Raw genomic sequence first — 57,671 nt, 5'->3', positions numbered from 1 at the left:
CTGCGGTCCGGCCGGACCGAGGACGGTCGTACGGCGGTGAAGTCGCCGACCGCCACGCTCTCCACGGCCGAGGCGATCAGCGTCATCACCGGCGGTATCGCGTTGGCCGCCCACTTCGGTGACGGCGTTCTGCGACCCACCGATGTGGCCGGCGGCATCCTCGGTGCCGTCGTCAAGGACCCGTCCGCGGATCGCGTCGTCTGGTCGGAGTACCTGGAGACCGTCGTCCGTGAGCGGGACGACTGGGCACCGTTCTATCGGGCCTGCCGAGAGATCAGCGGATGACCGTTCACCTGCTGGGGATTCGGCATCACGGGCCGGGGTCGGCGCGGGCGGTCGCGACTGCTCTCGCTGAGCTCGAGCCGGATGTGGTGCTGATCGAGGGGCCGCCGGAGGCCGACAAGGTGGTCGAGCTGGCCGCGTCGGAGGAGATGGTGCCGCCGGTCGCGTTGCTCGCGTATGCGGTGGACGACTCGACCCGGGCTGCCTTCTGGCCGTTCGCGGTGTTCAGCCCCGAGTGGCAGGCGATCGAGTACGCGCTGACGGCCGCCGTACCCGTGCGGTTCTGCGATCTTCCGGCCGCCCACCAGTTCGCCTCCTCCGGTGGCGAGGGCCGGCGCGGGTTGTCGATCGATCCGCTGGCCACGTTGGCGAACGCGGGTGGGTACGACGATCCCGAGCGGTGGTGGGACGACGTGATCGAGTCCCGGCGCGAGGGAGCCGAGCCGTTCTCCGTGATCGCCGACGCGATGCGTGAGCTCCGGCACGGCGAGGAGGCGAAGGGCCGCGAGGCGCAGCGTGAGGCCTACATGCGGACCGTACTGCGGAAGGCTCAGCGCGAAGGCTTCGAGCGGATCGCGGTGATCTGCGGAGCCTGGCATGTGCCCGCGCTGGAAGCACCGTTGCCCACAGCAACACATGATCAGCGGATCCTGAAGGGCCTGCCGAAGCGGAAGGTCGCCTGCACGTGGGTCCCGTGGACGCACGGCCGGCTGGCCGCCACCAGCGGGTACGGCGCCGGGATCACCTCACCTGGTTGGTATCACCACCTGTTCACCGCGCCGGACCAGATCACTGCGCGCTGGCTGTCGAAGGTCGCGCGGGTCCTGCGGGAGGAGGATCTGCCCGTCTCGAGTGCGCACGTGATCGAGGCGGTCCGGCTCGCGGACACCCTGGCTGCGTTGCGGGAACGTCCGCTGGCCGGGTTGAGCGAGGTCACCGAGGCGACGCGGGCGGTCCTTTGCGGCGGGAACGACGTACTGCTTGATCTCGTCACTCGCGAAGCGGTCGTCGGAGAGCTGCTGGGGTCGGTGCCGGGGGAGACGCCGCAGGCTCCGGTGGCGGCGGATTTGGCGGCACAGGCACGGCGGCTGCGGATGCGGCGGGACGCGACCGAGCGGGTGATCGAGCTCGATCTGCGGAAGCCGAACGACCTGGAGAAGTCGCGACTGCTGCACCGGTTGCGGATCCTCGGCGTGCACTGGGGTGTGCCGGCTGCGGACGAGCGACGGGCTCAGGGGACGTTCCGCGAGATGTGGCGACTCGCCTGGGATCCCGGGCTCGAGGTCGAACTGGTCGCCGCCGGCGCGCACGGTACGACGGTGCTCGGCGCTGCGACGACCGTGATGCTGAGGGTCGCGGACGAGTCGTCGACCTTGGCCGATGTGACCGCGGCGTTGGAGAAGTCCCTGCTGGCCGACCTCGCGGACGCGATGCCCGAGTTGCTGCGTGCTGTCGACACCCGCGCGGCCATCGATGCGGACGTCGGTCATCTGATGGCGGCGTTACCTGCGTTGGCGCGATCTTCGCGGTACGGCGATGTGCGTGGCACCGACACGGCTGGGCTGGCCTCGGTGGCGGGCCGGATGGTGTCCCGGGTGTGTGCCGGTCTGGGTCGGACTGTGCACGGGCTCGATCCGGATGCGGCGGCCGCCGTACAGGAATTGATCGACGGGGTGCAGGACGCGACCGCCTTGCTGGACGAGGAGGTGCGGGCGGAGTGGCTGGCGACACTCGAGGGATTGAGCGATCGTTTGTCCGTGCCGCCGTTGATCCGTGGGCGGTTGACGCGACTGATGCTCGACACGTCGCGGCTGCCGGATCATGAGGTCGCTTTGCGGCTCGGGCGGGCGTTGACGCCTGGTACGCCGACTGCCGACGCCGCCGGGTATGTCGAGGGGTTCCTGGCCGGTGGTGGGTTGTTGCTGGTGCACGACGAGCGGTTGCTGGCGTTGGTGGATGCGTGGCTGGCGGCGATCCCGGACGACGCGTTCGTCGAGGTGCTTCCGCTGCTTCGTCGTACGTTTGGAACCTTTGCTTCGCCGGAGCGGCGGTCGATCGGCACGCGGGCTCGTGCTCTGGGTGATCCGGCTGCTGCGGTCGTTGCTGATGACGACGATCTCGACGCCGAGTTGGCCGCGTCCGTGCTTCCTGTCGTCGCGCAGCTCTTGGGGGTCTCATGAACGACGAACGGATGCGCCGGTGGCGGTTGGTGCTCGGCAGCGAAGCCGATCCGGAGACCGGTACGACGCTGTCCGCCGAGGACCGGTCGGTCGACGCTTCGCTGGCCGCGCTGTACGACGCGGCTGCCGGAGACGGAACGCAACGGGCGGCCGGGCTGGGGTCGTCGGCGCCGCGGGTGGCTCGGTGGCTGGGCGACATCCGGCAGTACTTCCCGAGCACGGTGGTTCAGGTGATGCAGCGGGATGCGGTCGAGCGGCTCGGCATCACCCGGATGCTGATGGAGCCGGAGTTGCTCGGCGCGGTCGAGCCCGACGTACACCTGGTGAGCACCTTGCTTGCTTTGAACGAGGTGATGCCGGAGGAGACCAAGCAGACCGCGCGCGAGGTGGTCGGCCGGGTCGTCGCCGAGCTCGAGGCCCGGCTGGCCGAACGCACCCGGGCCGCGGTCACCGGTGCACTCGACCGGGCCGGGCGGACCAGCCGGCCGCGGCACTCGGACATCGACTGGGACCGGACCATCCGGGCCAACCTCAAGCACTTCTCGCCGGCCCTCGGCACGATCGTCCCGGACCGGCTGGTCGGGTATGCGCGGCGGAATCACAGCGTCCAGCGGGACATCGTGCTGGCCATCGACCAGTCCGGCTCGATGGCGGAGTCGGTGGTGTACGCGTCGCTGTTCGGCGCGGTGCTCGGATCGATCCGGACGCTGCGGACCAGCTTGGTCGTGTTCGACACCGCAGTGGTCGATCTCACCGATCAACTGGAGGATCCGGTCGACGTACTGTTCGGGACGCAGTTGGGTGGCGGCACGGACATCAACCGGGCGCTCGCGTACTGCGAGGAGCTCGTGAGCAAGCCCGCGGAGACGGTGATGGTGCTGATCTCCGACCTCTACGAGGGCGGTGTCCGCGAGGAGATGCTTCGCCGGGCCCGCTCGCTGGTCGAGTCCGGCGTCCAGTTGATCGCCCTGCTGGCCCTGGCCGACTCAGGCACCCCGTCGTACGACGCCGAGAACGCGGCCGCCCTCGCCGACCTCGGCGTACCTACCTTCGCCTGCACCCCCGACCTCTTCCCCGACCTGATGGCCGCCGCCATCCGCCACGAAGACATCCCCACCTGGGCGGCCACCAATTTGTCGGGAAGCAACTGACCGGCTGAGCTGTTGCCCATCGACATGACAACGGTTGAGCTGGTTCGCTTCAAGGTGCGACCGGAGCAGGTCGAGGAACTACTGGCCGCGCGCACGGACATGCTGCAGGACTTCGCCGCCGACCGCGCCGGCTTCCTGAACGCCCGCCTGGTCCGGCTCCCCAACGACGAATGGCTCGACATCGTCGAGTGGAGCACCCCGGAGGACTACGCCGCCTCCCGCGAGAAGGGCCCCAACCTCCCCGGCATAGCCCGCTTCTTCGCCGCCATCGACTCCGTCGTCACCGCCGAGGAAGGCGCCCTCGCGGACTGATCCACCTGACAGCGGGTCTGCGCGGGTGCGACCGTGGCTGGATGGAGATCGATCGAATCGGGCCGGACGAGTTCGATCGGGCGGCGGAGTTGTGGGAGGCGTCGGTGCGGGCGACGCATGACTTCGTCACCGAGGCGGATCTGGACGTGTTCCGGCCGCTGGTGAGGGCGGCCCTCGGAGAGATCCGGCACCTGGCCGGGCTGCGGTCCCAGGACGGTCTGCTGATCGGCTTCGTCGGCGTGGCCGACGGGAACGTGGAGATGCTTTTCCTGGACCCGGCGTACCGCGGGCGCGGTGGCGGCAGTCTGCTGCTCGACCACGCCCGCACGGCCTTCGCGGCGACCTCGGTGGACGTGAACGAGCAGAATCCGCAGGCCGTCGGGTTCTACCTGCACCACGGCTTCCGGGTTGTCTCCCGCAGCGAGACCGACTCGACCGACAAGCCGTACCCGATCCTCCACCTGACGCTCGCCGACCAGTAACCGGCACTCCGGCAGGGGGCCAGATCCGGTGGGGTGGCGGCGTCAGTCGGCCAGTTCGAGGATGTCGATGGGGGTGTTGGGGTCGGCTTCGGCGAAGCGGAGGGCCCAGTGGACTGCCTCGGCCTTGGACTCGACGCGGATGATCGAGACGCCGGCGATCAGTTCCTTGGTTTCGGCGAAGGGGCCGTCGACCACGCGGGGCTCGTCGCCGGGGGTCGGGAAGGTGAGCCGGGCGCCGCGGGAGCTCGGCATCAGGCCTTCGGCGACGAGCAGCACCCCTGCCTGCCGCATCTCCTCGAGGACGGCGTCCGCCCGGGCCAGCATGTCCGGGTCCGGCGGGTTGCCCGCCTCCAGGCTGTCGTTGGTCTTGTGAAGCAGCATGTACCTCATAGGGCAGACCTTAGTGCCGCCCAGAACTCCGGTGGGATCTCCTGGTCGAGCCACGCCGCGACCTCGGTGATCTCCTGCGGTGTGCGCGCCCCGACCACCACAGCCGGTACGGCGGGATGCGCGAGCGGGAACTGGACCGCGGCGGCCAGCAACGGCACGTCGTACCGGCGACACACCTCGCGCAGGCGCTCGATACGCCGTACCAGCTCAGCTGACCCCCGCGGCACGCGCTCAGCCAGTACGCCGCCCTGGAACACGCCGGCCGCCAGCACCGCGACCCCGAGCTTCTCGCAGAGCGGTAGGAGTTCGTCGGCGCCGGACTGGTCGAGGAGCGAGTAGCGACCGGCGAGCAGGATGCAGTCCGGGCCGTCCGTCCCTGTCTCGCGGAGGAACCGGGCCGCGACGTCGGCGTGGTTCACCCCGAGCGAGATGGCCCGGATGGTCCCGCGCCCGCGCAGCTCGGCGAGAGCGCGCAGCGCCTCGGTCGAGGCGGTCGGGTAGTCGAGATCCGGGTCGTGGATGTGCAGGACGTCGATCCGGTCGATGCCCATCCGCTCCAGGCTTTCCTCGAACGACCGCATCACCGCGCCGTAGGAGTAATCGAGCCGCGGACCCAGACCGGCCGGCGGCTCGGCCCAGATCGGCTGGATGTCCGGACCGCCCGGCTCGATCAGCCGGCCGACCTTGCTGCAGAGCACGAACCGGTTCCGTGGCCGCCCGCGCAACGCGAGCCCGGCCCGCTGCTCGGACAGCCCGTACCCGTAGACCGGCGCGGTGTCGAACAGCCGGATGCCGAGCTCCCAGGCGCGGTCGATGGTCGCGATGGCCTGCGACTCCGGTACGGCGGCGAACATGCCCCCGATCGAGGCGAGCCCGAGCCCCAGCCTGCTGACCCGCAATCCCGTCCGTCCCAGCTCCACACTCCGCATACGGCCGACCCTAGAAGTCGGCGCCGACACTTCCGCGCGGCGTGCGGAACCGGCACTATGCGGAGATGGGTGAGATCGCGGAGCGGTACCGTCGGCGGGCCGAGGCGTTCGAGCGGAAGGTCGCCGCGGTTCAGCCGGAGCAGTGGGACAACCAGTCGCCGTGTGAGAAGTGGACGGCCAAGGACGTGGTCGACCACATCGTGATGATGCACGGGGTCATGCTGATGCCGGTGGCCCGCAAACTCGAGCCGGCCGACGACCCGTTGACCGCGTTCCAGGAGGCCCGCGCGGCCGTCGAGGACGTGCTCGACGACCCGGTGCTCGCCCTCACCGAGACCGACACGCCGACCGGCCGGATGACGACCGAGCAGCACATCGACCAGGTGATCTCCGATGACCTGGTCCTGCACGGCTGGGACCTGGCCCGCGCGACCGGCCAGGACGAGACGATGGAGCCGGTCGACGTCGAGCGCCTCTGGGCCAGTACGGCGGCCATCCCCGCGGATGTGATGGAGAAGTTCCGCACCCCGGGCGCCTTCGGTGAAGGCGTCGAGGTCTTCGGCGCCGAGGTCAAGGTCCCGCCGGACGCGCCACTCCAGGACCGCCTACTCGGCCTGATCGGCCGCCAGCCCTAGCCCCTTTGGTTGGCTGACCCACCACGGTGTGGGTTGGCTACCGGGATTCGGGGTTGCTAACCCACACGCTCGTGGGTCAGCCAACCAAAGGCGGGAGGTCGCTCGGGGCGTAGTAGGTCTCCGGCGTCGAGCACAGGGGTGCGCCGGTGAGCTGCGTCGGGCTGGTCATCAGGAGGGCGTGGCCGCTGGCGATGGGGCGCTCGAGGTACTCGTGGCCCGGCAGGTTGGCCACGGCGGTGCGGCAGCCGAGCGCCATCCCCTCGAACAGAGCGGTCGTGGACACGCCGACCTGGTAGGTGGCCGAGGCCAGCAGATCGAGAGTGCTGCCCTCGGTGGAGAGCCGGACCCCGGCCGGAATCGTGTAGTCGGACGCGCGCTCACTCGGATGCAGCCGGAAGACGACATCCAGCGACGGGTGCTCCTTGCTGACCGCCTCCGCGACGTGCAGCAACTCGGCGCCGATCGTGCCCTGCGAGAGGAAGACCGCGAGCCGTGGGTCCTTCTGCGCAGCACGAGGCAGGTACGACGTACCGATCACAGCCGTGCTCATCCCGGCCGGAAGGTCGGCGATGTCGGCCCAGTACGACCCGAAGCACCAGAGCTCGTCCGGCTGGTCAGCCACCACCGGCCGACCCGGATAGCTGTAGCCGAGGTGGAACGGGCTGATGGCTCCGTGCTGAAGCTCTACCACCCGGATGCCCAGGTCGCGGGCCGCACCGACGATGTGCTGGTGGAAGTAGGCGACCACGACGTACACCGTCTTGATCCGGTGCTTCCGCAGTAGCGCACGATAGAGCGCCCGCAACCGCAGGTGCTTGGGCACCTCGCGCGCCAGCAGCGCCCCGACCGGCACCGAGACACCGGTCAGTTCCTTGAGGGCGTCGCTGATGCCGCGATCGTCCATCTGCCGCTTGTGGACTGCGCCGGCGGCCGAGGTGAAGAAGTCCAGGTTCCGGCTCTTCGGCAGCGGCGTTCCGTTGATGCCCGAGTCCAGGATCAATGCTGATCGGCCAAGTGCGTGACGGAGCTCGTCGGTGTAGATCTCGACACCGCCCGGTTTCCGCGGGTGCGGGACGACCAGAGCGTCGTACGCGCCGAGGAACGGGTTGCGGGTGACCAGGCCGGTCAGGTGCCGGGTGACGAGTCGCGCTTTGTCGTACGGCGTACGTCGTACCGGATGGGAAGCGCCGTGGATACCGGTGCGCCGGGTCAGCTCATGGAAGACGCGCATCCGGATGACGGGCCACGGGCTAGCGCCTTCGATCCGCCAGTCGAGCAGATTCAGCTCCCGCTCCACCTGCCAGATCGCCCGGCACAGGCCCGCCACCGTCGGATCCGTGCCGTTCCCGGTACTCGTCATGGTTGATCCCTACTATCCCCGCGAGGCTACCGACGCCCGAGAAGAACCGGCGGACTGCCTTCAGCAGGTGCGTCTTCCGGCCGAGCAGCAGCCCGGCCAGGGCGAACCCGATCGCCGAGATCACCCGGGCCGAAGCATAGGCCAGGACGAGCAGATAGCTGATCGCGCCCGGCCGGATCAGCAGCCGGCTGATGGTGTCGCCGCTGCCGGACCGGAACGCCCGCCGGACCAGCCAGCGCAGTGTGGTCCGCCCGGCCGGCACCTCCTCGGCGATACACGCCTCCTCACACCAGACGATCCGGAACCCGGCCCGGTGCACCCGGAGGAAGAAGTGCAGGTCACTGGAGCCGGTGTAGCGGAACGCGGGGTGGAACCCGGGTGTGACCGCATGGTAGACGCGTCGGCTGACCAGGGTGTTGTTCGTGTACGCCTTGCGCAGTTCCTCGCCGGTGGTGTGCTTGCCGGTCGAGTCGTGGACGTCGCTGTAGTGGTTCCAGGCCGGTGCGCCGGGCGGCAAGTTGCCCTTGACCGGACCGGTGACCACGTCGGCGCCCGATGTCTCCCACGCGTGCAGCAGCGCGGCCAGCCAGCCGGGCGACGCCACCTCGTCGTCGTCCACGAAGATCAGCGCGTCGTCGTTCCAGCACAGCTCGACCGACTTCTCCCGGGCGAACGGGATCCCCGGCTCCGGCTCGACCACCGATTCGATCGGGTACGGCGTCCCTTTCCCGAACTCCTCCAGCACCCGGGCCGCCGAGCCCTCTGCGTCGTTGTCGACCACCACGATCCGGATCGCGTATTCGGAGTCCGCGGGGAGTTCCTGAGCCTGCAGGCTGGTCAGCAGCGCGCGTAACAGAGCAGGTCGCCGGAAGGTGATTACCGCAATGGCGACGCTGGTGCTCATGGCGCCCGAGACTATCGGTCCCCGCCAACAACCGGCCATCCGGTGTACCTGCAGGTAGGTACAATTCACGGGGTGGAAACAATGGAACGCTTGATCCGCAGTACTCAGGAACTGCTCTGGGAACGCGGGTATGTCGGCACCAGTCCGAAGGCGATCCAGCGGGCTGCGGACGCCGGTCAGGGCAGCATGTATCACCACTTCAGCGGCAAGGCCCAGCTCGCCAAGGCTGCGATCGAGCGGTCCGGGGCCGAGTTGCGGGAGGCGGCCGAGGAGCAGTTCAGTGGCCCGGGTACGGCGACCGAGCGGATCACCCACTATCTCGAGCGGGACCGCGACGTGCTCCGGGGTTGCCGGATCGGCCGGCTCACCGCGGACCCGGACGTGATGGCGGACCCGGAGTTGCGGGCTCCGGTCGACGAGACGTTCGGCTGGCTCCGCGACCGGCTCGCCGAGATCGTTGCTGAGGGCAAACGTAAGGGCGAGTATCCGGCGTCGCTCGACCCGGATCAGACCGCCGCGACGATCGCCGCCGTCCTGCAGGGTGGATACGTGCTCGCCCGCGCCGCGAACTCCGACGAGCCGTTCGAGCTCGCCGTCCAGGGATTGATCAAGCTAATCAAGGAGGCCTCGGCGTGAAGATCGGTGCCGTGTTCCCGCAATTGGAGATCGGCGCGGATCCGGCCGTCGTGCGCGACTGGGCGACCACGGTCGAGCAGGCCGGTTACACCCACGTGCACGTGTACGACCACGTGCTCGGCGCGGACCCAGCGAACCGCCCAGGCTGGACCGGCTACACCGACAGGTCCTTGTTTCACGAGGTTTTCGTCCTGTTCGGCTACCTCGCCGCGATCACATCCAAGGTCGAGCTGGTGACCGGCGTACTGGTCCTGCCGCAACGTCAGACCGCTCTGGTCGCGAAGCAGGCCGCCGAGGTCGACGTGCTCAGCGGCGGCCGACTGCGGCTGGGCGTCGGCATCGGGTGGAACCAGGTCGAGTACCAGGCGCTCGGCGTACCGTTCAAGCAACGCGGCGCCTTGCTCGAGGAGCAGGTGGACGTGCTGCGTCGGCTGTGGGCCGAGCCGGTCGTCTCGTACGACGGCAAGTTCCACCAGATCGAGGAGGCCGGGCTCAACCCGCTACCCGGCCGGCGGATCCCGATCTGGTTCGGCGGTGGCGCCGAGGCCGTGTTGCGTCGTACCGGCCGGATCGGCGACGGCTGGATGCCGCAAACCGCACCGACCACCGAGGCCAAGGCCCGCGTCGACCGCCTCCGCACGTACGCCGCCGAAGCCGGCCGCGACCCCGCCACCATCGGCATCGAACCCCGCCTCACCTTGGCCGACTTGCCCGAGAAGGATTGGCCCGCCTTCATCGAAGGCTGGCGCAACCTCGGCGCCACCCACCTGGCCGTCAACACCATGAGACTGGGCCTGAAGCGTCCGGAAGAACACGCCGCCGTACTACGAGACGTCCTGCCGCGGCTGCGTTAGCTCCAGGGGGTGTTCGCGGTGGAGCCGCGGATGATGAGGGGGCAGGGGAGGGTGACCACCTCGGTGGGGCGGTCCGGGTCTTCGATGCGGCGGCGGAGGAGGTCGATGCCGGTTTCGACGATGGCGTGGACCGGCTGCTCGACCGAGGTGAGGTCGAATGACTCCCAGGCGGCCAGGGACGTGTTGTCGAAGCCGATGACCCAGACGTCCTCGGGGACGCGGACGCCGAGTGCGCGGGCGCCGTCGAGTATGCCGAACGCGAGCAGGTCGGTGACGGTGTAGATCGCGGTCGGCGGCTTCTTCCGGGAGAGCAGTTTCTGCGCAGCGGCATGGCCGTCGGCATGCGGTACGCCGACCGAGATGACATTGGCGGGTTTGATCTTCAGTCCGGCGTCGGCGAGGGCGGCCCGGAAGCCGAGGTCGCGGTCGCGGGAGGTGTTCCCGGTGTGGGTCAGCGTGACCAGGCCGATGTCGGTGTGCCCGGCCTCGGCCAGGTAGCGGCCGGCGTCGTACGCGCCCTGGTAGTTGTCGCCGACCACCTGGTCGCAGTCGAGGCCGTCGATCCCGCGGTGCAGCAGGACGGTCGGTGTGCCGGACTCGACCGCCATCGTGTGCAGAGAGGAGTCGTACGTCGCCGACGTCAGCAGGAACCCGTCGACCAGGCGCTGCTGGATCACCTTCCCGACGGACTCCTCCGGGTCGTGCTCGATGTTCCACAGGATCATGTGCAGCCCGAGCGCACTCAGCACCCGGCCGATCTCGTCCAGCAGCTCGGCGTGGAACGGGCTGGTCACCCGGGTCATGAACACCCCGACGGTGTCGGTCCGGCCGGTCTTCATCGCCCGGGCCAGCGCGTTCGGCGTGTAGTTCGCGTCCTTCAGCACCTGCAGCACCCGGGCGCGGGTCTCCGCGTTGACCTTCGGGTTGTTGGTCAGCACTCGCGAGACCGTGGCCTGTGAGACCCCGGCCAGGCGTGCCAGATCACGGCTCGTCGGTGGTCGCGTCATGATCGGCCTCCCCTCTGGTTCCGAATCCGAAACCCTACTGAAGAGTGTCACCTCTCGCCGTTGACCACGCCGCCCGAGGTCTGTATACGTATTCATTGTATACGTATTCATCCCTCGCGGATGGGAGATTCCGGTGCAGACAACCCACTCCAACCTGAGCCGCCGCAGGTTTCTCGCCGGACTGACGGGACTTGCGGCCGGCGGTGCGCTGGCCGGCTGTGGCGGTAACGGCAACGGCAACGCGGGCGGCGGGAAGGGACTGACCTTCCTCAACTGGCAACAGGTCAAGGGCACGCCGCTCGAGCAGGCGATCCAGGCGTACGAGAAGTCTTCCGGTACGTCGGTCACCGTGCAGCCCGCGGTCACGCAGGAGTACGACACCAAGATGCGCACCCTGCTGGCGGGCGGCGCTCCGCCCGATGTGATGCGGATCAACGACGACTTCGTCCGCGGCTTCTCCGGGCAGGGAGCGCTGCTGGACCTCAGGCCGTACATCGAGAAGGACGGCCTGGACACCAGCGCGTTCGCCAAGGAGGCGTACGAGTTCCCCAAGCAGCCGGACGGTTCGCACACCGCCTGGGTGCTCGGCTACGAGCCGCGGCTGGTCTTCTACAACGTCGACCTGTTCAAGCAGGCCGGCCTACCGCTGCCGCCGACGACCTGGTCGCCGGATGGCTGGTCGTGGTCGGACTTCGCCGACCGGGCCAAGAAGCTGACCGATCCGGCGAAGAAGCAGTACGGCGCTCTGGTGTACCTGGACACGGGGTACGAGCAGACGTTCACGGTCAACCACGGTAGTCAGACCGGCATCTACTCCGCCGACGGGACACAGTTCACGCTGCCCGGCGCCAAGGAGGTGGAGGCCCTGCAATGGGCCACCGACCTGACCTGCAAGGACAAGGTGCAGCCGCCGTGGTCCGCGCTGCAGCAGGACAACGTGCAGAACCAGCTGTTCGCCCAGGGCAAGATCGCGATGATGTTCGCGACCTTCGGCACTGTGCCGTACCTGCGAACCACGGTGAAGGACTTCACCTGGGACGTCGCCCCGCCGCCGGCCGACGTGGCGCAGAAGACCGAGGCCAGCGTGATCGTGTTCTGCATCCCGAAGGCGGCGAAGAATCCGGACCGGGCCTGGGAACTGCTCAAGTTCCTGGCCGGCGAGGAGGGCGGCAAGATCCTGCTCGGCGGTGGCGCCTTCACACCGATCAACAACAAGGTCGCCGCACAGCTGGCGGCGGGCGGCAAGCAACCCGAGCATATCGCGCTGTTCGGTGAGGCCGCCAAACATCTGACCGCGACCAACCAGACCAAGAACACGCTCGGCGCCCGCGAGCTGTACCGGCCGGCGCTGGACCAGGCCTACAACTGTGAGAAGCCGGTCGCCGACGTGCTCAACCAGATCAAGCCACAGGTGGAGAACGCCTTGAAGGGTTGATGTCGATGGCAACGACAGCACCAGCAAGGGCGCCGGTGGCACCGTCCGAGGTGCCGAACCACGACGCCGAGGTACGGCGGGCACGCCGCAAGCAGAACCTGGTCGGCTGGCTGTTCATCAGCCCGATCGTGGTCGGGGTGGTGGCCTTCCAGTTCTTCCCGATCCTGGTGTCGATCGGCGCCTCGCTGACCGACTGGAACGGGATCTCGGCGCCGACGTTCGTCGGGCTGAAGAACTTCACCGACCTGTTCGGCGACGACCCGCTGTTCCTGCAGACGTTCAAGAACACCATCTACTTCACGCTGGCGAGCATTCCGCTGACGATCGGGATCGGCCTGGTGCTGGCCCTGCTGTGCGCCCGGCCGATCCGCGGGGTCGCGTTCTTCCGGACGGCGTACTTCGCGCCGTACGTGACGAACGTGGTCGCGATCGGGTTCGTCTGGTTCTGGTTCTTCCAGCCGGACAACGGGGTGGTCAACGGGCTGCTCGGCCAGGTCGGCATCACCGGGCCGCAGTGGTTGTCGAGCTCGACCTGGGCGATGCCGGCTGTCATCATGGTCAGCGTCTGGCAGGGCATCGGCTATCCGATGATCATCCTGCTGGCCGGGCTGCAGGGGCTGCCGGCGGAGTACTTCGAGTCGGCCCGGCTCGACGGCGCCGGTGCGTTCCAGCGGCTGCGGTTCATCACCCTGCCGCTGCTGACGCCGCACTTCCTGTTCCTGCTGATCACGCAGTTCATCACGTCGTTCCAGGTGTTCGGCCTGATCTACGTGATGACCAAGGGCGGGCCGGGTCACGCCACCAGCGTCTACATCTTCAACATCTACCAGAACGCGTTCAGCTTCGGGAAGATCGGCTACGCCTCGGCGATGGCATGGATCCTGTTCGCGGTGATCGCGGCCGTCACCTTCCTGCAGTGGAAGCTCCAGAAGAGGTGGGTGTTCTACTCATGAGGCTGGTGAGCAGGACCTCGCAGTACGTGGTGATGTCACTGTTCGCGGTGGTCTTCCTGGCGCCGCTGGTCTGGATGATCAGCGCGTCGCTGCGGCCGGAGGCGAAGGTGCTGTCGGTGCCGCCGCAGTTCCTGCCCAGGGACGCGCAGTGGGAGAACTACCGGCAGATCTTCGAGCTCATCCCGGTGTTCCTGTGGAACAGCGTGAAACTGGCCGGGCTGAACGTCGTCGGCATCCTGATCGTGGCGTCGATGGCCGGGTACGCGTTCGCGCGGCTGAAGTTCGCCGGCCGGGACTTCGCGTTCATGGTGCTGCTGGCGACCTCGATCATCCCCGGGATCGCGTACCTGATCCCGCAGTACATCGTCTTCCGGCAGATCGGCTGGGTGGACACGCAGTACCCGCTGTGGGTGCCGAAGATCCTCACCCCGGTGTTCGCGACGTTCCTGATGCGGCAGTCGTTCCTGACGATTCCGCAGGAGCTCGAGGACGCGGGCAAGATCGACGGGGCCTCCACGTTCGGCATCTACTGGCGGATCATGCTGCCGCAGACCAAGCCGGCGCTGGCCGCGATCGGGGTGTTCACCTTCCTCGAGTCGTGGAACGACCTGTTCGGTCCGCTGATCTACATCAACTCCGAGAACCTGCAGACGCTGCCGGTGGCGCTCGCCCAGTTCCAGGGCGAGTACTTCACCCAGATCAGTCTGCTGATGTGCGGGGCGACCGTCTCGGTGGTCCCCGTCATCGCCGTCTTCCTCTTTGCACAGCGCTATTTCATCCAGGGCATCACGATGACAGGAATGAAGGGGTGAGCACCGTGCCGGACCGGCTCGTTGCCATGCAGATCGGAGCGGTTTCGTTCGTCGACGAAGGGGTCGACCAGACATTGGACATCCTGGCCGAGCGCGGCGCGGTGAACGCGCTGTTCCTGGCCACACCGACCTGGACCCGGGGGACCGGCGGCCGCCAGATTCCCGGCCATCCGATTCCCGACCACGGCGGATCCGAGTACGACCTCGGCTGGGTCGGCGGCAACTACGCGACGCCGCATCCGCAGTACTACGGCAACACCGCGCTCGGCTCGGTCGGCCGGGCGCCCGAACACCCCGAGCTCGACCTGCTCGGCGAGGTCGTCCCGAAGGCCCGTGAGCGGGGGATGAAATCGTTCGCCTGGATGGAGGAGAGCGGCGGCGCCCGCCAGCTGCGGACCTACCCGAACTTCGCCAAGGTGCTCGAGGTGGATGCGTGGGGCCGGCCAGGTCGCCGGCCGTGCTTCAACAATCCGGACTACCGCAACTGGCACCTCGGGTTCGTCGAGGACTACGTGCAGAGCTACCAGCTCGATGGCCTGGCCTGGTGCTCGGAGCGGCCGGGTCCGCTGAACATGCTGATGCAGGGCACGGTCGAGGTGGCCGAGGTCGGCTGCTTCTGCCCGCACTGCCGGCAGATCGCCCGCGACCGCGGCATCGACGTCGACCGCGCGATGCGCGGCTACCGTGAGCTGGTCGAGTGGAACCAGCGGGTCGGCGCGGGTGAGCGCCCGGTCGACGGTGCGTTCGTCGCGTTCTGGCGGATCCTGCTGAACTTCCCCGAGGTGCTGGCCTGGCAGACGCTGTGGACCGAGAGCCAGCGGCAGCTGTACCGCGACATCTACGGTGTCGCCAAGGCGATCTCGCCCGAGGTCCAGGTCGGCTGGCACGTCTACCACAACATCTCGTTCAGCCCGTTCTACCGGGCCGACCAGGACTACACCGAGATGGCGAAGTTCTCCGACTTCATCAAGGTGGTCATCTACAACAACTGCGCCGGTCCGCGGTTCTTCACCTGGGTCAAGAGCATCTGCGGCGCACTGTTCGCCGACGCGGAGCCCGAGGACGTCTACCCGGTGATGATGAAGCTGCTCCAGCTCGACGAGGGTGCCTACGAGAAGCTGCCGCAGACGGGCTTCACCGCGGACTACGTACGGCGGGAGACCGCGCGGGCCGTCGCCGGTGTCGGCGGGCAGAGTGCGATCTACCCGGGCATCGACATCGACATCCCGGTCGGCGTCGCCAGGCAGCGAGGGCTGGAGCCGCCTCGCGACCTCGGGACGAAGATCAACTGGGACGACAACGAGGGCGACCTGACCCAGTGCACCCGGGAGTCCGTGCGGGACGCGACGCTGGCCGCGTTCGAGGGTGGCGCGGAGGGCGTCGTACTGAGCCGGAAGTACTCCGAGATGCTGCTGGAGAATCTGTCCGGCGCGGGTGACGCGATCCGGAGCCTGCAGTGAAACCCTGGTACCGACGAACTCTGCGCTGGGCGCAGACCAACCTGACCGAGAAGGACCCGGCCCGGTACGACGCCGACTGGTGGCGCGAGCACTGGCGTCGTACCCGGGTGCAGGGCGTGATCGTCAACGCAGGCGGGATCGTCGCGTACTACCCGAGCCGGTTCGAGCTGCAGCACCGGGCCGAGTTCCTCGGCGACCGCGACCTGTACGGCGAGATCGCCGGGCTGGCGAAAGCGGACGGGCTGACGGTGCTGGCCCGGATGGATTCGAACCGGGCACACCAGCAGCTGTACGACGCGCACCCGGACTGGTTCGCGATCGATGCCGAGGGCAACCCGTATCGGGCCGGGCAGCTGTACGTCGCCTGTGTCACCGGACCCTACTACCGGGACTTCCTGACCGGGATCCTCGAGGAAATCATCGAGCGGACCGCGCCGGACGGGATCACCGACAACAGTTGGAGCGGTCTCGGCCGGGACTCCATCTGCTACTGCCCGAACTGCCGGGAGAGTTTCGGCCAGGAGCTGCCGGCCAGACCGGATTGGGCGGATCCGGCGTACCGGCAATGGATCCGGTGGAGTTACGACCGGCGGCTGGCGGTGTGGGACCTGAACAACGAGGTCGCCCGCCGGGCCGGTGGTCCGGACTGTCTGTGGATCGGCATGAACGGCGGCGAGGTAGTTGCGCAGAGCAAGCGACTGCGCGACGACGTGGAGATCTGCAGGCGGGCGGAGATCTTCCTTCTCGACTCGCAGTGGCGGCACGACGAGTCCGGCTTCCAGGCCAACACCGACAGCGGCAAGCGGCTGCACGGACTGCTCGGCTGGGACACCCTGATCCCGGAGAGCACGGCCATGTACGACGCCGGGACGCCGACCTTCCGGCTCGGGAGCAAACCGGAGGCGGAGGCGCGGATGTGGGCGGTGGAGGGGTTCGCCGGTGGGATCCAGCCGTGGTGGCACCACATCGGCTCGGTCCACGAGGACCGGCGGCAGTACGCGACGGCCGGGCCGCTGTTCGAATGGCATGCCGAGCACGAGGACTATCTGGTGAACCGGGAGCCGGTCGCCACGGTCGGTCTGCTGTGGAGTCAGCGCAGTGTGGACTTCCACGGCAAGGACGATCCGGAGACGACGAGTCAGCTGCCCTACCGCGGCTGGGTCGACGCACTCGTCCGGGCCCGGATCCCGTACCTGCCGGTGCACGAGGTGGACCCCTCCCTTGCGGTCCTGATCGTCCCGAACGTGGGCGTCCTCACGGATGCACAGTGCGCGGCGCTGACGGCGTACGTCGAGGGCGGCGGGCGGCTCGTGGTGACCGGGGAGTCGAGCCTGTACGACGAGTGGGGCGATCGGCGCGACGACTTCGCACTGGCCGATCTGCTCGGCGTACGCCATCAGGGCAAGCGGTTCGAGGCGGGGAAGGTCGACTGGGAGACGTACGACGCGCACAGTTACCTGCGGATCGAGGATCGGCGGATCGCGGGTGGTTTCGACGACACGGACGTGCTGCCGTTCGGTGGGCGGTTGGAGCTGGTCGCCGCGTCCGGCCCGGCGCTGACCTACATACCGCCGTTCCCGATCTATCCGCCGGAGAAGTCGTGGATGGCCGAGCCGCGGACCGACGTACCCGCGCTGGTTCTCGGTGAGAACACGGCGTACCTGGCGGCGGACCTCGATCGGCTGTACGCGCAGTACCACCATCCCGATCACGGCCGGCTGCTGGCGAATCTGGTCCGCTGGGCGGCCCGCGACGACATCCCCCTGCAGGTCGAGGGTGCCGGCGTCCTGGACTGCCAGCTCTACCGGAAGGGTGACTCGCTCGTCCTGCACCTGGTCAACCTCGACCAGGGCGGTGCGTGGCGCGGCCGGCTGGAGGAGCTCACACCGGCCGGGCCGTTCACCGTCCGCGTCCGCGCGACCGCTGGCACGGCTCGTCTCCTGGTCAGCGGCGTGGAGGCGGAGGTGAAGGAAGAGGACGGCTGGATTACGGTCGGAGTAGACCGGATCACCGATCACGAAGTCGTAGTACTCAGCTAAGGAGCATCCTGTGTCAGTCGACGTCACCGGCCCGATGAACGAGCGGTACGACGAGATCCTCACCGAGCGGGCGCTCGGGCTGATCGAGAAGTTGCATCGGGAGTACGACGGGCGGCGGCAGGAGCTGCTCGCGCGTCGCCGGGAGCGGGTCGCCGAGATCGCCGGTGGGGCGTCGCTGGGGTTCCTGGCGGAGACGAAGGACGTGCGGGACGACCCGGACTGGCGGGTCGCGCCGCCCGCGCCCGGGCTGGTGGACCGGCGGGTGGAGATCACCGGGCCGACCGACCGGAAGATGACGATCAACGCGCTGAACTCGGGTGCCAAGGTGTGGCTGGCCGACCAGGAGGACGCCAACACGCCGTTGTGGGAGAACGTGATCGGCGGGCAGCTCAACCTGCTGGACGCGATCACCCGGCGGATCGACTTCAGCACCGACACCAAGTCGTACGAGCTGAAGCCCGACGAGGAGCTGGCGACGATCGTCGTACGGCCGCGTGGGTGGCACCTGCCGGAGAAGCATCTCCTGGTGGACGGTGCGCCGGTCAGCGGCTCCCTGGTGGACTTCGCGTTGTATTTCGCCGCCTGTGGACAACTGCAGCTCGACCGCGGTCAGGGGCCGTACTTCTACCTGCCGAAGATGGAGTCGCACCTCGAGGCGCGGCTGTGGAACGACGTGTTCGTCACGGCGCAGGAGTATCTGGGGATCCCGCGCGGGACGATCCGGGCGACGGTGCTGATCGAGACGTACCCGGCCGCGTTCGAGATGGAGGAGATCCTCTACGAGCTGCGCGAGCACTCGGCCGGGCTGAACGCCGGGCGCTGGGACTACATGTTCAGCGTGATCAAGACGCACCGGACCCGTGGTACGGACTTCCAGCTGCCGGACCGCAACAGCGTGACCATGACGGTCCCGTTCATGCGGGCGTACACCGAGCTGCTGGTCCGCACCTGCCACAAGCGTGGTGCGCATGCGATCGGCGGGATGGCGGCGTTCATCCCGAGCAAGGACCCTGCGGTGAACGAGCAGGCCTTTGCGAAGGTCGAGGCGGACAAGCGCCGCGAGGCCGGCGACGGCTTCGACGGCTCCTGGGTTGCGCACCCCGGCATGGTCGACACCTGCCGGGCCGTCTTCGACGAGGTGCTCGGGTCCGAGCCGAACCAGCTGGGCAAGCTCCGTGAGGACGTCCACGTCACCGCCGAGCAGTTGCTGGACGTCGCCGCCACGCCGGGTGAGGTCACCGAGGCCGGCCTCCGCAGCAACGTGAGCGTCGCCATCCAGTACCTCGCCGCCTGGCTCGACGGCCTCGGCGCGGTCGGCATCTTCAACCTGATGGAAGACGCGGCCACCGCCGAGATCTCCCGCTCCCAGATCTGGCAGTGGCGCCGCAACAACGTCGTACTCGACACCGGCGACACCGTCACCACGGAGCTGGTCCAACGCATCGCCGACGAGGAGATCGCCAAACTGGACCAGCCCAACCGCTACGCCGCCGCCCGCGACACCTTCCTCGAGGTAGCCCTCGCCGACGACTACACCGACTTCCTCACCCTCCCCGCCTACGAACGCATGCCCTAACGGAGCGGCGGGTCCACGTTCACCGTGGGGATCCCGCCACCGGCCCGCGCAATGATCGCCACCGACGGCTCGTCGGTGGGGTTGCTCTCGCGGTGGACGGTGAACGACGGGACGTGGACGAAGTCCCCGGCGACGGCGTCCAGATAGTCGTCGTACCCCTCGAACTCGAGCCGCAACACGCCCGAGACGACGTACAGGCTGGACTCGTTCCGATCGTGATGGTGCCAACCGGACATCGCCCCCGGCGCCGTCACCACCTTCCCGGCCCACAGGATCGGCAGCTCGAAGGCCCGCGTCCGGAACATCCCCGGCGTCGGATCGGCCGCCACCAGTTCGCCGGCCCGAATCACCCGAATGGGCTCGTTCATGGCAACAGTCTGCCCCCGCGCGATCCGCTCCCGCCAGCGGTTCGGCGCGTAGGCTGCGGGGATGGCGAGCATTGTGTTGCGGGTTCGGCTGATCAGCGGTGACCACCTGGATGTCACCTACGAGGAGACGGACGCGGTCGACGACGCCGAAGCCGTCGAGCATGCCGTCGCGGCCCTCGCGAGCGGTGACGGCTCACTCCGGTGCAGGCATGGCGGACGACTCCTCGTGCTGTTCGCACGAGGAGTCGCCGCCGTCGAGATCGCGCCGCGGGGCGCGGTCCTGTAACCGATGTTCAGCGCTTGGTCGGGTAGGCCGCGTCGACCTCGACCTCGACGAGCCAGCCGTTCACCGGGAGGTTCTCGATCTCCAGGGCGAAGCGGGACGGGCGGGTCTTGTTGACCACGAAGGGCTTGGCGGGTGGCGCCGTACCCAGTGGAACTGGGACGTACTGACCCGTGGTGAGGTCGGTGTTGGCGAAGTACTGGCGGTAGGCGCGGTTCCAGCCGGCGAAGTCGGCGGCGGCCGCGCCGGCCGGGTTCTGCAGGAAGACGCGCATCGTGTAGACGTCGGCGTACGTGAGGCCCTGGGCTTGCAGGTTCTCGCCGATCCGCCGCAGCACGTTGATGCCCTGGGCCTCGGTGATGGTGACGCCCGCCGGCAGCGTCCCACCCGGGAAGACCACAGTATCGATGTACGACGCTTCCGTTCCGGCCGGAGCACCCGTGTTCAGTGCCGACGGACCGAGTCCGCTGGACTTGTAGATCGGTGTGTTGGCCCCGATGCCGACACCGCTGGCGATCATCGGGTTGGCCTGGCCGGCAGGCAGCGCAGGTACGACGGTGCCGGGGCTCGGCGGTTTCGGCTTGTCCCACCACCCGGCGGCTGTGGTGGCGCCGCCGCCGAAGGACAGGGCGACGACGGTGAGGCCGGCGATCAGATTACGTTTCCTCATTTGCTGGTCACCCGACTGTGCAGGGCGGTCACGGCCGCCCGGGCGGACACCATCGCGCCGTGCTGCCAGGCGATGGCGTAGGACAGGTGGTCGCCGGCGAAGTAGATGTTGCCGGTGGCATCGAGCAGCCGGGCGTAGATCCCGTCGGTCTGGGACGGCCAGCTGACCCAGGCCGCTTCGGAATACTTGGTCCCGAGCCAGTTGACCGAGAAGGACGCCTTGACGTCCTTGCGGTACACGTCGCCGTGGATCTTGGCGCCCTGCATCAAAGCGCGTTCCAGCCGCGCCGCCGGCGTCAGAGCGCCGTACACATTGGCGTTGGCGCCGGTGTTGTAGTAGCCGATCACGGTGCCGCGCTCGCCGTGGAAGCCGGTCGAGGGGTACCAGGTGTTGACCGTGTCGAGGTTGCTGTTGGTGATACCGCCGTAGATCCGGTGGTCCTCCTCCCACCAGCGGCGGCCGTACTCGATGCCGATCTTGCCCGCGTTCGTCTGCCGGGCGTACTTCAGCGACTCGATGATCGGCGTGGGCAGGTTGGACGGGAGCTTCGCGGCCAGGTGTGGCGGCAGGGTGCAGATGGCGTAGTCCGCGGAGATCACCCGGGTCCGCGTCCCGGTCGTGTAGGTGACCTCGACACCGGTGGTGGTGTTGCGCAGTCCGGTCACCTCGGCGCCGTACTGGATCTTCTCCCGGCCGATCGCCTTCTCGAACGCGTACGGGATCCGGTCCATCCCGCCGCTGGGCTGGAACATCATCATCGCCTGGTCCCAGCCGAACTCGAACGAGAAGTAGTTCCCGACCCCGCTGGCGAACACGTCGCTCAGTGCGTACGGCGGGGCCGTCGTACCGCCCTCCATCCCGGCACCGGGTTCGATCTCGTAACCGCGGCGGCCGCTGCCGGTGTAGGCGAACCCGGCCGCCTTGTTCCCGATCGCGCCGAAGCTGCTGAGGAAGCCGATCAGCGCCTCCTTGTCGGTCGCGGTCAACTGGCCGTCGAGGGCGCCCTGATCGGTTGCCTTGGCGAGCATTTCGGCGACGTAGCCGTAGACGTCCGCCTTGGCGGTGCGGTGCCGGATCGGCTTGTTGGACAGGGCTGTGGTGCCCTCGCGGTAGAGGTACGCGTCCGCGTTCTGGTTGACGAACGGCTCGATCGGGACGCCGAGTTCGCGGCAGTAGTCGATCGTCACGTGGTGCTGCGGCAGGCGGGCCGGGCCTGCGTTCATGTACTGCCCGGGCGAGAACGTCGCCCGCTGGGTGTTCCCGGCCAGGTCGGTTTCCACGGTGCCGCCGCGGACCGTCCAGTTCCGGCCGCCGGGACGGGTGCGAGCCTCCAGCAGGGTGACCTTGTAGCCGGCCTTGAGCAGCTCGTACGCCGACGTCAGGCCGGCGATCCCGGCACCGAGGATGACGATGTGCTTGCGGCCGCGGCCGTTGAGTTCGATCCGCGACGGGGCGGCGTACGCGGGAGTCTCGGCGACGCCCGTGAGGCCGAGCGCCGTCATCGTGGAGTACATGACACCGGCACCGCCGGCGATACCGACCTGTTGCAGGAACTGACGTCTCGATTGCGCCATGCCTTCTCCTCACTGGGCAACTGGGTAGCTGACCAGAAAGGTAAAGACATGGTGTTTTGGGTGCGTGTCAGTACCGTGACGAGCTGACGCTCGTACTGACAGGTATGTTTCGTCTTAACGAACCTGACGAATCTCCGCTTGCAGTGCCGCCGCGACGGGTGCTATTTCTGCATAGACACCAGGAAAATCGGGATCGGCGCAACCTTTGCCCCAGGAGACGGTGGCCAGCAGGCGGCCGTTGAGGACGAGAGGGCCGCCGGAGTCGCCCTGGCAGGCGTCGCCGGACCCGTCGCCGGCGCAGACGTTCGAGGCGGCGGCGTACCCGTTGGCGACGTACTCCTTGTTCGCCAGGCAGGTGTCGTCCCCGAGATCGGGTACGGCGACCTTCTGCAGCGTGTCGTCCGGACCGGTGTCCGCGGTGTCGCCCCAGCCGTAGACGGTCGGTACGGCGCCCTTCCGGTCAGCCTTCGCGCTGGTCTCAAGTGCGATCACCGGGACCCGGGTGAACGGCTTGGCCAGGGTGAGGATCGCGAAGTCGTTGCGGTTGTTCCTCGTGTTGTAGCTCGGATGGATCCATACCTTGCCGATCCCGGACACCCGCCCGGTCGAGTCGTCGCTCAACTCGGCCCGGCCTTGGATCGCGGTGTACGTCGACGCCGGCTTGGTCATGCAGTGCGCGGCTGTCAGCACCTTGTTCGGCGCCAGCAGAACCCCACCACACCACCGCCCGGTGGGTCGCGACGATTGCGAGTTCGTCAACACCACCGCCCACGGCGCCTCACTGACACTCGCGAGCGTCCCACCGATGATCACCGGTTTGCCGACATTCGCCGACACCGCCCCGGCGGACGCAAGCAGAAGAACCCCAGCAAGAACAACAGCCCGTTTCAGCATGCCGACGAACTTACCGTGACGGATTGATTACACGGAGATCAGTACGACGGTCAGCGCGGCGAGACGCAGGCCGACTGGCAATCGTCGTGTCACCGGCTCGTGAAGTACGGCGATCCCGGCCACCACAGGCACGACCGGGTAGAGCGAGGTGAGCACCCGATGCCCACCGTCACCTCCACGTCGTCGGTGTCCGGTCGGCACCCACTGATCGCAACTTCATTTCGCTGGAGCTGGAGCTCTGACGACCAGTGCGAGACCGAGCAGGATTGTCCACAGTCCCCACGCCGTACTGCCGACGAAGCCGGCCGGCTCCCAGATCGGGAAGTCGGGGACGGCGGTGGCCAGGACGTCGCCCTGGTTGGCCAGGTAGAGCAGGCTCGCCGGTAGTCCGGCCCAACCGATCCAGCGGGGTAGTGCGTTCGTGCGCAGGATGACCACGCTGACACCGAGGCTCCAGGCGATGGCGAGGATTTGACCGAGGTGCTCGCCGAGCAGCGCACCGCCGTACTGATGCTGTGCGGTCCACGCGGCCGCGACCGTCGAGTCGCCCTCGGCGTACGCCCGAGCCAGTGGTGGTACGACGAAAACCCAGCGTAGGAAGCCGATCAGGGCCAGCAGCACCGAGGCGGCGCCAATCGTGGTGGCGACCCTCAGCAGAATCGAGGATTCCCGATTAATTGCTCTGGGCAACATCAGGATCGGGATCGCGAGCAGGCCATAGGTCCAGGCGGTGGCGAACCAGGTCCAGATCAGTCCCGATCCGCCCGCGGTGAACGAGGTCAGCACCTCGTCGGCGGGTTCGCGCAGGATGTCCGGCCAGTCGAACGTGGCGGACAGCACGCTGGCGGCGACGGCAAAGCTGGCCGCGCTGACGATGAACAGTGCTCCGGTGATCCGGCGCATGACGAGTCCCTCCCAATAAATTGTACGGCGTACAGAGTTAGTGTGCAGGTAATCCTGTACGCTGTCCAGAGTTAGGAGGCGGTGGATGGCGACGAGAGGCCGGCCCGGGCCACGGCGGACGTTGAGTGAGGACGAGATCCTCGATGCGGCTCTGGTACTGCTGGACGAAGGTGGACCGGCCGCGGCGTCGATCCGCGGGATCGCGGCGAAGGTCGGAGTCGCGCCGAACGCGGTCTACACCTACTTCCCCGACAAGGCGGCGGTGGTCCGCGCGCTGGTGGAGAAGTTGCTGGGTGAGGCGGACACCGGAGCGTTCGCCGATGAGAGCAGGCCGTGGCGGGAGCGGGTGGAAGCGCTGGCGGTGGAGCTGCGCCGGCGGCTGGTCGCGCACCCGGGAGCGGTCGCGTTGCTGATGAGCGGCCCGATGGACGGTCCGCGCGCGACCGCGCTCAACGAACGCTTGCTGGACCTGCTGATCGGTGCCGGCCTGAAACCGGCCGATGCGGCCCGGGCGACGTACCTGCTGATCGTCTATGTCCTGGGCGCGATCGCCCTCGAGGTCGCCGACGAAGCCGGGCCGGGGCCGCTGCCGTCGGAGGACGACCGCGTTGCGCGCCGGCGGGCCGGGTTCGCGCAGATCCCGGCGGAGGTGTTCCCGCGATCGGCCGCGGCGGCGCCGACGATGTCGCGCTACATCACCACGGACCAGTACGTCTGGGGCCTGCACCGCCTACTCGACGGCATCGGTCCGAAATAAGAGTGGCCACCCCGGCCACGCATGCCGGGGTGACCACATCTACGACCTTAAGCCCTGTAAGCGGTCCACATGTTGCTGATGCGGCTGCTCTGGCCTGGGGTGAATTGGTTGTAGCAGGAGTCGTACGAGTAATCCATGTAGTTGTGGATCGGGTCGAGACCCGGCAGTGAGCACGAGTCACGGCCTTCGGGGCACCCGTTGGTGGAGCTGCTCTGCGCCGGGGTGTCCGAGACCTCGTCGTTCGTGGCCGTGCAACCGCCCTGGAACGTGTGGTAGAGCCCGAACCAGTGGCCGGCCTCGTGGGTCGCGGTCTCGCCCAGGTTGTAGTTGGCGATCCCGCCGCCGGGCAGCGAGTCGTAGTGCACCCGGATGCCGTCGACGCCGGGGTTGCGGCTGTAGTCCCACGGGAACGTGGCGATGCCGAGGTAGGCGAAGTCGACCAGCCAGACGTTCAGCGCGTTCGCACCGCCCTTGCGGGTCTGCTTGCGGTAGGTGCTGCTCTGCTTGTCCTTGTGCCAGTTGTTGTTGTTGTAACGGAATGTGCCGGCCAGCTGGAAGCTGAAGCCGGTGTTCGCCGCGGCCGAGGACTCCCCGCCGCCGAACGTGTTGTTCAGGACGGTGATCTGCTGCGCGATCTGGCTGTCGGTGACGTCACCGTTGCCGGCCGCGTCGCGCATCACGTGGAAGTACACCGGGACGGTCGCGGCCGCGAGCGCACCCTGCGGTACGCCGATGCCTCGGGCGGCCTTTGCCTTCAGCAACTGTGCGGTCCGGGCCTCGATCGCCTTCTGCTCGGCGGCCGACACCTCCCGGGTGTCCGGGCCGGGGCCACCCTTGGCCGAAGCGCCGGCCGGGGGGACGAAACAGTCGGCTATCTGGTCCGCGGGCAGTTTGGCGGTGGCCTGGCCACCGAGTGGGCTGAAGACGAGCGCCGTTCCGGCCAGCATGACCGCCAGGGCGCGGGGACGGGTGATGAAAGATCGCATGGACTGCGCTCCTCCGGGGTCGGGCCGCATTGGGCGGGCGGCCGGTTGCCCGGCATCCTCCGCAACAACTTCCCTTCTCCGGAAGCGATCACCGGTGTTTTTCCCGTGGTCTAGGGAAAACCTTCGGTGCGCGCGGGGGAGCGCAGACTTCCGTAGCGTTCCATCCTTTGCCAGCGCAGCCGTGAGCCGGCCAGAGCGGTGAAAACGGACTGGATCACAACCAGGTACATGAGCTGCCGGTAGACGAACTGCTGCAACGGCAGCGTCCAGAGCGGTCCAGCCCGCTCACCGTCCAGGTGGAAGGCATAGCGACCCATGGCGAACTGCAGTGCCAGGAAGCCCAGCCAGACCAGTCCCACCCGGAGTGGATCGAGGAAGAGCAGGCCATAGAGCGCGAACACGTCGACCACGGGCGCCAGGAGCGGCAGCAGCACCTGGAAGAGCAGGAGGTAGCTCAGACCGCGTCGGCCGAGCTTGCCGGCCTGACCGCGCTGCACCCACGCACCACGGTGCTTCCACATCGCCTGCAACGTCCCGTAGCACCAGCGGTACCGCTGCCGCCACAGGGCACCCAGCGACGCCGGTGCCTCGGTCCACGCGATCGCCCGCTCCTCGTAGACCACCCGCCACCCGTCTCGGCACAGTGCCATCGTCAGGTCGGTGTCCTCGGCCAGAGTCACGTCACTGAGCCCGCCGATGCGTTCCAGCGCCGTACGACGGAAGCCGCCGATCGCACCGGGCACGGTCGGCATGCACTCGGCCAGGTCGAACAGGCGCCGGTCCAGGTTGAAGCCGACCACGTACTCGATGTGCTGCCAGCGTCCGAGCAGCCCGCGCCGGTTGCCGACCTTCGCGTTGCCCGACACCGCACCGACGGACGGATCGGCGAAGGGCTGCACCAGCATCCGGACGGCGTCCGGCTCGAAGACCGTGTCGCCGTCGACCATCACGATCAGGTCGAAGTGGGCGGCCTGCAACCCGGTGTTGAGTGCGACCGGCTTGCCCGCGTTCGGCTGCCGGATCACCCGGATGCCGGGGATCCGCATCCGCTCGACGATGTCCGCCGTACCGTCGGTCGAACCGTCGTCGACGACGATCACCTCGATCGGATGATCCGATGCGACCAGCGACCGGATCGCCGCTTCGATCCCTGCACTCTCGTTGTACGCCGGGACGATCACACTGACCGGTTCGGTGACGGGATCACCCCAGGACCAGTCGCGCTGCTTCGCGTGACGGCGGGCCGCGACGACCGTGGTGATGGCCCGAAGCACGCTGAGCGCGCCGGCGGCGTACAGGAACCAGGTCAGCAGGGTGAGTACGCCGTCGCTGACCCGGAGCGCCCAGATGGCTGCCAGACCACGCCCGCGCTCGATCAGGCTGGCCTTGTCCACGGGCTGCGGCAGCCCCACGGCGTCGCTCACGGTCGCGAACTTGAACCCACGAGCCTTCAGGGTCGGGATCAGCTTGGCCAGCGCGGCGACGGTCTCGCTGCGATCGCCACCCGCGTCGTGCATGAGGAGCACCTGACCCGCGGTGCCGCGCGGCATCGAGTTGGCGATGACCTTCGTCGTACCCGGTCGCCGCCAGTCCTCGCTGTCCTGTGTGCTCAGCACGGTCAGGTAGCCGGCCTTGCGGGCCGCCTCGATCGCGGTCCAGTCCGCATTGGTCAGGGCGTCCGCCTCGGAGGAGTACGGCGGTCGGAGCAGCGGCGTACTCATCCCGGTCGCACCGGCCAGGATCAGCTGGCTCTGCCGCAGTTCGATCGATCGGCGCCAGCCGGCCGTCGTACTCAGGTTCGCGTGGGTGAAGGTGTGCACGCCGATTTGGTGGCCCTCGGCAACGATTCGGCGGGCCAACGCCGGATGGGCGGCGACCTCGGTACCGACGACGAAGAAGGTGGCCTTGACCTTCTGTGCCTTGAGCAGGTCGAGAATGCGAGGGGTCCAGACCGGATCCGGACCGTCGTCGAAGGTCAGCGCGATGGTCCGCGCGGCAGGCCGCACCGATCGGACGTCAGCAGGCCGCGCGTCGATCACCGGACCGCCGTCGACAACCTTCTGCGGTACGGCGCCGGTCGGTCCGCTGGCCGTGACCGCGCCATCGGGCTCCGTACCGAACATGTGATGCGTGTAGCCGTGCAGGATCAGCATGCTGGACAGACAGGCGAGCAGCATGGTCAGCACGACCCAGTGCGTCCGCAGTGGGACTGGTTTGGCGCGGCGTGCGACGGGACGGGTCACGGCTTGGACGGCGACTTCGTCCGACCGGGCGGCGCCGTCGGCTTCTTGCTGGTGTGCACGGTAGTCGGCCTACCGGGCGTGGCGGTCGGCGTCGGCGCGACAGTCACCGGTACGGCGCTCGGAGTGGTCGACGGCGTGACCGGCGTACTGGTGGGTGGCGTCGTTGGCCCGCTCTCGCGCGGTGATGTCGTCGTCTCACTGGGCCTCACCGACTGCACAGCCTCCGGGGCAGGCGTGACTTGCGGGCGAGGCGCCGGCTTGGCCGCTTCCGGCAACGGCACCAGCGGAGTGTCCAGGCTCGGTCCACCGAGCAGACTGCTCACCAGCAGGATCAGATAACCGACAGCAGGGACGACGAGAAGCGCGCCGGCACGGCGGATGGTGCGATGACGACGCCCGGTCGAGTCCAGAAAGACCGGCCGCCTGGCGGAGGGCGACTTCACAAGCGCGAGATCCTACTCGTCCCACTCCCACCACGACACATCCACTCACCCCTTCTGAGATACGTCAAACGCTTGTATCACAAGGGATTCGGCCGACCGTCGGTCCGTGGCCGGGGCCCGCCGTTGCCCGATAGGGAACTTGAGGTATTGCCAGGGTGACTGTGGGTGATCTACCTTCAGGTCAGCGGCTGGGGGGTCGCCCACTGCGCATCCAGGGGGGAGCGCGGGCCCGGGGCCGCGGGGGTGTCCTATGGGGATGTTGCGGGTTGCTTCGTCGCGCCTTCTTTCGGTTGCCGTGGCCATCAGTCTGCTGATCGGCCTGCTCGTCTACACCGCTCAACCGGCCCGCGCGGCCGACGACGGGGTCGATGATCTGCTCGGGATGCTGGGGGTCGGGGGTGCACCCGACAGCCTGGCGGCGTGGACCTCTGGGCTCGCGTCCGTCGACAAGCTGAAGGAACCGTTGCCGCTGGTCGGTGCGAGTCCGGGCGGGTTGCTCGGGCTCAACGATCTGTTCGGCAAGGCGGTGACCGACGAACTCCAGTCGGCCGTCGACTTCGGCGATCTCGAGGTCGACAAGGACATCACCATCGACGGCGGCCGGGCGGGTCACCTGAAGACCGCGGTGAGCGACCTCGGGGCCGGTAAGAAGCTCGACATCGTCGCCACCGTCGACAAGACCGCGACCGGCCAGGACCTCCGGGTCACCAGCGCGTCGCCCAAGGTCGAGCTGGCCGTCTCGGACGGCATCACCGTCGGACTGAAGTCGCGGCTCGCGCTCAGTCTGGTGTGGACCGGAACGGGCGACGACAAGGTCTACCTGGTGCGTTCGGCGACCACGCCGCGTCTCGACGTCGACGCACACGCCGCCATCGACAACGCCAGCGCCAAGGCCGCGATCGGCATCCTCGGCGTCTCCCTGACGGGCTCGTCGGTCGATGTCGACGCGCACTTCGTCGGCACGGTCAGCGACCCGGACAACGACGGCAAGCTGTTCTTCAGCGGCAACGGCGAGCTGGCCCAGGCCGGATCCCTCGACGGCCTCGTCACGGTCGGCCTCGACCCCGAGGGTTCTCAGCCGATCGACGCCACCGACGCCGGATCGCGCGGCTCGGTGCACGCGACCTTCCAGCTCGGCGCGGCCGCGGCCGGGATCCCGGCCGCACTGCCGAGCGACATCAGCGCCACCGTGCAGGTCGACTGGAACGACATCGGCACCGGTGCGCCGGTCGTCACCGCGCCGGATCTGGCCGCCACCGTCGGCAAGTTCCAGAACATGAGCCTGCAGGACCTCGCCGAGGGCCTGGCCCAGGTGGTCGCCACCCTGACCGCGATCCAGAAGGCCAAGTACGACCCGGACCAGGGCGGCCCGCTGCCGACCGTCGGCGACCTCGACCTGCCGTTCATGAAGGGCACGCTGGCCGACGCGATCAAGATCAACGAGGTCCTCAAGGACTTCCTCGCCAAGCACACCGTGCCCGGCCCGACCGATCCCGGCTATGCGGGCCAGGATCCGGCCCAGGCCGGCAAGCCGACGTTCACCTCGTTGCAGGAGCTGCTCAAGGAGCTCGACAACGCCTCGGACATCTCGCTGAGCAACCTGGTCTGGGACGTTGCCACCAGCAAGCTCGCGCTCACCGTGGGCATGACGAAGACCGCCCCGGGCACCCCGGTCGACCTGGACCCGGTCAGCATCGAGGCCTCCGGCAAGACCGCGACGTACGGCGCGAAGACGCTGACCGTGGCGGGTGCGGGCTGGGCCGTGAACCAGTGGATCGGCCGCCGGGTCGTGGCGGGCACGTCCGCCGGTGAGGTGGCGAGCAACGACGCGAGCACGATCACCCTCAAGGCGGACTGGGCCGGTGGCACGCCGGCCACCAACTCGCCGTACGTGATCGCGGGGGCGGAACCGCACGTCGGCGCGGTGACGTTCGCGAACCGGATCGACTCCGGCGGCCACGGGATCGTCAACGCCAACGCGGACCAGACGTTCGCCAAGGTGAAGCCGTCCTTCGCCGCGTCGGTCACCCTGGTGCTCGACCTGCAGGACGCGAAGACGGGCAACGACTGCATCGGTTTTCTCGGCAGCACCGAGGCTTGTCCGTTCACCAAACACGACGGCCCGCTCGATGTCGTCGTACCGTCGCTGCCGTTGAACACCGACCGGGTGCTGATCCGGACCGGCGGCTCGTTGTTCTCCGCCGACTTCCCGATCGACACCGCGGTGGACCTGAGCGCGAACGCGGGCTTCTTCAAGGTGAACCTGACCGGCCAGCTGAAGGTCTGCAACTCCTCGCTCGGTGACACCTGCCCGGCCGGTACGCCGACCGGCCACATGCTGACCGTCGGGCTGAAACAGCAGGGCGACGCACAACACGACCTGCGGCTGTCCGAGCTGTTCAAGCAACTCGTCGACGCACCGCAGAACCTGCTCGACGTCGACACGAACATCCGGGCGTACGGCGATCTGACCGTCGCCGTACCCGAGGCCGCGCAGTTCCTGCCGGCCGGTGCGACCACCAAGCTCACGGCGAAGTGGGGCGATCTGACCGACCCAACCTCGGTGCAGCTCGACACCAGCGACCTGGCCGAGATCTTCCAGCTGGATTTCGACGCGGATGACCCGAAGGCGCTGTTCACCGCGCTGATCAAGACCCTGCAGACGCTGTCGAAGCAGCTCGCCGAGTCCAACCCGTCGGCCGGCGGCGGTGTCTTCGACAAGGACATCCCCGGCCTCGGCAAGTCCCTGCGCGACCTGCTCGTCAGCGACGAGTCGAACGCGGGCGCGGGGGTGGGCTACGGCCCGAACACGGTCGTCGACAGCACCCGCACCGAGGGCAACCTGTTCACCACCGCGCTCGTCGGGCGGTCGATCGTGGTCGGCACCCAGGTCGGGATCGTGGGAAGCGTCTCGGGCGACGGGAAGACCCTGACGCTCACGAAGCCCTGGGAGTCCGAGCCCGCCGACGGTACGCCGTACATGATGCGGTCGGCGCTGGACGACGTCACCGACCAATTGCTGGCGAACACGCCGGACAACATCCAGGACGCGGTCAAGCTGCTGAACAAGGGGCTCGGGACCGACAGCGTGAAGTTCCGCTACCTGGAGAAGGACGGCAAGCCGAACCTGGTGCTCGACGTCGACTGGAAGCGCGACTACCGCGCGGCGTCGCCGATCAAGCTTGCCTTGGGCAACCTCAATGGCGGTGACCAGACCTTTGCCGGTGCCCAGGCCACCGGTCTCGCGCAGGTCCAGGTGGACGGCCGGGTCAAGGTCGGCCTGGTCATCCCGCTGGCGGCCGGCGACGGTCCCGCGGACGGCGCGGCGCTGAAGGTGCTGGAGGACTCGTCCATCAGCGTCGGTGCCAAGGCAGAGCTGAAGAACGGCATCGTCCAAGGCGTCGTCGGCCCGCTGAGCATCGCGCTCGGCAACCCGACGGCGGGTGCGCCGGATGCCGAGAAGGCGCAGGCCAAGGCGGATCTGAGCATCGCGCTGGCCAAGTCCGGCGCGGCGGCGGACACTCCGGTCTCGTTCACCGACTTCATCGGCGCGGTCGGCGTGAACTTCAACGCCACCAACGGCACGGTCAGCTGTGGCGAGACCCTCGACACTCCGCTGATGGTGTGTGGCAGCCTGCCGATCTATCTGAACAACTCGGGTGCGGACAACGGCTGGGTGCCGATCGGTCAGATCGCGCTGCGCGTCCCCGACTCGACGAACCCGGCGGACCTGGTCGATCTCGACGACAACCTGCCGGCGCCGGACGCGGCCAAGAAGGAACTCGAGCTGCCGGCTGATCTCGGTCAGCGGCTGACCGACGCGTTACTCGACTTCAAGAACTTCGGCGACGGCCTGGAGGGCTACCTCGCCGCGGTCGAGCAGGCGTTCCGGACGGCGAGCTTCCAGGGCAAGCTGCCGCTGATCGGCGAGGACCTGCAGCAGGGTGCGGACTTCATCGGCGACCTGCGGACGAAGCTGCGGTCCTCGATCTGGAACGAGCTGCCCGGTGGCGGGCGCCCGGCGAACTCCAAGGAGTTCAAGGACTTCATCAACACCAAGCTGGCGGCCGCGCTGGCCGAGGTCCAGATCGCGGCGACCGAGGTGACCGTCGACTTCGACTGCACCGCCACGTTGGCCAAAGCCGGCGCCCCGACGGTGACGGAGAACCCGGCCGACGTCGGTACGGCGACGTACGAATACAAGGTGGTCGCCTATCAAGGAACCGGCGACACCGTACCGAGTGATGCCGGCCAGACCACCAAGGGCGCGGCCACTCTCGACGACACCAACTTCAACCACGTCACCTGGGCCTCGGTCCCGAACGCGACCGGCTACAAGGTACTGCGGAAGGCGCCGGGCGACGCGGCCTTCAAGCTGGTCAAGGACGTCGGCAACGTCCTCGTGTACGACGACAAGGGTGCGGACACCGCCGCCGACTACACCGCGGTCACGCAGGAGCCTGATCTCGAGATCTGCGGGATCAACGACATCGGCGGGGTCTTCCTCGAGTTCACCGCCCAGCGCGGCAAGGTCAGCTCGGCCAAGGGCTGCGAGAGCACCGGTGCGCCGAAACCGTGCTTCCACACGAACATCCCGCTCGACATCGGTATCCCTGGCCTGGCGCTGCGGCAGGGCAAGGACGGCACGGACGGGATCACCGCCGACGCCGGCTTCGCGCTGCACTTCAAGCTGGGACTGACCAAGGCCGACGGCTTCTTCGTCAACACCCACGACGGCTGGGGCCCGGACAACAAGGCGATGGCCGAACTGCAGGTCGGGCTCGCCTTCGACCTGCCGGACACGATGGTCGCCGAGCTGGCGTTCATCAAGATCAATGTCGACAAGGCGACCGGTGAGGGGCATGACGCCACCAAGCCGTTGTTCGCGGGTGCGTTCCAGGTCGACCTGAAGGCGCCCGGCGACGTCAGCTGCTTCAAGGGCGACGAGGCCTCCTGTACGCCGAACGAGTCGGCGAAGATCAAGTTCGCGGATCTCGGCAGCGGCGGTGATCTCTTCGGGGTCTCGCTGACCGGTGCCTTCACGCTGGACTGGATCGTCGAGGCGCAGGTGGACTCCGCCTTCCCAGGAGTCCGGGCGAACTTCCAGCTGAAGTGGGCCTTCGACAACCAGGCCCCGCAGGCGGCCGGAGCGCCGTACATCGCCTTCAAGGACGTCGGGATCAGTGCCGGCAGCTTCTTCGAGGGGCTGCTCGGTGACGTGGTGAAGGAGATGAAGCGGGTCACCGGGCCGCTGCAGCCGGTGATGGACACGCTGTACGCGCCGATCCCGGTGCTGTCCGACCTGAGCCGGATGGCCGGTGGTGACGACGTCACGCTGATGACGCTGGCGAAGGCGTTCAGCACGATCGCGGGCGGGCCGAAGCTGGACTTCGTCGACACGATCAAGTCGGTGATCGAGTTCATCAACCGGCTGCCGAGTTGCAGTCCGGACGTGGACAACGACTGTTACGTGCCACTCGGCGACTTCGAGATCGCCGGTGACAAGGCGCTCGACACGAGCAACTCACCGAGCACCGCGGACAAGATGTACAAGGCGGTGAACGCGAAGTCCGGGACCGAGGTGAAGGGCAACCTCAACGCCAAGAACGAGAACCCGAAGGCGGCCGGCAAGCCGATCTTCGGCGGCACCGGACTGGCCGCGGAGGAGGGTGACGCGGAGAAGTCGGGCTTCAGCTTCCCGATCCTCGAGCAGCCGGCCAAGGCGTTCAACCTGCTGATGGGCGGCGACGTCACGCTGGTCGAGTTCGACTCCGGTCCGCTGACCCTCGGGTTCAGCTGGCGGCAGGCCTTCGGGCCGGTGTACGCGCCGCCGCCGGTGTTCGTCACGCTGGCAGGCTCGGCGAGTGTCAGCCTGCGGATCGTGGCCGGGCTGGACACCTACGGCATCCGCAAGGCGGTCGAGGCGGCGCAGAACGGTGCGCCGGTGGACGCGGTCGACGTGATGGACGGGCTGTTCTTCAAGACCGTCGACGACGCCGGTACGCCGATCCCGGTGGTGCAGCTGACCGGTGAGATCGCCGCCGGTGCCGCGGTCAGCGCGGTGATCATCACGGTCGGCATCGAGGGCGGCCTGCGGCTGACGATCGGGTTCTACTGGAACGATCCGAACGACGACGGCAAGTTCCGGGTCAGCGAGTTCCTGCACGCGGCCCTGAACAACCCGCTCTGCCTGTTCACCGTGAGCGGCCGGCTGTCGCTGTTCCTGCGGGTCTACATCACCATCGGCGTGAGCATCTTCTCCGTCTCGTTCAGCTTCACGCTGGCCGACGTGACCTTGCTCGACTTCTCGGTGGCACCGGACTGCGAACCGCCGCCACCCAAGCTCGGCGGTACCGTCGGGGACACCGTGGTGGTGTTCGCCGGACAGTTCGGCAAGAACGCGCAGCGGGGTGCTCCGTGGGGCAACGAGGCCGCGGCGGTGGAGAAGGACACCGTCAAGGTCATCTCCCTGCACTACGCCCAGAAGGACGGGGATGCGACCGGCGAGAACGGCGACTTCGACGGATTCGCGGTGGAGATGCTCGGCGAACGGCGCGAGTACCTCGACCCGAACCTGAAGCGGGTCGTGGTCGACGGCGAGGGCTATGCCAAGCCGATGAACATCACCTTCATCGGCGACGGCAAGAAGACGACCGACGGGAACGCGGGCAAGACGCCGGCGATCTACGACAAGGACGCGGTCGTGATCGGCGGCACCAAGGACGACGTGATCACCACCGGTCGCGGGCTCTCGTACGTCGACGGCCGGGCCGGCAACGACATCATCGTCACCGGTGACACCGGCGGTGCGACGTCGAAGGCGATGGTCGCGGGTGGCGCCGGGGACGACACCATCACGGTCGGCAACGGCGACGACAAGGTCGGCGGCGACTCCTCGCTGGGGACCGCCCGGAAGAACCGCCAGGTCACGCACAACGCCCAGGACGGCGGCGGTACGTCGAACCTGTCCTCGGTGTTCGACTGGGAGTCGATCGCGGACCCGGCGGCACAGCCCGAGATCGCCCCGGCAGGCGACGACACGATCGGGCTCGGGCTCGGCACCAACAAGGCCGTGGGCAACGGCGGGAACGACAAGATCGGCGTCGCGGCCGACCGGCCCGACGGTACGAAGAAGGCCGGCGTCAACACGATCGTCGGTGACCTGGGCAGTGACCGGATCACCGGCGGTTCGAACGCGGACCGGATCTTCACTGCGGCCGAGGGCGAGTTCGGGGTGGACGCGGCCGGGCCGGACGACGGTGCCGCGGTCAACACCGTCGACACCGGAACGGGTAACGACCAGGTCTGGGGAAGCAACGCGGTCGAGACCGTGACCAGTCACTCACTGGGCGACCAGGGCGCGACGATCCGGGGCGGTGGCAAGAACGACGTCCTGACCGGCGGCTACGGCACCGACGCGGTGTACGGCGGTCCCGGTGACGACTACGTGATCGCCGAACCGGCCAAGGTCAGTGACCCGCCGGCCGCCGAGCCCGACGTGGTCGGTGGAGTGAACTTCGGTCCGCTCCGCCAGGTCGTCAAGGAGCCGCTGCCCGTGGGTGTGCAGTCCAACCCGAAGACGCTCGTCGGCGGTTTGGGCAACGACCACGTGATCGGCGGCGACGGTCCGGCCAAGGTGTTCGGAGACCAGCGGATCGATGCCGAGCTCTGCAAGCCGGGCGCACCGGTGACGTCGGATCCGGTGGACGAGAGCACCAACGCCGGGACCGGCGACGGCAACGACCGCATCACCGGTGGAGCCGGGATCGACACCGTCTCCGCAGGCGGCGCGAACGACCTGGCAGAGCTTGCCGGAGGCAACGACCTTGCCTGCGGCCAGCAGGGCAAGGACACCCTGCGCGGTGGCGGCGACGCCGATCAGCTCTGGGGTGGGACCGAGACCGACGTGCTGTACGGCGACGCCGGCCTCGACCAGGTGTTCGGCAACGCGGGTGACGACGTCGCGTACGGCGGCACCGAGGCGGACGTGATCGAGGGCAACAACGGCAAGGACTGGGCGACCGGTGGAGTCGGCAACGACCTCGTCTACGGCGGTACCCGGGCCGACGGCCGGACCGACAACGGCGACGACGACCTGTACGGCGACCTCGGCGACGACCGGCTGATCGGCGACAACGGCACTGTGGACGACCCGGCGAACCCGGCCGACCCGCCGGCGATCCCGTTCGACCTGGACGGCGCCACCCCGGCGGCCGGATCGGGTGACCGGATCCACGGCGGCGCGAACGACGACACGGCGTACGGCGGTCTCGGTGCGGACCAGGTGAACGGCAACGACGGGAACGACCATCTGGAAGGCAACAACGCCGCGGACGTTGTGCACGGCAACGAAGGCGAGGACGCGATCGCGGGTGGCTCGTTCCAGCAGGCCGCGGACGGGATCGGCCGGCCGGACACCGGAGACGTGCTCTTCGGTGACGCTGGGCCGGACCTGATGACCGGCGACAACGCCGTCCTCGGGCTGACGACGGATCCGGCCGCGACAACGCCGGTGACCAGGCAGCGCGGGTTCGCCACCGGTCACACGGTCACGCTGCTCGACCTGGGTCTGACTCCGACGGCGAACACGTCCGGCAACGACCAGATGTCGGGTGGCGACGGTCAGGACGTGCTCTACGGCCAAGGAGGTGCGGACCGGGCCAAGGGCGACGGTGACGACGACTACGTCGAAGGCGGTCAGGCGAGCGACTGGATCGAGGGCGATCTGGCCGACGACGACCTCGTCGGCGGTAGCTCGACCCCGCTGAGCGGTACGACGGGTCAGCAGGACACCGCGGACGCCATCTTCGGTGGTCCGGGCGACGACGTGGTCACCGGTGACAACGCCGTCGTACTGCGACCGGCTGCCGGGCAGACGCCAACCCGGGCAACGGTCCGGCTGGGTAGCGACGGTCTCCTGGCCAAGCGGCTCGTCAACCGCTACGACCTCGCCGCACTCCCACCGGCTGACCGGTTCGGTGCGGACCGGATGTCGGGCGGTGACGGTGTGGACGTCCTGTACGGCCAGGACGGTGGTGACTTCATCTCCGGTGGTGCCCGCGCCGACTACGCCGAGGGCAACGGTGGAGCAGACGTCATGCGTGGCGACCTCTCGCTGGCCGGGGACTCACCGTTCACCACGGTCGAACCGCTCGCAGACCCGGGCTGGCCCGGTACGGCGAGTGCGGCCGCCCTGCTGGAGGGGGCGACGGCACCTGACGGTCAGGACGACCTGATCGGCGGTAGCTCGGCCAAGGGCTTCCGCGACACGGGCGACACGGTCGAGGCCGACGGTGCGGACGACGTCGTACTGGGTGACAACGGGTCGCTGATGCGGACCATCACGGGTGCGACCGAGCGGGTGTACGCGGACCGCTACCCGAACGGGATACCACCGGCGGACGCGACTGTGGCCCGGACCCACGACCCGGACCTGGGTGAGCCGAGCACACGGTTCTGCACCGAGGCGCAGGCGACGTGTGAGGTGGCCGGGGCGTTCGGCGCCGACACCTTGTACGGCGAAGCCGGTGACGACGGCATCTGGGGTCAGGACGGAAACGACACCATCTTCGGCGGACAGGACGACGACGACCTGTACGGCGAGCTCGGTGACGACACCGTCCTCGGTGAGGCCGGCGAGGACGCGATCCTGGGCGACCGGGGTGGCGTGGTGAACCAGTACCTCGATACCGGTGACAGTCCGGCGCAGTTCACCTTCACGCTGACCTCGCCACCGGCCGAGACGTACGTCGGCTTCCGGCGGACGGCGTACGACCGGCGGGTCGACCTCGAGCACGATGTCGACGGCGACCAGTGGATCGGTGCCTCGACCGCGGCCGAGATGCCGCACGACGGCATCACCGAGGGCGGCCGGGACCGGCTCCGGGGTGGTTCGGGGGCGGACAACATCCACGCCGGGTACGGCGACGACCTCGCCAACGGTGACAGCGGCGGCGACCAGGTGTTCGGCGCGGACGGTGAGGACGTGCTGTGGGGCGGCAAGGGCTGCGACCCGGTCCTCGACGCGGCCGCACCGGACTGCCTGAAGGACGGTGCGTTCGATCCCGACGCGCGCGGGACGAACGACCGGTTCGTCGACCACCTCTTCGGCGGTGTCGGCGAAGAAGACGCGGCGCAGCGGGACGTGCTCGGGTCGGATCTGCTCGACTTCAACCCGCGGGGTTCCTTCCCCGGCAACTGTGCACCGGGCGACTGGCCGGTCACGACCGACGGGGTGACGGTGGACCCGTGCCTGTGGTTCCAGCTGACCGGTAAGGACGACGACACGGCCGACCCGGCGACGCTGGCGAACAACAACCATCACCAGGGCACGGACTGGATCTACGGCGGCTGGGACCGGGACGTGATGCAGGCCGACGTGGCGGAGAACGGGCCGAACCCGGGTGACCGGCTGATCGACTGGAACGGGGCGTACAACCTGTACACCCACTGCAACGCGGCCTACGGCGGGTTCAACGACGTCCGGCAGCACTCACCGGCGCTGCACGGGTTCCTGACCAACGTGGCCTGGGGCTCGGGTGCCGGGCGCTCGGCGACGGACGTCACCACCAGCGGTACGTCGGCGTACCGGGAACTGGCCTTCGCCTACAACCCGGACTTCAACGGTCACGCGGCCGGACCGGCGTATCCGACCACTCCGGGTCACTTCGACGACCCGGTGGCCTGCTCGGACTGATCGAACGGGTGCGCCGGACCGCGACAACACGCGGTCCGGCGCACCCGTGGTGAACACTCCGCAGCAAAACACCCCGCCATGCGGCTCCCGGGACCCGGGGTGGCTACTGTCGTCAGGTGCAGAAATGGCCTGGCCGTCCTTACCCCCTCGGAGCCACGTACGACGGCTCCGGGACGAACTTCGCGGTGTTCTCGGAGGTTGCTGAGCGAGTAGATCTGGCCCTGATCGGTGACGACGGGTCCGAACAGTTGGTGCAGCTGACCGAGGTCGACGGGTTCGTCTGGCACGGGTACCTGCCGGCGGTGCAGCCGGGACAGCGGTACGGGTTCCGGGTGCACGGGCCGTACAACCCGGCCGAGGGACACCGGTGCAACCCGTCCAAGCTGTTGCTGGACCCGTACGCCAAGGCCATCGACGGCCAGATCGACGGTGACGAGTCGCTGTTCAGCTACCGGTTCGCGAAACCGGACGAGCTGAACACGATGGACAACCGCGAACACACCATGCTGTCGGTGGTGACCAACCCGTTCTTCGACTGGGGCAACGACCGCCCGCCGGAGCACGCTTACCACGAGACGGTCATCTACGAGGCGCACGTGAAGGGTCTGACCAAGACCCACCCGGCGCTGCCGGAGGAGATCCGTGGCACGTACGCCGGGATCGGGCACCCCGCGATCATCGAGCACCTCAAGGAGCTCGGCGTGTCCGCGCTCGAGCTGATGCCGATCCACCAGTTCGCCCAGGACGGGCACCTGCAGCAGCGCGGCCTGACGAACTACTGGGGCTACAACACCATCGGCTTCTTCGCGCCGCACAACGACTACGCCGCCGGCGGCACCCTCGGGCAGCAGGTGACCGAGTTCAAGACGATGGTGAAGGCGCTGCACGAGGCGGATATCGAGGTGATCCTCGACGTCGTCTACAACCACACCGCCGAGGGCAACGAGTTCGGCCCGACGCTGTCGTTCAAGGGCATCGACAACGCGGCGTACTACCGGCTGGTGGACCAGGACAAGTCGCACTACTACGACACCACCGGCACCGGGAACAGCCTGCTGATGCGGCACCCGCACGTGCTGCAGCTCATCATGGACTCGCTGCGCTACTGGGTCACAGAGATGCGGGTTGACGGGTTCCGGTTCGACCTCGCGGCCACCCTGGCCCGTCAGTTCCACGAGGTCGACCGGCTGTCGGCCTTCTTCGACCTGGTCCAGCAGGACCCGGTGGTGAGCCAGGTGAAGCTGATCGCCGAGCCGTGGGACGTCGGCGACGGCGGCTACCAGGTGGGCAACTTCCCGCCGCTGTGGACGGAGTGGAACGGGAAGTACCGCGACACCGTGCGGGACTTCTGGCGCGGCGAGAGGTACACGATGGCCGAGTTCGCGTCCCGGCTGACCGGCTCGTCGGACCTGTACCAGGACGACAGCCGCCGCCCGCTGGCCAGCATCAACTTCATCACCGCCCACGACGGCTTCACCCTGCGCGACCTGGTCTCCTACAACGGCAAGCACAACGAGGCGAACGGCGAGGGCGGCAAGGACGGCGAGAGCCACAACCGGTCCTGGAACTGCGGGGTCGAGGGTGCGACCGACGACCAGGAGGTGCTCAAGCTGCGGGCCCGGCAGCAGCGCAACCTGCTCACCACGCTGCTGATCTCGCAAGGCGTGCCGATGATCGCCCACGGCGACGAGCTCGGCCGGACGCAGAGCGGCAACAACAACGTCTACTGCCAGGACAACGAGATCGCCTGGGTCGACTGGAAGCTCACCGACCCGCAGAAGGACCTGCTCGAGTTCACCCGCGCCCTGGTCAAGCTGCGGAACAACCACCCGGTGCTGCGCCGGCGCCGCTTCTTCCACGGCGACACCGGCGTGGACGGGCTCGGTGACCTGGTCTGGTTCACGCCGAAGGGCACCGAGATGCAGAACGGCGACTGGACCCGCGATGACGCCCGGGCGATCGCGGTGTTCCTCAACGGTGACGCCATCTCCGAGCCGGACCCGCGGGGTGAGCCGGTCGTGGACGACTCGTTCCTGATCCTGCTGAACAGCAATCACGAGGCACTGGACTTCCTGCTCCCGCCCAAGGAGTACGGCGAGAACTGGACAGTGGTCGTGGACACGACGTCGGCCAAAGGCGGTGGCGTTGAGGAACCACATGCAGCGGGCAGCACGATCCGGCTCGAGGCTCGCAGCACGCTGGTCCTGACCCGCTTGAGGCAGGCCGGATGAACTCGGTCCCACAGGCGACGTACCGGCTGCAACTGCACGCCGGATTCGGGTTCGACGACGCTGCCGAGGTCGTTCCGTACCTGCACAGCCTCGGGATCTCCCACGCGTACCTGTCCCCGATCCTCCAGGCCGCGCCCGGTTCCACGCACGGGTACGACGTGGTGGACCACAGCCGGCTGTCCGAGCCGGCCGGGGGTCGTCCCGCGTTCGACCGGTTGGCCGCACGGCTGGCCGACCACTTGATGGGTGCGGTGTCGGACGTCGTACCGAATCATGTGGCGGTGCCGACGCCGGCTCGGCTCAACAAGGCGCTGTGGTCGGTGCTGCGGGACGGGCCGGGGTCGCCGTACGCGGAGTGGTTCGACGTCGACTGGGGTTCGGGGAACCAGCCGTTGCTGATGGCGGTGCTGGGTCAGCGCATCGGCAAGGTGCTGGCGGATGACGAACTGTCGGTGGATGGCGACGTACTGCGGTACTACGAGCACGAGTACCCGCTGCGGCCGGGGACAGAGAACCTGCCGATCGCGGAGTTGGTGACCGAGCAGTGGTACCGCCTGGCGCACTGGCGGGTCGCTGACGAGGAGCTGAACTACCGGCGCTTCTTCGACGTCGACACGCTCGCCGCGGTCCGGGTGGAGACGCAGGAGGTCTTCGAGGCCACTCACGAGCTGCTGCTCTCGTTGCTGCATGAGGGCAAGCTCAACGGCTTCCGCATCGACCACCCGGACGGTCTGGCCGATCCACGTGGCTATCTGCGCCGTTTGGCCGAGCGGACCGGTGGTGCGTGGGTCGTGGTGGAGAAGATCCTCGAAGGCGACGAGGAGCTCCCACGGGACTGGCCCTGCGCCGGCACTACCGGGTACGACGCTCTACTGCGTGTCGGCGGCCTCTTCGTCGACCCAGCTGGTGCTGCACCGCTGGCGGCCTTCCACTCCGAGCTGACCGGTGAGCCAGCTGACTTCAGTCCGGTGGTGGAGGAGGCGAAGCGAGAGGTCGTGAAGCACGGGCAGTACGCCGAGGTGCACCGGCTGGTGGAGTTGCTGGCCCGCATCTGCCAGGACGACGTACGGCTGCGTGACCACACTCGTCGTGCGTTCCACGAGGTGGTCGTTGAGCTGCTCGTCCACTTCGACCGCTACCGGGCGTACGTCGTACCGGGAGAGCAGCCTTCGGCGACAGCTGTCGCCGCTCTGGAGAATGCGGCTGCGCGAGCCCGGGAGAAGCTGGACGAGGATCGGCAGGAGACGCTGGACGTCGTACTGCACCTGCTGCTCGGCCGGGAGACCGGTACGGCGAGCAGGATCGACGAGCACGCGCGGCACGAGCTGATCATCCGGTTCCAGCAGACATGTGGGCCGGTGATGGCCAAGGGGGTCGAGGACACCGCGTTCTACCGGTGGTTCCGGCTCTCATCGCTGAACGAGGTCGGTGGGGATCCGGAGCACTTCGGTGTGACGCCGGAGGAGTTCCACGCGTTCGCGGCCCGGTTGAACCAGCACTGGCCGAAGACGATGACCACGCTGTCCACCCACGACACCAAGCGGTCCGAGGACGTGCGGGCCCGGCTCGGTGTGCTGTCCGAGCAGTCTGCTGCGTGGGCGGAGGCGGTCCGGGAGTGGCGCCGGCTGTCGGAGGACCACCGGAGTCCGTTGCTGGACGGCAGCACCGAGTACCTGTTCTGGCAGACGCTCTTCGGCACCTGGGACGACGGTCCGCTGGCTGAAGACCGTCTGCAGGCCTATCTCCTCAAGGCGATCCGCGAGGCCAAGCGCCGTACCACCTGGACCTCTCCGGACGAGGAGTACGAACAGGCCGTCGCAGCCTTCGCCACCGCGGTCCTGGCCGATTCAGACCTGTTGGAGTCGGTACGGCGCTTTGCGTCGAGACAGACTGAGTTCGTCAGGGCGGCCACGCTCGGGCAGAAGCTGGTGCAGCTGACGATGCCCGGCGTACCGGATGTGTACCAGGGCACGGAGCTGGTCGACCTGTCGCTGGTGGACCCGGACAACCGGCGGCCGGTGGACTACCAGCACCGGATGGACCGCCTGCAGCGGCTCGACGACGGCGCCAAACCGGACAACCTTGCCGACGAGAAGCTACTCGTCACGTCCAGGGCACTCCGCATCCGCAGACAGTACCCAGACGCCTTCACCGGTTCCTACACCCCATTGCCGACGTCCAACGGACATGCGGTCGCCTTCGCCCGCGGCGACGCGGTCATCACGGTTGCCACTCGTCTCCCGGCCGCTCTGCATCGACTCGGCGGCTGGGGCGAGAGCACGGTGGTGCTGCCGAGTGGTGAGTGGAAGAACGTGTTGACCGGCCGGGTCGTGGGTAGTGGAGCAGCCCGGATCCACGAGCTGCTGGAGGACCTCCCGGTGGCTCTGCTCGTAAGGAGCTGAATGCACACCTTCCGCGTTTGGGCGCCATCCGCATCGTCCGTGGACCTAGTCCTGCGTGACGGCACCCTGCCCATGCGCTGGGCGGGTGACGGGTGGTGGCAGCGGGACGTGGTCGAGGCCCGCCATGGCACCGACTACGCGTTCACCGTCGACGGCAGCGAACCACTGCCGGATCCGCGGAGTGCATGGCAGCCGGACGGCGTACACGGGTTCAGCAGGGTCTTCGACGAGGGCCGCTTCAGCTGGACGGACGGCGACTGGGCTGGGCGGGATGTGCGGGGCTCGGTGTTCTACGAGCTGCACATCGGCACGTTCACCCCGGAAGGAACGCTGGACGCCGCGGCCGGCCACCTGGACTACCTGGTCAGCCTCGGCGTGCAGGTGGTGTCGCTCATGCCGGTGGCGGCCTTCCCAGGGCGGCACGGCTGGGGGTACGACGGTGTGCACCTATACGCCGTCCACGAGCCGTACGGCGGGCCGGAAGCGCTGCAGTGGTTCGTGAATCGCTGCCACGAGGTGGGGCTGGCTGTCTGCCTCGACGTCGTCTACAACCACCTCGGACCGAGTGGGAACCGGCTTGGCTCCTTTGGTCCGTACTTCACCGGTAAGCACACCACCCCTTGGGGACCGGCGGTCAACCTCGACGACACCGGTAGCACCGAGGTACGCCGGTGGATCTGCGACAACGCGCTGCGGTGGTTCCGGTCGTTCCACCTCGACGCCTTGCGACTGGACGCCGTACATGCACTGGCTGACGACAGTCCGACGCACCTGCTGGCTCAGTTGTCGTCGGAGACCGCGGACCTGTCTGCACAGCTCGGGCGACCGCTCGGGCTGGTGGCCGAATCGGACCTCAACGACCCGCGCATGGTCGAGCCGGTGTCCGAAGGTGGGATGGGGATGACGGCGCAGTGGAGTGATGACTTCCACCATGCGCTGCACACGCTGCTGACCGGTGAGCTGGCCGGGTACTACGTGGACTTCGGTGAGCCCGGGGTGTTCGCCAAGACGCTGACCCAGGTGTTCCTGCACGACGGGTCGTACTCGACCTTCCGCGGCAAGGACTGGGGACGGCCGGTCGACCCGGTCCGGCACCGCGGTGGCGAGTTCCTCGCCTACACCTCGAACCACGACCAGGTCGGTAACCGCGCGTTGGGTGACCGGCCCGCGCTGACCTCCGGCCAGCTCGCGATCGGCGCTGCGCTCGTGCTCACCTCGCCGTACACGCCGATGCTCTTCATGGGCGAGGAGTGGGGCGCCTCGACCCCGTGGCGCTACTTCACCGACCATGACGAGCCCGAGCTGGCCGAGGCCGTCCGGACCGGCCGCCGGCGGGAGTTCGCGGCGCACGGCTGGGACGCCGAGGAGATCCCGGACCCGCAGGATCCGGAGACCTGGCGCAGTTCCGTGCTCGACTGGACCGAGCTCGACGAGTCGCCGCACCACGAACTGCTCGCCTGGTACCGCGACCTGCTCGCCCTCCGCGCCCGGACCCCGGATCTCCGCGACGACCGGTTGGGCTCGGTCGCGATCGACTATGACGTCGATGGTGAATGGCTCGTGGTCAGCCGCAGGCGCTTCCGGATCGTGGTGAATCTGGGCGCCGACGAGGCCGTGGTGCCGGTCGACGGCGTCCCGTCGTACCAGGTGATGGCCTTCGGTACGGCGGATCCTGTGACCGACGGTGTCCGGGTGGCCGGGCACGGAGTGGGCATCTTCGTAATCTGAGAACGTCAAGCATTTAACGGCTTTGGCGCATATTTGACGTCAAACCGCACACAAGACGGCGTTCGATTGTGTTCGGGAATGGGTTTTTCCGGAATTGCTTGTGTCATAGGCCACTCGTGACGGACTGTGGAATCCGCCAGCAGGGGTCGCGGGGGTTGACGGGAGGACATAGATGACAGTCGGAGGCGTCGACACTTACTACGACTACGAAGAGAAGCAGTGGAAGAGCCGGAGGCTGGGTGGCGGTCCGATCCGCCGTGGCCCGGTATGCCCGGCACCACGAACGACCGACCACGCACTGCACGAGCAGCCACGCGAACGGCATCCGGCCGCACGAGAGCACGAGAAGAAGGCCGTCCTCGGCTGACAATCCGGTGGCAGGGCCCGCCAGACCAGGTCACCACACAGTCACCGAAAGGCACCCCAGCGGCCGTCGAGCCGGAACCCGACGGCCGCTGCGGCACGCCCGCACTCCGCCGAACCGACCTCACACACCGCGATTTCCGGCTGGTCCGCCGACGGCTGGCGAGTGACTGACCACACGGACGGGCAGACGGCGGACCTGGATCAGCGCCAGCACGTGTAAGACCGCGAAGCAGGGTATGGCCGCGGCGGGAAAGAGCGCGAGCGGGAAGTCCGCCACGCTTTCGGGAGAGACGGCGCCGGCGACGACGAACGCGACAATGAAATCGCCGAAGCCCAGCGCGCTGAACGCGAGCAGCCGGCCGCGCGTCAGCGAACCCTTGAGCAAGGCCGACAGCACGGCCATAGCCGCGATGCCTGTCGCGATGTCACCTATCCCCGCCGGCCAGGCGAAAGTGCCCGACACCTCACCTGTCGCAAGCACGAACAGGAACGCCGCGCCGATCACCCGCCACAGCTGCAGGGCGACCAGGATCCTCAGGTCAAGTCCGGCAGCCCATCGACGAACGGCTGGTGCCGCACACCAGGCGACGCCGAACGCGAGCGGAGGGCTCACCGCCGCGACGATCAATCCGACGGGGATCCTGTCCTCCGTGGTGAATCCGCCGGCGAGGGCCAATGCGCCCACGGCCAAGATCCAGGCCGCCGCGGCGGCTGCCAGCGGACGCAATGACGACTGCTGTTCGCTCGGACGCACGTCCATGTGCAACACCTCCGATGATGATGCTACTATGAAAAACAATGTAGATGGAAGGCTTATCAAAGTGAGTCCTCGGGTTCGCCCTTACGCGCAGGTCTGCCCCATCGCAACCGCGCTCGATGTGCTCGGCGACCGGTGGACGCTGCTGATCGTGCGCGACTTGATGCTCGGCCCCCGGCGGTACACCGATCTGCAGCGTGGCCTCCGGGGCATCCCGCCGGATGTGCTCACTACCCGACTCCGCCACCTGGAGTCTGCCGAGCTGATCGCAGTGCGAGAACTGCCGCCACCCGCCTCGCGCCGCGTCTATGAACTGACCGCGGATGGGCGTGAGGTCTTGCCTGTCCTGCTCGCCCTCGGCCGATTCGGCTGGAGCCGGATGGAGGAACCGAGCGATCCGGAGGATCTCGTCCTTGGTCGTGTTCTGATGTCATGTCTGATCGATCCCTCCCCGACCGCGGACAGCGGAGTGTGGGAGATGTGGGTCGACGAGCAGCCCGTAACCGTCACCGTGAACGACGGGCGGCTCGCGATCGAGTGGGGCGAGTGCACCAATCCCGATGTCAGCGTCCGGATGACTACCGCAGTCCTGTGGTCGCTCGTGCGCGGCCGGCTCGGTGTAGAGAAGGCTCTGGCCGCGGGCGGTATGGAGGTCGAGGGCGACCACGATTCCGCGCGGGCCCTGATCGACGTGCTGCGTCACCCGGCCGCATCAACTGACACACGCGAGGCTAGCGAGTGAACAGGGTGCGGAGTTCGAGCGAGGCTTGGAGGCGGTCAGGCCAGGGGCGGGTGCGGAGAGCCCGGCGGAGGGCTCGGACGCCGGACCAGGCTTGATGGCTGAGTTCGGGGGAGGTCGTCGTACCTGACCAGAGTGCGTGGTCGACGGCGGTGGCGATGGTTGTGAGGCCGGGCCTGGTGTCGGGTAGGTCGTCGGCGGCGTCGACGAGATCCCGGACCGTCATGCCCGCGGTCACTGGGACGCCGTGCGCGCGTAGGCGGTCGCGGGCCTCGGCCCAGGCGCCGACCACTGACTGACTGCCGGTACGACGTCTGCGGCGCAGGGCGCGGATGTGCTTCAGCAGCGGTACGCCGGTCAGCCACACCAGCAGCAATCCCGCCGAGGTAAGGAAGATCCACAGCACCGGGACGCGGAAGCCGGACCAGCTTCGCGCGGAACCGCCGTTGTCGGTCGAGGGTGGGGCCTCGGGGTCTTCGATCTGGTTGACCGGGGGGACCGCGGCCCGGGCCTGTTCGGTGATCTTGGCGGTCGAGGCGGAGAGGGAGGTCTTGCCGGTTGCGGCTTGTGCGGTCGGGTCGAGGGGCCACCAGCCGAGTCCTTCGACCGCGACCTCGGGCCAGGCGTAGGCGTCGCTGTCGCGGACTGTGTAGAGGCCGTCCGCGTCGGGTTCGGCGGGGGCGCGGAACCCGACCACGAGCCGGGCCGGGATACCGCTGAGCCGGGCCAGAGCGACGTACCCGGCGGCGAACTGCTCGCTCGTCCCGGGTCGCTGCCCGAGGAGGAACTCGCTCAGCTGCGGCCAACTGTGACCGGTCGGCAGTTGACCGCCGGCGGGGGCCGGCTCGTAGTTGTCGCGCATGTACTTCTCCAACGCGAGCGCGGTGGCGAAGGTCGCGCGTTTGCCCTGCAGGGGGTTGAGCTCGGAGACCTTCTCCGGCACCGGACCGAGGTCGCCCAGTCCGCCGGGAGCATCCGCGTCGATCCCCGCATCGAGCAGGTACGCCGCATCGACCTTGGTCGGCTCCGCCCAGGTCAGCACGTAGTGATCGGGCCGCTCTGGCGCCAGCAGGGTGCTGCCGATCGGCTCGACCTTGGGCTCGGTCACCCCGCCGACGGTTGCCGGTAGCAACTGGCCCGGCAGCCACGGCCCGTCCAGGTCGTCGAGCTGGATGGACGCACGCTGGGTCGTAGTGTCGACCTGGACCTCGGGACCGGGTGTGAGCTCGGATCCCATCCGCAGGAGCGGGTGGTCCGTGGTCCAGTTGGCGCCGTCGAAGTTGTCCAGCGCGACCAGCCGCCAGCGATCGACCGGCTCCGACGCCTCGTACCGGAACACCACCTTGTCCTTGTCCGTGCCCTTCGAACTGAGCCGGCTACCGAGCTCGTCGAGAGGACTGGGCCACCGCGTGCCCTGCACAGTCGCCGCCTGCACCTTCTGCAGCGAGTACGGCGTACGCCCCGCTGGATCGATCGCGCCCGCGACCAGCCCGAAGACGATCGCGGCCGCGGTCACAGCCGCGGTCGCAGCCCAGGGCGCGAGACGGCGGTACTCCATGGTGTCTGGGAGCAGCAGAGCGATAACGATCAAGCAGTAGCCGGCAGCGATCAGTACGGCGGTCAGCCCGGTGGCGGCGATGTAGAGCTGACTGACGCCCAGGACCGCCACCGCGGGAAGCAGCGCGATCAGCGGAGGCGCGCGATCGAGCAACTCGATGGCCAACAGGCAGGCCACTAGCGTCAGCAGCGGGATGAAGACGACCAGCTCCGGATCGGGCCGGGCCGGCCAGGTCGACTCCAGCGTCTGGTGCCACGCGGTCATTCCGCGTCCAAGTGCCCGGACCGACGCCACGGTCGGCAGCCCGACGGCGGTCGTTGCCCTAAGCACCGTTTCGACGATCGCCAGCAGACCGCCCGCGACCACGAGCAACGGACGCCAGGCCGACAACCCTGGCCACTGCCGGCAGGCTTCCGTGGCCAGGTAGGCGACCACACACACCGCAGTCACCGGAAGCCATAGATTGCCAACTCCGAAGACCGGGCCGAAACACAGCCCGCCGACGAGTACGGCGGCCAGCACCGCGATCGTCCGTCGTCTGTTCACTGGATCACCGCCGTCCACTGCTGGAGGGCCGAGGGTGCGGTGCCGGCGAGGATGACCTGGGCGCCGAGGATCGGTGCGACGCCTTGCGCCTCACCAAGGCCGAGGACGGTGACGGAGGAGTAGCGGCTGAGCAGTGGAGCCAGCTCGGCGGCCGAACCACGGACGCCGGTGACGACCACGATCGCGCCGCCGGCCGACGTACCGGTGGTCAGGGCTGGAGGCAACAATCCGGAGCGGTCGTCGCGTTGCCCGACCACGCATAACTCGTCGAGGAACAGCCGGGAGGCGACCGCGCCGCCGGGTGCGGCGGTGTCGGCGCCGGCGGTGGTGACCAGGCGGCACCGGTGGCCCGCGGTCGAGGCGGCGAAAAGGATCGACGCCGCCACCTCGGTCGCCTCTTCGAAGGTTGCCGGAGACAACGGTTCGCGCCGGGTGTCGAGCAGGACGGTCAGCCGGGGCTGGTCGGGATCGGCATAGTCGCGGACCATCAGCTGCCCGGTCCGCGCGGTCGCCTTCCAGTGCAGGTGGCGCACCTCATCGCCGACGACGTACGGCCGGACATCCCGCAGATCCGCTGAACCGCGCAGCGAGTCGTCCGCGGTCCGCCCGATGTGGTGGTGCCGCGGCCGGCCTGCCACGACCGTCTTGGTCGGGTGCCGCTTCGGGTGCACCCATAGCGTCGCGACCTCGCCGGTGGCCTTGCTGTTCCGCGCCAGGCCGAGCGGATCGCGCCGCTCCAGGGTCAACGGCCCGACCGCGATCTTGCCGCGCCGCGAGGTCGGCAGCTCGTAGCGGTACGTCGCCTCACTATCCGGACCGAGCCGCTGGATCCGGACCTCCTGCCGCTCCGGACCGGCCGAGTCGTGCGCCGCGAACGACGCCTGCCACCGAGTGCCTTCGTTCCGAACCCGCAGGGTGGCCAGCGCCGGCCGGCCGCGCTCGACCCGATCGGGTGACAACACCCGCTGCACCGTGACCTGCGGCTGCCGCACAGTCAGTACGGCGGCTGCGATCAGCGCGCCCAGTCCGATCCCACCGAGTGCGCGGAAGACGGCGTACCCGGCGACCTCACCCAGCACGTACGCCGCCACCGATCCGACCAGTACCGCGACCCCACGCCCCGTCAGCCGCATCCCGTCACCCGCTAGGCCAGGTGATCGTGTTCGACTTGTACGGCCCACCCGGACCCGTCGCGGTCACGTAGACCCGCTGGCCGACGCGCGAGTTGTGGAACTTCTTTGTACTGAGGTTGCCCTCGTCGTCAGTGGTGAGGGGGTAGCCGCCCTCGTGGATCTCCCGGCCGCCGGCGTACGCGCGGAACGTGTACTCGGTGTTCGGCTCGAGGCCGGAGGCCGTGATCTGGATGTACCGACAGTCGTCCAGGGTGCCGTCCGGGCAGTCGGAGTCCGGTCCCTTGTCGTCGGCGAGCTCGCCCGGCGCGATCCTCAGCCGGCCGTCGCCCTGCGGCGTCGCCGTGATCGTCGCGGCCACGCCGATCAGCGTCCTGCCGTCGGTTCCGCGAGTGACCGCGCGGACCTGGAAGGTGTACGCCGTACCGTTCGTCAGGCCACTCCAGGTGTACCGGCGGGCCGAGGTCGACTCGGGGTCGCCGTTCAGGACGACGCTGTAGCCGGTCAACGTGCCACCGTTGAGATTCGGCTGCCGCCAGGTCAACGTCACCGCGCTGTCGGACACGGATGCGCTCAGCCCGGGCGGTGCGGCGGCCGGACTGGCCTTCACCGGCTTGGGTTTCGGTTTCGGCGACGGCTTCCTGGTGGTCTCGCGTGGCTTCGGCTTGTTGGTCTTCGGCGGCTCAGTCGTCTCAGGCGGCTCGGTCCGGCGCGGTCGGGCGGGCTTGTTCTCACCCTCGCCCGGTCCCTCGGTCGTCTCCGGCTCACCGGTCCGCGGCGGCGCGGTCTGCGTCGGCTTCGTGGACGGCGGCGTCGAGGGGGGAGTCGACGGAGGCGGCGTGGTCGGATTGGTGGACGGCACCCGCTTGCCGTCGCCCTTCTCGCCCGGATCGCGCGCCTCGACCTCGGTCACCTCGCCGTCGTCCTCGACGACCATCACGCGCTCCCCGGCCTCGCCGTCGACGTACAGCCGCTTGTCCGCACCGCGGAACAGCTCCGGCTTCTCGCCCTTGCCAGGCTTGGCTTTCTGCGACCGCGGGATCGGTCGCGGCTCGGCCTTCTCCCGGCCCTCGGCGTCCAGCGTGACGAGCTTGTTCTGCGACTCGTCGATCAGCGCCAGACCGTTGCCGGACGACGCGATCTGCTTGTACGTGCCCTTGCGCAGCTTCTGTACGACGGGTTCCGCGGGTGCACGGTCGCCGGAGAGAGCGGCATCGACCAGCTGGAGTTCGTTCTTCGCCGGATCCACGATCGCGATCCGGCCGTTCACGTCGTACGGCGCGATGATCGACTCCGGCGTGAGCCGCGCGCTGGGGATCGGCAAGGTGCGGCCGAAGCCGTCGGAGCTGACCGTTCGCAGTTCACCCGCGGTGGTGTCGACGAACACGACCTGGTCGTTGACCACGGTGAGCGCGCCGGTGTGTCCACTGGTCAGTTCGGCCGGGCAGGAGAGCCGATCCGCCTGGGTGGGCAGCTGGCAGAGTTCGCGATTGTTCAGGCGGTGGACCCAGAGCGTCCCGTCGGAGGTGGAGACCGGCTGGCCGAGTCCGCCGAGTCCGGTGATCGTCACCGGATCGGTGCCCAGCCGGCTGATCGCACCGGCTCCCCGGTAGACGGCGAATGCCGCGCCCGGTGCTTCGAGTGCGGTCGGCTGCTCGTCCGACGGGGCCGGCCGCGGCTCCGCGACCTTCAGGTCGGACTTGCCGAATTCCGTGATGGTCCCGCGCGCCAGCATGAAGCCCTGGGTGTCGGTCTGCACGGTCCGTACGCCGTCACCGCGCTCGCCGACCTCGACCTGCCCGTCGACGTTCTTGGTGCCGCCGTCGATGTGGAAGACGGTGCCGAGGGTGCTGTTGTAGATCAGGTGACCGGACTGGACGAACTTCATCCCGGCCGAGTCGGCGCCCGCCCCGGTCACGGCCAGCGTCGTCGCCGCCATGCAGACCGCGACCACGCCGGCCAGCGCCGCCCGCGAGCGCCACGCCTGGCGACCCGGCGTGGCGGCCTCCTCATCAGTCGGGGCAGGTGTGCGGCGGAAGATCGATTTCATCCTTGGCCTCCCTGGTCAGCCGACGCTCGCGCCGGCGGTCGGGGCCGGGGTCGCGGCCAGCACCTCGTCCACCACGGACGAAGGTGGCCGCTGGCTCAGCTCGGCATCGGGGGTCAGGACAAGCCGGTGTGCGAGGACCGGCTGCGCTACCTGCTTCACGTCGTCCGGCGTCGTGAACGCGCGCCCGTCCGTCGCGGCGAACGCACGGGCGGCCCGGACCAACGCGATGCTGCCGCGCGGACTGGCGCCGTACCGGACGGCTGTGTGCTCCCGCGTCGCCGCCGCGAGCTTGACCGCGTACGAGCTGATCGCCGGGTCGACGTGGACCGACCGGACCGCCGCGATCGCGTTCCGCAGCGCGGGTACGTCGATCACCGGGCTGAGCGAGTCCGGGCCGACTCGGCCGGTGTCGCCGAGCACGATCCGGACCTCGGCGTCGTGGTCGGGGTAGCCGATCTCGATCCGCATCAGGAACCGGTCCAGCTGCGCCTCCGGCAGCCGGTAGGTGCCTTCCATCTCGATCGGGTTCTGGGTGCCGATGACCAGGAACGGGTCCGGTACGGCGCGGGTGTTCGAGTCGACCGTGACCCGGCGCTCGGCCATCACCTCGAGCAGGGCGGACTGCGTCTTCGGCGTACCGCGGTTGATCTCGTCGGCGACCACCACGTTGGCGAAGATGCCGCCCGGGTGGAACTCGAACGTCTCGTTGCCCTGGTGGTAGACCATCACGCCGGTGATGTCACCGGGCAGCAGGTCGGGGGTGAACTGGATCCGGTTCCAGGTCGCGTCGATACTGCGGGCGATACACCGCGCCAACGTGGTCTTGCCCAGGCCGGGCACGTCCTCGATCAGCAGGTGCCCCTCGGCGAACAGTGCGGTCAACGCCAGCCGGATCACCTCCGGCTTGCCGTGAATGACCTTCGCCAGGTTGTCCGCGACCAGCCGATAAGCCTCGCCAGGCGGAATGGTGGCACTCATCGATAGCTCTCCCCAGGTGTACGCCGGACTGCACTGAGTGACCCTACTCAGCCCAGGTCCATCCGCCGTCCAGAACTGGTCCAGGCTGGATTCTTACTCCGAGGTAGGCAACCGGAATTCGAAGATCGCGCCGCCCTCGTCGGCGTTGTAGACCTTCAGATCGCCACCGTGGGCGAGCGCGACCCAGCGGACGATCGGCAGGCCGAGTCCGAACGACCCGCCGCCGCTGGTGTAGCGCTCGAACAGCTCCTCGCCGACCGCGGGGTCGATCCCGGGGCCTTGGTCGGCCACGATGACGCGACCGTCGGCGACCGTGACGGTGACGACAGCCTGGTCGGCGCCCGGAGCCCGGCCGTGCCGCATGGCGTTGTCCAGCAGGTTGCCGATGGCCCGCTGCAGCAGGGTCGGATCGCCGCGCACCATGGTCGGCGCGGTCACCAGCTGGATCCGGGCGCCGTCGGTCGGCAGGTCCTCGACCAGGCCACCGACGAGCTGGTCGAGCCACACCGGCTGCACGGCCAGCTGTTCCACCCCGGAAGCCAGCCGGGCCCGGACGAGCAGGCCTTCGATGATGTCGCCCATCCGCCCGGCGAGCCGAACCGTCCGGGGCAGCAACTCGGCCCGTTGGCTGGGGTCCTGGGCCGCCGCCTCGGCCAGCGCCCGCAGCGCGGCGACCGGCGTCCGCAGGTCGTGGGCGGTCTCGGCGAGCAAAGTCTCCTGCTGTTCGAGAGCTGCCATCGCGGGCCGGAGAGCGCGACCGGATAACCAGTACCCGGCCAGTGCCGCGGCGCCGATCAGGATCGCGCACACCCCGAGGACCGCCCACACGAGCCGCTGGTGTCCATCCAGCTGATCCTCGGTGTCCGTCCACGCCAGTACGGCGCCGCCGACCCGCTTGTCCTGACCGATGAACGGCTCGACCGCCACCCGGATCCGGTGACCGTTCGATGCCTTGCTGTCGGCGAGCAGACTCTTCCCCGCGCCGGCCATCGCCTGGTTCGCCAGGTCGTCCAGGACCGCGCGGTCGACCGGCGTACAGTCCAGCGCGCTCTTGTACCGATCGGCCTTGCCCAGCACGATCTCGAACTGCGGGCACTTGTTGTTCAGCGGATCGCTGCTGAGACTGGGGAAGCTGACTGTGCTCGCGTCCTCCTTGATCAGCCGCAGCACCGGCGCGGTGACGACGTTGAGCTGGTTGTCGATGTCCGTCGTACGGCGCCCGGAGTCCAGCGTGATGATGATCGGCGCGAGGATGATCAGGCCGACCGTGTTCGTCACGGTGAACAGCACGGTCAGCCACCAGCGCAACCGGCGCAACCGCTCGGCGGAGGGACCCCTCATCCGGCGACGCCCGCGCTGGTCAGCCGGTAGCCCTGCCCGCGGACCGCCTGGATCAGTTCCGGACCGCGCAACTTGCCGCGCAGCCGCTTGATGGTCACGTCGACGACGTTCGCCCGCGGGTCCGCGTTCGAGTCCCAGCAGTGCTCGATCAGATCGGTCCGGGAGACGGCCTGCTCGGGCCGGACCATCAGGTACTCCAGCACGGAGAACTCCTTCGCTGTCAGGGTCAGCAGCACGCCGGCCCGGCGGACCTCGCGGCGACCCGTGTCCAGCTCGACATCGGCGTACCGCAGGACCGGCGGGCGGCCGGTGCCCGCGCGACGGCACAGGCTGAGCACCCTAGCGGTCATCTCGGCCACCGCGAACGGCTTGACCAGGTAGTCGTCGCCGCCGTGCTCGAACCCGTCCACCCGGTCGGTCAGCGAGTCCCGGGCGGTCAGGAACAGCACCGGCACCGCCCAGCCGTCCTGCCGCCGGGCGCGGACGTAGCCGATCGAGTCGCCGTCCGGCAGCATCCGGTCGAACACGACGCAGTCGTACGAGTTCACCCACAGTTCCTCGTCCGCGGCCGCGATGGTGCCCGCGAGGTCCACGGCGAGCGCTGCCGACCGCAGCGCGGCGGCCACCGCCACCTGCAGGTCCTCGTCGTCCTCTACCACCAGTACGCGCACGGTCACCCTCGCGTGTCATCGAAATGTCATCGTCGACACGGATCGTATGTGTCATGAACGGTCACTCAGCGCATGCACCGGCCCGGTTGTCCTTCCGCGTGCTGGGCCCGCTCGAGGTCGACGGCCCGGACGGAAGCCCGCTCGACGTCTGCGGCGGCAAGCCCGTCACCGTGCTGACGCTGCTCCTGCTGCACCGCAATGCGTGGGTCAGCACCGAGCAGCTGATCGACGCCGTCTGGGCCGGCCGGGACGTTCCCGCGTCGGCGCAGAACAATCTGAAGACGTACGTCTGGCAGCTCCGCCGGGCGCTCCCCGAGGAGCGGATCGAGAGCCGCCCGGGCGCCTACCGGGTCCGCGTACAGCCCTGTGAGCTGGACGCCGACGTCGCCGCCGGACTGCGCGACGAGGTCCGCGAACTGCTCACCCGCGGCGCCGCCGCCGAGGCCGTGGCCATGGTCGAACAGGCCCTCGCTCTCTGGCGCGGTTGCCCGTACGACGGTCTGACCGCCGACGCGGCCTCGGCCGTCGACCGGCTCACCGAGCTGCACCGGAGTCTGCGCGAGGACCTGGCTGACGCACAGCTCGCGCTCGGCCGGCCCGCCGAGGCGATCGCCGTACTGCGGAATCTCACTGACGAAGAGCCCTTGCGCGAGCTGGCCTGGGCCCGGCTGATGACGGCGTACCGGAAGACCGGCCGTCGGCATGACGCGCTGGCCGCGTACCAGCGGGCCCGGACCGCATTGGTTCGTGACCTCGGGATCGAGCCGGGAGCCGAGCTCACCGCGCTGCACCAGCAGATCCTGAGCGAGGAGGCGCCCCGCCTGGTCGCGCCGCCGCTGAGCTCGAACCTGCCGCCGCGGATCCCCGGTTTCGTCGGCCGGACAGCCGAACTCCGCGCCCTGCAAGGCGCCCGCGGGGTGGTGACGATCGACGGGATGCCCGGTATCGGCAAGACCGCGTTCGCCCTCGAGGTCGCGGCCGCCTCGGGCTCCGAGACGCAGAGCTACCTGGACCTGCGTTCCCCGATTTCCTTGCCGGCAGCAACCGGTCTGCTGATCCTGGACAACGTCGAGCACGCGGACCAGGTACGACGCCTGCTGCCGAACAACCCGGATGCGCTGGTGCTGGTGATCAGCCGCCATCGCCTGACCGGCCTGGATCGCACCGGCGCGGTGACCCTCGACGTACTGACCGCCGACGAAGCCGAGCGGCTGACCGACATCGATCAAGTACTGCGTTGGTGCGAAGGACATCCCGGAGCGATCCGGCACCTGGTCGAGCGGATGCGCAATCGGCAGCCGTGGACGGTGGCCCGGATGGCCGCGCGGCTCGACGATCCGGCGGCCCGTTGCCGCGCGCTCGCCGAGGTGCTGGCGCCGTTCGACGCCGCGTACGACGCGCTGCCGGCACCGGTTCAGCGGTTCTACCGGCGGATCGCCACGACCCCACAGTTCGACCTGCGTCGGGCTGCCAGGCTGGCCGGAGTCGGCCAGGACGCGGTCGAGCCGATGGTCGACCTACTGATGGACCTCAACCTGGTCGCCGAGCCGGCGCCGGGACGGTTCGTCCTGCAGCCGGTGGTCCGCGATCACGCGCACCGGTTGCTGCACGCCACCGAGTCCAAAGCCGAGTTGGTCGCATGAGGCCGAACGCCGCCGCAGCCGCGGCTCCTCAACGCGAGGCCGTCCGGGCCTCGACGGCCAGGGCCGTCCCACAGGCAACGTCGGTGGGCGTGCCGATCGCGCAGCCGGCGCCACCGAGGGCACCGATAGCCGCGCCTGCCCCGACGCACGTCCAGCGACTCACTCTGGTCGCACAGCCGCCCGCGCCCGCGCCGGTGCCCGACACGGTCGAGCGGCCGGACCGGTCGATCCAGGTCGGTCAGGTTGTCTGCTGGCAGTTCGCCGTGGTCGCGGTCGGTGCTGCTACCGCCGGTTCGCGGACGGCGTTGATCCTGACC

45 protein-coding genes (2 of these 45 cut by a window edge) are annotated in these 57,671 nt (G+C 68.6%); 24 read left to right on the top strand and 21 right to left on the bottom strand.

What is annotated here, in order from left to right; genetic code table 11:
- The 5 genes in view from V9K99_RS00945 to V9K99_RS00925 are tightly spaced (at most 41 nt apart) and all read left to right on the top strand, a layout consistent with a single transcriptional unit that may run on beyond the window.
- Positions 1 to 285, top strand: partial view of an ATP-binding protein gene (locus V9K99_RS00945; RefSeq protein WP_337003190.1) — the end only. The gene continues 798 nt to the left of window position 1, outside the view; the window shows 285 of its 1,083 coding nt (coding positions 799–1,083); its start codon lies beyond the left edge, outside the window; it ends in the stop codon at positions 283 to 285.
- A complete protein-coding gene (locus tag V9K99_RS00940) occupies positions 282 to 2,462 on the top strand; it encodes a DUF5682 family protein (RefSeq protein ID WP_337003192.1) in 2,181 nt (726 codons plus the stop codon). Before V9K99_RS00945 ends, V9K99_RS00940 begins: the two co-directional genes overlap by 4 nt.
- On the top strand, positions 2,459 to 3,613 hold the full coding sequence (locus V9K99_RS00935) for a VWA domain-containing protein (protein WP_337003194.1): 1,155 nt from the start codon (positions 2,459 to 2,461) through the stop codon (positions 3,611 to 3,613). Before V9K99_RS00940 ends, V9K99_RS00935 begins: the two co-directional genes overlap by 4 nt.
- Positions 3,614 to 3,637: 24 nt before the next feature.
- Positions 3,638 to 3,925: an antibiotic biosynthesis monooxygenase gene (locus V9K99_RS00930; RefSeq protein ID WP_337003196.1), complete on the top strand. Its 288-nt coding sequence runs from the start codon at positions 3,638 to 3,640 to the stop codon at positions 3,923 to 3,925.
- Between the two features lie 41 nt (positions 3,926 to 3,966).
- Positions 3,967 to 4,407 (top strand): GNAT family N-acetyltransferase, encoded by a 441-nt coding sequence (locus V9K99_RS00925; protein WP_337003198.1) that lies wholly within the window; start codon positions 3,967 to 3,969, stop codon positions 4,405 to 4,407.
- 42 nt (positions 4,408 to 4,449) lie between these two features.
- Here V9K99_RS00925 and V9K99_RS00920 read toward each other — a convergent pair whose 3' ends face one another.
- On the bottom strand, positions 4,450 to 4,797 hold the full coding sequence (locus V9K99_RS00920; RefSeq protein ID WP_337003200.1) for a YciI family protein: 348 nt from the start codon (positions 4,795 to 4,797) through the stop codon (positions 4,450 to 4,452).
- A complete protein-coding gene (locus tag V9K99_RS00915) occupies positions 4,794 to 5,726 on the bottom strand; it encodes an aldo/keto reductase (RefSeq protein ID WP_337003202.1) in 933 nt (310 codons plus the stop codon). Before V9K99_RS00915 ends, V9K99_RS00920 begins: the two co-directional genes overlap by 4 nt.
- A gap of 65 nt (positions 5,727 to 5,791) precedes the next feature.
- On the opposite strand from V9K99_RS00915, the gene V9K99_RS00910 reads away from it, so the two are divergent.
- A complete protein-coding gene (locus V9K99_RS00910) occupies positions 5,792 to 6,361 on the top strand; it encodes a TIGR03086 family metal-binding protein (RefSeq protein WP_337003204.1) in 570 nt (189 codons plus the stop codon).
- A 76-nt stretch (positions 6,362 to 6,437) separates the two neighbouring features.
- On the opposite strand, the gene V9K99_RS00905 is transcribed toward V9K99_RS00910, so the two are convergent.
- The gene (locus V9K99_RS00905) at positions 6,438 to 7,721 is read right to left on the bottom strand and encodes a hypothetical protein (RefSeq protein ID WP_337003206.1); all 1,284 of its coding nucleotides are present in this window, start codon (positions 7,719 to 7,721) and stop codon (positions 6,438 to 6,440) included.
- On the bottom strand, positions 7,612 to 8,625 hold the full coding sequence (locus V9K99_RS00900; protein ID WP_337003208.1) for a glycosyltransferase: 1,014 nt from the start codon (positions 8,623 to 8,625) through the stop codon (positions 7,612 to 7,614). The genes V9K99_RS00905 and V9K99_RS00900 overlap by 110 nt, the downstream gene beginning before the upstream one ends.
- Positions 8,626 to 8,706: 81 nt before the next feature.
- Here V9K99_RS00900 and V9K99_RS00895 point away from each other — a divergent pair, with 81 nt between their 5' ends.
- Entirely contained in the window at positions 8,707 to 9,261 is a 555-nt protein-coding gene (locus V9K99_RS00895; protein WP_337003210.1) for a TetR/AcrR family transcriptional regulator, read from the top strand.
- On the top strand, positions 9,258 to 10,115 hold the full coding sequence (locus V9K99_RS00890) for an LLM class F420-dependent oxidoreductase (RefSeq protein WP_337003212.1): 858 nt from the start codon (positions 9,258 to 9,260) through the stop codon (positions 10,113 to 10,115). Before V9K99_RS00895 ends, V9K99_RS00890 begins: the two co-directional genes overlap by 4 nt.
- On the opposite strand, the gene V9K99_RS00885 is transcribed toward V9K99_RS00890, so the two are convergent.
- Entirely contained in the window at positions 10,112 to 11,122 is a 1,011-nt protein-coding gene (locus tag V9K99_RS00885; RefSeq protein WP_337003214.1) for a LacI family DNA-binding transcriptional regulator, read from the bottom strand. The genes V9K99_RS00890 and V9K99_RS00885 overlap by 4 nt on opposite strands.
- A 133-nt stretch (positions 11,123 to 11,255) precedes the next feature.
- On the opposite strand from V9K99_RS00885, the gene V9K99_RS00880 reads away from it, so the two are divergent.
- From V9K99_RS00880 to aceB, 6 genes are read left to right on the top strand one after another with little or no spacing between them, the layout of a single operon-like run.
- Positions 11,256 to 12,557 carry an ABC transporter substrate-binding protein gene (locus tag V9K99_RS00880; RefSeq protein WP_337003216.1) on the top strand — a complete coding sequence of 434 codons (1,302 nt, stop codon included), beginning with the start codon at positions 11,256 to 11,258 and terminating at the stop codon, positions 12,555 to 12,557.
- Positions 12,558 to 12,562: 5 nt separating this feature from the next.
- A complete protein-coding gene (locus V9K99_RS00875; RefSeq protein ID WP_337003218.1) occupies positions 12,563 to 13,510 on the top strand; it encodes a carbohydrate ABC transporter permease in 948 nt (315 codons plus the stop codon).
- Positions 13,507 to 14,322, top strand: coding sequence for a carbohydrate ABC transporter permease (locus V9K99_RS00870; RefSeq protein WP_442914719.1), 816 nt, complete (start codon positions 13,507 to 13,509; stop codon positions 14,320 to 14,322). Before V9K99_RS00875 ends, V9K99_RS00870 begins: the two co-directional genes overlap by 4 nt.
- The gene (locus V9K99_RS00865; RefSeq protein ID WP_337003222.1) at positions 14,319 to 15,782 is read left to right on the top strand and encodes a hypothetical protein; all 1,464 of its coding nucleotides are present in this window, start codon (positions 14,319 to 14,321) and stop codon (positions 15,780 to 15,782) included. The genes V9K99_RS00870 and V9K99_RS00865 overlap by 4 nt, the downstream gene beginning before the upstream one ends.
- Positions 15,779 to 17,821, top strand: a complete 2,043-nt coding sequence (locus V9K99_RS00860; RefSeq protein WP_337003223.1) for an alpha-amylase family protein — start codon at positions 15,779 to 15,781, stop codon at positions 17,819 to 17,821. The genes V9K99_RS00865 and V9K99_RS00860 overlap by 4 nt, the downstream gene beginning before the upstream one ends.
- A 10-nt stretch (positions 17,822 to 17,831) precedes the next feature.
- A complete protein-coding gene (aceB, locus tag V9K99_RS00855; protein WP_337003225.1) occupies positions 17,832 to 19,397 on the top strand; it encodes a malate synthase A in 1,566 nt (521 codons plus the stop codon).
- Here aceB and V9K99_RS00850 read toward each other — a convergent pair.
- A complete protein-coding gene (locus tag V9K99_RS00850; protein WP_337003228.1) occupies positions 19,394 to 19,765 on the bottom strand; it encodes a cupin domain-containing protein in 372 nt (123 codons plus the stop codon). The two genes, aceB and V9K99_RS00850, sit on opposite strands and share 4 nt — an antisense overlap.
- 61 nt (positions 19,766 to 19,826) lie before the next feature.
- On the opposite strand from V9K99_RS00850, the gene V9K99_RS00845 reads away from it, so the two are divergent.
- The gene (locus V9K99_RS00845) at positions 19,827 to 20,051 is read left to right on the top strand and encodes a hypothetical protein (protein WP_337003230.1); all 225 of its coding nucleotides are present in this window, start codon (positions 19,827 to 19,829) and stop codon (positions 20,049 to 20,051) included.
- A gap of 7 nt (positions 20,052 to 20,058) precedes the next feature.
- On the opposite strand, the gene V9K99_RS00840 is transcribed toward V9K99_RS00845, so the two are convergent.
- The 5 genes from V9K99_RS00840 to V9K99_RS00820 all read right to left on the bottom strand — a co-directional run bounded on the left by V9K99_RS00840 (position 20,059) and on the right by V9K99_RS00820 (position 24,089).
- Entirely contained in the window at positions 20,059 to 20,718 is a 660-nt protein-coding gene (locus V9K99_RS00840) for a Rid family hydrolase (protein ID WP_337003232.1), read from the bottom strand.
- Positions 20,715 to 22,292 (bottom strand): flavin monoamine oxidase family protein, encoded by a 1,578-nt coding sequence (locus V9K99_RS00835; protein ID WP_337003234.1) that lies wholly within the window; start codon positions 22,290 to 22,292, stop codon positions 20,715 to 20,717. Before V9K99_RS00835 ends, V9K99_RS00840 begins: the two co-directional genes overlap by 4 nt.
- Before the next feature lie 114 nt (positions 22,293 to 22,406).
- On the bottom strand, positions 22,407 to 23,186 hold the full coding sequence (locus V9K99_RS00830; protein WP_337003236.1) for a S1 family peptidase: 780 nt from the start codon (positions 23,184 to 23,186) through the stop codon (positions 22,407 to 22,409).
- A 27-nt stretch (positions 23,187 to 23,213) separates the two neighbouring features.
- A complete protein-coding gene (locus V9K99_RS00825; RefSeq protein ID WP_337003238.1) occupies positions 23,214 to 23,387 on the bottom strand; it encodes a hypothetical protein in 174 nt (57 codons plus the stop codon).
- Positions 23,388 to 23,402: 15 nt separating this feature from the next.
- Positions 23,403 to 24,089, bottom strand: coding sequence for a DUF4386 domain-containing protein (locus V9K99_RS00820; RefSeq protein ID WP_337003240.1), 687 nt, complete (start codon positions 24,087 to 24,089; stop codon positions 23,403 to 23,405).
- Between the two features lie 85 nt (positions 24,090 to 24,174).
- On the opposite strand from V9K99_RS00820, the gene V9K99_RS00815 reads away from it, so the two are divergent.
- Complete coding sequence (locus V9K99_RS00815; protein WP_337003242.1) at positions 24,175 to 24,846, top strand: TetR/AcrR family transcriptional regulator; 672 nt, start codon at positions 24,175 to 24,177, stop codon at positions 24,844 to 24,846.
- A gap of 47 nt (positions 24,847 to 24,893) precedes the next feature.
- Here the strand turns inward: V9K99_RS00815 and V9K99_RS00810 are convergent, their stop codons facing one another.
- The 3 genes from V9K99_RS00810 to V9K99_RS00800 form a co-directional block, all read right to left on the bottom strand.
- On the bottom strand, positions 24,894 to 25,832 hold the full coding sequence (locus tag V9K99_RS00810) for a zinc metalloprotease (RefSeq protein WP_337003244.1): 939 nt from the start codon (positions 25,830 to 25,832) through the stop codon (positions 24,894 to 24,896).
- A gap of 110 nt (positions 25,833 to 25,942) precedes the next feature.
- On the bottom strand, positions 25,943 to 28,075 hold the full coding sequence (locus V9K99_RS00805; protein WP_337003246.1) for a bifunctional polysaccharide deacetylase/glycosyltransferase family 2 protein: 2,133 nt from the start codon (positions 28,073 to 28,075) through the stop codon (positions 25,943 to 25,945).
- A complete protein-coding gene (locus V9K99_RS00800) occupies positions 28,072 to 28,518 on the bottom strand; it encodes a hypothetical protein (protein ID WP_337003248.1) in 447 nt (148 codons plus the stop codon). The genes V9K99_RS00805 and V9K99_RS00800 overlap by 4 nt, the downstream gene beginning before the upstream one ends.
- A gap of 295 nt (positions 28,519 to 28,813) precedes the next feature.
- On the opposite strand from V9K99_RS00800, the gene V9K99_RS00795 reads away from it, so the two are divergent.
- The 5 genes from V9K99_RS00795 (at position 28,814) to V9K99_RS00775 (ending at position 45,942) form a co-directional block, all read left to right on the top strand.
- Entirely contained in the window at positions 28,814 to 39,214 is a 10,401-nt protein-coding gene (locus V9K99_RS00795) for a calcium-binding protein (RefSeq protein ID WP_337003250.1), read from the top strand.
- Positions 39,215 to 39,330: 116 nt separating this feature from the next.
- The gene (gene glgX / locus V9K99_RS00790; protein WP_337008024.1) at positions 39,331 to 41,445 is read left to right on the top strand and encodes a glycogen debranching protein GlgX; all 2,115 of its coding nucleotides are present in this window, start codon (positions 39,331 to 39,333) and stop codon (positions 41,443 to 41,445) included.
- Positions 41,442 to 43,847: a malto-oligosyltrehalose synthase gene (gene treY, locus V9K99_RS00785; RefSeq protein ID WP_337008025.1), complete on the top strand. Its 2,406-nt coding sequence runs from the start codon at positions 41,442 to 41,444 to the stop codon at positions 43,845 to 43,847. Before glgX ends, treY begins: the two co-directional genes overlap by 4 nt.
- Positions 43,848 to 45,575: a malto-oligosyltrehalose trehalohydrolase gene (treZ, locus tag V9K99_RS00780; RefSeq protein ID WP_337008027.1), complete on the top strand. Its 1,728-nt coding sequence runs from the start codon at positions 43,848 to 43,850 to the stop codon at positions 45,573 to 45,575.
- Positions 45,576 to 45,747: 172 nt separating this feature from the next.
- A complete protein-coding gene (locus V9K99_RS00775; protein WP_337008029.1) occupies positions 45,748 to 45,942 on the top strand; it encodes a hypothetical protein in 195 nt (64 codons plus the stop codon).
- A 120-nt stretch (positions 45,943 to 46,062) separates the two neighbouring features.
- On the opposite strand, the gene V9K99_RS00770 is transcribed toward V9K99_RS00775, so the two are convergent.
- A complete protein-coding gene (locus V9K99_RS00770) occupies positions 46,063 to 46,701 on the bottom strand; it encodes a hypothetical protein (protein ID WP_337008031.1) in 639 nt (212 codons plus the stop codon).
- Between V9K99_RS00770 and V9K99_RS00765 the strand changes: the two genes are divergently transcribed.
- On the top strand, positions 46,700 to 47,440 hold the full coding sequence (locus V9K99_RS00765) for a winged helix-turn-helix transcriptional regulator (RefSeq protein ID WP_337323614.1): 741 nt from the start codon (positions 46,700 to 46,702) through the stop codon (positions 47,438 to 47,440). The genes V9K99_RS00770 and V9K99_RS00765 overlap by 2 nt on opposite strands.
- Here V9K99_RS00765 and V9K99_RS00760 read toward each other — a convergent pair.
- The 6 genes from V9K99_RS00760 to V9K99_RS00735 all read right to left on the bottom strand — a co-directional run bounded on the left by V9K99_RS00760 (position 47,430) and on the right by V9K99_RS00735 (position 55,711).
- A complete protein-coding gene (locus V9K99_RS00760; RefSeq protein ID WP_337008035.1) occupies positions 47,430 to 49,541 on the bottom strand; it encodes a transglutaminase family protein in 2,112 nt (703 codons plus the stop codon). The two genes, V9K99_RS00765 and V9K99_RS00760, sit on opposite strands and share 11 nt — an antisense overlap.
- On the bottom strand, positions 49,538 to 50,674 hold the full coding sequence (locus V9K99_RS00755) for a DUF58 domain-containing protein (protein WP_337008037.1): 1,137 nt from the start codon (positions 50,672 to 50,674) through the stop codon (positions 49,538 to 49,540). Before V9K99_RS00755 ends, V9K99_RS00760 begins: the two co-directional genes overlap by 4 nt.
- Positions 50,675 to 50,678: 4 nt before the next feature.
- Positions 50,679 to 52,721 carry a fibronectin type III domain-containing protein gene (locus V9K99_RS00750; protein WP_337008039.1) on the bottom strand — a complete coding sequence of 681 codons (2,043 nt, stop codon included), beginning with the start codon at positions 52,719 to 52,721 and terminating at the stop codon, positions 50,679 to 50,681.
- Between the two features lie 15 nt (positions 52,722 to 52,736).
- Positions 52,737 to 53,699 (bottom strand): AAA family ATPase, encoded by a 963-nt coding sequence (locus V9K99_RS00745; RefSeq protein WP_337008041.1) that lies wholly within the window; start codon positions 53,697 to 53,699, stop codon positions 52,737 to 52,739.
- Between the two features lie 93 nt (positions 53,700 to 53,792).
- Complete coding sequence (locus tag V9K99_RS00740; RefSeq protein WP_337008043.1) at positions 53,793 to 55,040, bottom strand: sensor histidine kinase; 1,248 nt, start codon at positions 55,038 to 55,040, stop codon at positions 53,793 to 53,795.
- Positions 55,037 to 55,711: a response regulator transcription factor gene (locus tag V9K99_RS00735; RefSeq protein WP_337008045.1), complete on the bottom strand. Its 675-nt coding sequence runs from the start codon at positions 55,709 to 55,711 to the stop codon at positions 55,037 to 55,039. The genes V9K99_RS00740 and V9K99_RS00735 overlap by 4 nt, the downstream gene beginning before the upstream one ends.
- Positions 55,712 to 55,764: 53 nt before the next feature.
- Between V9K99_RS00735 and V9K99_RS00730 the strand changes: the two genes are divergently transcribed.
- Entirely contained in the window at positions 55,765 to 57,354 is a 1,590-nt protein-coding gene (locus V9K99_RS00730) for an AfsR/SARP family transcriptional regulator (protein WP_337008047.1), read from the top strand.
- Positions 57,351 to 57,671, top strand: the start of a protein-coding gene (locus tag V9K99_RS00725; RefSeq protein WP_337008049.1) for a type VII secretion protein EccE. The gene runs 930 nt beyond the window's last position; the window shows 321 of its 1,251 coding nt (coding positions 1–321); its start codon is at positions 57,351 to 57,353; its stop codon lies beyond the right edge, outside the window. The genes V9K99_RS00730 and V9K99_RS00725 overlap by 4 nt, the downstream gene beginning before the upstream one ends.

It is taken from the genome of Kribbella sp. CCNWLW201 (genome assembly GCF_037203805.1).
Taxonomy (GTDB): domain Bacteria; phylum Actinomycetota; class Actinomycetes; order Propionibacteriales; family Kribbellaceae; genus Kribbella.
The sequence above is the reverse complement of the archived record's forward strand: the minus strand, read 5'-3'. Positions and strand labels throughout refer to the sequence as shown.

What these genes read in the sequence shown, in the direction of transcription:
- V9K99_RS00940 (WP_337003192.1), top strand. Translation starts at nt 282, where the DNA reads ATGACCGTTCACCTGCTGGGGATTCGGCATCACGGGCCGGGGTCGGCG.
- V9K99_RS00935 (WP_337003194.1), top strand. Translation starts at nt 2,459, where the DNA reads ATGAACGACGAACGGATGCGCCGGTGGCGGTTGGTGCTCGGCAGCGAA.
- V9K99_RS00930 (WP_337003196.1), top strand. Translation starts at nt 3,638, where the DNA reads ATGACAACGGTTGAGCTGGTTCGCTTCAAGGTGCGACCGGAGCAGGTC.
- V9K99_RS00925 (WP_337003198.1), top strand. Translation starts at nt 3,967, where the DNA reads ATGGAGATCGATCGAATCGGGCCGGACGAGTTCGATCGGGCGGCGGAG.
- V9K99_RS00920 (WP_337003200.1), bottom strand. Translation starts at nt 4,797, where the DNA reads ATGAGGTACATGCTGCTTCACAAGACCAACGACAGCCTGGAGGCGGGC.
- V9K99_RS00915 (WP_337003202.1), bottom strand. Translation starts at nt 5,726, where the DNA reads ATGCGGAGTGTGGAGCTGGGACGGACGGGATTGCGGGTCAGCAGGCTG.
- V9K99_RS00910 (WP_337003204.1), top strand. Translation starts at nt 5,792, where the DNA reads ATGGGTGAGATCGCGGAGCGGTACCGTCGGCGGGCCGAGGCGTTCGAG.
- V9K99_RS00905 (WP_337003206.1), bottom strand. Translation starts at nt 7,721, where the DNA reads ATGACGAGTACCGGGAACGGCACGGATCCGACGGTGGCGGGCCTGTGC.
- V9K99_RS00900 (WP_337003208.1), bottom strand. Translation starts at nt 8,625, where the DNA reads ATGAGCACCAGCGTCGCCATTGCGGTAATCACCTTCCGGCGACCTGCT.
- V9K99_RS00895 (WP_337003210.1), top strand. Translation starts at nt 8,707, where the DNA reads ATGGAACGCTTGATCCGCAGTACTCAGGAACTGCTCTGGGAACGCGGG.
- V9K99_RS00885 (WP_337003214.1), bottom strand. Translation starts at nt 11,122, where the DNA reads ATGACGCGACCACCGACGAGCCGTGATCTGGCACGCCTGGCCGGGGTC.
- V9K99_RS00875 (WP_337003218.1), top strand. Translation starts at nt 12,563, where the DNA reads ATGGCAACGACAGCACCAGCAAGGGCGCCGGTGGCACCGTCCGAGGTG.
- V9K99_RS00870 (WP_442914719.1), top strand. Translation starts at nt 13,507, where the DNA reads ATGAGGCTGGTGAGCAGGACCTCGCAGTACGTGGTGATGTCACTGTTC.
- V9K99_RS00850 (WP_337003228.1), bottom strand. Translation starts at nt 19,765, where the DNA reads ATGAACGAGCCCATTCGGGTGATTCGGGCCGGCGAACTGGTGGCGGCC.
- V9K99_RS00845 (WP_337003230.1), top strand. Translation starts at nt 19,827, where the DNA reads ATGGCGAGCATTGTGTTGCGGGTTCGGCTGATCAGCGGTGACCACCTG.
- V9K99_RS00840 (WP_337003232.1), bottom strand. Translation starts at nt 20,718, where the DNA reads ATGAGGAAACGTAATCTGATCGCCGGCCTCACCGTCGTCGCCCTGTCC.
- V9K99_RS00835 (WP_337003234.1), bottom strand. Translation starts at nt 22,292, where the DNA reads ATGGCGCAATCGAGACGTCAGTTCCTGCAACAGGTCGGTATCGCCGGC.
- V9K99_RS00830 (WP_337003236.1), bottom strand. Translation starts at nt 23,186, where the DNA reads ATGCTGAAACGGGCTGTTGTTCTTGCTGGGGTTCTTCTGCTTGCGTCC.
- V9K99_RS00820 (WP_337003240.1), bottom strand. Translation starts at nt 24,089, where the DNA reads ATGCGCCGGATCACCGGAGCACTGTTCATCGTCAGCGCGGCCAGCTTT.
- V9K99_RS00815 (WP_337003242.1), top strand. Translation starts at nt 24,175, where the DNA reads ATGGCGACGAGAGGCCGGCCCGGGCCACGGCGGACGTTGAGTGAGGAC.
- V9K99_RS00810 (WP_337003244.1), bottom strand. Translation starts at nt 25,832, where the DNA reads ATGCGATCTTTCATCACCCGTCCCCGCGCCCTGGCGGTCATGCTGGCC.
- treY (WP_337008025.1), top strand. Translation starts at nt 41,442, where the DNA reads ATGAACTCGGTCCCACAGGCGACGTACCGGCTGCAACTGCACGCCGGA.
- treZ (WP_337008027.1), top strand. Translation starts at nt 43,848, where the DNA reads ATGCACACCTTCCGCGTTTGGGCGCCATCCGCATCGTCCGTGGACCTA.
- V9K99_RS00775 (WP_337008029.1), top strand. Translation starts at nt 45,748, where the DNA reads ATGACAGTCGGAGGCGTCGACACTTACTACGACTACGAAGAGAAGCAG.
- V9K99_RS00765 (WP_337323614.1), top strand. Translation starts at nt 46,700, where the DNA reads ATGTGCAACACCTCCGATGATGATGCTACTATGAAAAACAATGTAGAT.
- V9K99_RS00770 (WP_337008031.1), bottom strand. Translation starts at nt 46,701, where the DNA reads ATGGACGTGCGTCCGAGCGAACAGCAGTCGTCATTGCGTCCGCTGGCA.
- V9K99_RS00755 (WP_337008037.1), bottom strand. Translation starts at nt 50,674, where the DNA reads ATGCGGCTGACGGGGCGTGGGGTCGCGGTACTGGTCGGATCGGTGGCG.
- V9K99_RS00750 (WP_337008039.1), bottom strand. Translation starts at nt 52,721, where the DNA reads ATGAAATCGATCTTCCGCCGCACACCTGCCCCGACTGATGAGGAGGCC.
- V9K99_RS00745 (WP_337008041.1), bottom strand. Translation starts at nt 53,699, where the DNA reads ATGAGTGCCACCATTCCGCCTGGCGAGGCTTATCGGCTGGTCGCGGAC.
- V9K99_RS00740 (WP_337008043.1), bottom strand. Translation starts at nt 55,040, where the DNA reads ATGAGGGGTCCCTCCGCCGAGCGGTTGCGCCGGTTGCGCTGGTGGCTG.
- V9K99_RS00730 (WP_337008047.1), top strand. Translation starts at nt 55,765, where the DNA reads ATGAACGGTCACTCAGCGCATGCACCGGCCCGGTTGTCCTTCCGCGTG.